Source organism: Variovorax sp. CAN15 (assembly GCF_030462475.1).
Taxonomy (GTDB): Bacteria; Pseudomonadota; Gammaproteobacteria; order Burkholderiales; family Burkholderiaceae_C; genus Variovorax.
Window position 1 is genome coordinate 1 of the sequence record NZ_JASMRZ010000016.1, and the last position, 55,895, is coordinate 55,895.

The window sequence follows — 55,895 nt, forward strand, 5'->3', positions numbered from 1 at the left end:
AACGTCAGCACCACGAATCTGACCGCCAGCAACAACGTCAGCACCACGAATCTGACCGCCAGCAACGGCACGATCAACACGCTGAGCGCAACCAACGTCAGCACCACGAATCTGACCGCCAGCAACGGCACGATCAACACGCTGAGCGCAACCAACGTCAGCACCACGAATCTGACCGCCAGCAACGGCACGATCAACACGCTGAGCGCAACCAACGTCAGCACCACCAACCTGACGGCCAGCCGCGGCACGATCAACACGCTGAGCGCGACCAACGTCAGCACCACCAACCTGTCGGCTGCCAGCGCCACGGTCAATGCACTGACCGCCGGCACGGTCAGCGCCACGACGGTGAACGCCAGCACGGTGAATGCCACCACCGGCAACTTCCAGACGATCACCGCGGCCAACGGCAACATCACGGTGCTGAACACGCAGACCGGCAACATCACCACGATCAACGCCGTGACCGGCAACGTCACGACGCTGAATGCGGGCACGGTCAACGTCACCGGCAACGTGAATGCGGGCGGCACCATCACGGCGGGCAACGGCGTGGTCGCCAACGGACGCGTGCAGAACGTGGCCCCTGGCGTGCTGCCGACGGATGCCGCGAACATTTCGCAGTTGAACCAGGTCCGCAGCGAGGTGCAGGACATGCGCAGGACCAGCAGCACCGGCGCGGCCATCGCGCTGGCCGCGGCCTCCGTGCCGGCGCTCGAGGCGGGCAAGAACTTCGGCATCGGCGTGGGCGTGGGCTCGTACGACGGCCGATCGGCCATCGCGGCGGCGGCCAGCTTCCGCATCGGCGAAGGCGCGCAGATCAAGCTGAACATCGGCAGCGGCAACAACGGCAAGGTCGGCGGCGGCATCGGCGCCTCCTGGTCCTGGTAATCCGGCCCGGCACTCCCGCGGCGCCAGCGAGCGCGCCACGGGAATGCCAGCGGATGCAATCGAAAGGCCGGCCCCTATACTGGGTGACCGGCCTTCTTGCTTGTGGGGAAGGCCGGCATCGAAGCGGCCGCAATCACTGTCCCGGCCCAGTCTCGACCAAGACTCGACACTCTTCACGCGGATTCATGAACTCACCTTCTCTCGCTCCCGCTCCCTCCACGCCGGCCGCGGACGCCGGGCAACTCCTGGAGCAGGGTCTGGCGCTGCACCGGGTGGGCCGCTTCGCGGAGGCCCTGCAGGTCTACGAAGCGCTGCTGTCGCACTTTCCCGAGCATGCCGACGCGCTGCACCTCAGCGGCGAGGCGCTGTACCGGCAAGGTCGCCCGAAGCTGGCGCTGAATTACGTGAACCGGGCGATCGCGCGGTCGCCGCATCACTTCTACTTCAACACCCGCGCGACGATCTTCATGCACATGGGCCTGCCGGCCGAGGCGCAACAGGATCTTCGCCGCGCGATCAAGGCCTGGCCCAACTACCCCGAGGCCTACGTGAACCTGTCGGCGGTCTACCGCCAGCAGAAGAAGTTCCGCCAGGCGCGCGAAGCCGCCGCCGAGGCCACGCGGCTCGCGCCGCAGGCGCCCGCCGCATGGAACAACGCCGGTGCCATCGAGATGGAGCAGGACCGCTTCGACGAGGCGATCGCGCAGTTCAGCCAGGCGCTGGCGCTGGACCCCGGCTATGCCGCCGCGCACAAGAACATCGGCAAGATCCGCGCGCACCAGAAGGACTGGGCCGCCGCGCTCGGCTCGTACGAGCAGGCCGCCGCCGATCCGCTGGACTGCGAGGCCGCCTTCATGCTTTCCAGGGCGCTGCAGGCCTGCGGCCGCATCGAGGAAGCGATCGCGCCCATGCAGCGCGCCATGCGCAACTGGCCGGCCGAGGAGCGCCACAAGGCGCTGTCCGACCCCGAGGGCGTGGCCGCGCTCTACGGCGTGTGTGGCGCGCTGGAGGGCGTGTCGATGCGCTTCGCCGAATCGGCCGAGCTCTACAAGCTCGCGCTCGAAAGCCTGCCCGAGCACGAACTGCTGCTGAACAACCTGGGCACGGTGAACTTCCGCCTCGGCCGCTTCGACACTGCCATCGAGGTGCTGAAGAAGGCACTCGAGGTGCATCCGCGCCAGGTGCTCGCACGATGCAACCTGGGCGTGACCTACGTGATGGCCGGCCAGTCGAAGGAGGCCATCGCGGAGTTCGAGCAGTGCCTGCGCGACGCCCCCGACTTCATGCCGGCCATGGTGTGGATGCTGGGCGAGAAGGCGCACATCGCCGACTGGAACGGCGTGCCCGAGCTGCGCGATCGCATCGCGGCGCTGCTCGACAACCCGGGCAACGACCAGACGGTTTCGTCGTTCATCCTGATGTCGAACTACGACGACGCGCGCCGCCTCATGAACTGGACGCAGCGCTCCGCCACGCTGGCCGACCGCAACGCGGCCATCAGGCCCTTTGCCGACGCGGGCGCGCGCCGCACTTCGCCGCGCATCCGCGTGGGCTACTACTCCTTCGACTTCCGCAACCACCCGGTCGCGCACCTGACGGCCGAGCTCTACGGCCGGCACGACCGCAAGGATTTCGAAGTCTTCGTCTACTCCTACGGCCCCGACGACGGACACCCCGCGCGGGCGCGCATCGCTTCATCGGTCGAGCATTTCGTCGATCTGCAGGGCCAGTCGATCCAGCAGATGGCCGAGCGCATCCGCGAGGACGAGATCGACATCCTGGTCGACCTCTCGGGCGACACGCGCGGCGCCAAGCCGCAGGTGATGGCCTACCACGCGGCGCCCGCGCAGCTCATGTGGCTGGGCTACATGGGCACCAGCGGCACGCCGAACTACGACTATCTGGTGTCCGACAACTTCCTCTCGCCGCCGGGCACGGAAGACTGCTACTCCGAGAAGCTGCTGCGCCTGCCCGAGACCTTCCAGGTCATAGACACCCAGCGGCCGGTCAATCCGCACAGGCCCACGCGCGCCGAGCACGGCCTGCCCGATGACGCCTTCGTGCTGTGCAACTTCTCGCAGTCGTTCAAGATCCAGCCCGAGACCTTCGAGGCATGGGTGCGCATCGTCAAGGGCGTCCCGAACTCGGTGCTGTGGCTGGCGCAGGGCCCGAACGGCTTCGAGCAGAACCTGCGCGCGCAATGGGAGAAGGCAGGCCTGTCGGCCGAGCGCCTGATCGTGTCGCCGCGCATGCCGGTCGACCAGCACCTGGCGCGCATCGGCCTGGCCGACCTGTTCATCGACACCTTCCCCTACAGCAGCGGCGCCACCGCGAACGACGTGCTGTGGTCGGGCGTGCCGCTCCTGGCGCTCACGGGCACGACGATGGTGTCGCGCATGGCGGGCAGCCTGCTGGGCGCGATCGGCCTGCAGGAGCTGGTGGCCACGAACCACGCGGAATACGTCGAGAAGGCCGTCCACTACGCCACCCATCCACAGGAGCTTGCCGAGCTGCGCTCGCGGCTTGCGCGGGCCAAGGACGCGCGCAGCGGATACTTCGACACGCCGCGCTTCGTGCGCCACCTGGAAGACGGCTACCGGCAAATCGCCGCGCGCAGCCGTGAAGGGTTGCCGCCTGCGCACGTCGACGTTGCACCGCGTGTGCTGGAGAAGTGAGCAATCGCGGGCATACTCAGCTCTCCTTCAACAGCAGAGCTCCAGCAGCCTTTTGAATCATGAGCATCCTCAGTGAATTCAAGGAATTTGCCGTCAAGGGCAACGTCATCGACCTCGCGGTGGGCGTGATCATCGGTGCCGCCTTCGGCAAGATCGTCGACTCCCTCGTGGCCGACATCATCATGCCGCTGGTGGGCATGGTATTTGGCAAGCTCGATTTCTCGAATCTCTACGTGGTGCTCGGCACCGTTCCGGCAGGCGTGGCGAACACGCTGGCCGACCTGAAGAAGGCAGGCGTGCCGGTGCTGGCGTACGGCAACTTCATCACCATCGCCGTCAACTTCGTGATCCTCGCCTTCATCATCTTCATGATGGTCAAGCAGATCAACCGCCTGAAGCGCAGCGAAGAGCCGGCACCCGCCGCCGCTCCCGCGACGCCCGAAGACGTGGTGCTGCTGCGCGAGATCCGCGACAGCCTCAGGCAGCGCTGAGCTTGTTGCTCGCCCCCAGGCTACGCGCACTTCGTGTCGCGCACGCCTTCCCCCTACCGGGGGCAACACCGACGGCCCGGCAAAGCCGGCTCCGTGGTGTTCCCGAAGAACTCCGTTCAGCTCAGTGTGCGAGCCATGCGCAGCGCCTCGACGAGGCTCGAGGCATCGGCCAGCCCCGTTCCCGCGATGTCGAACGCGGTGCCGTGATCGGGGCTGGTGCGCACCAGCGGCAGCCCCAGCGTCACGTTCACGCCTTTCTCCACGCCCAGGTACTTGACGGGAATCAGGCCCTGGTCGTGGTACATCGCGACCACCACGTCGAACTCGCCGCTGGACGGCACGCCGGCCTTGGCGCGCGCGCGCATGAAGACCGTGTCGGGCGCGTGAGGCCCGCTGGCGTCGATGCCCTCAGCGCGTGCCGCCTCGACGGCCGGCCCGATGATCTCGCGCTCCTCCGAGCCGAACAGCCCGCCCTCGCCCGCATGCGGATTGAGCCCCGCCACGCCGATGCGCGGCGCACGACCCAGCGCTTGCGTCAACGCGCGGTGCGTGATGCGCAGCGTCTCCAGCACGCCCTCGAAGCGCACCGCCTCGATGGCCTTGCGCAGCGACATGTGGATGCTGACGAGCACGGTGCGCAGCTCGTCGTTGGCCAGCATCATGCGCACCGGCACGTCGGCCACGGTGCGGCCCAGATGCGCGGCTGCCTCGGCCTGTAGCAGCTCCGTGTGGCCGGGGTACGGAAAGCCGGCGGCCGACAGCGCCTCCTTGTGCAGCGGCGCGGTCACGATGGCGCCAATCTCGCCGCGCAGCGCGGCCCGCGCGGCCCACACCACGCATTCGCCGGCCACGCGGCCGGCCTCGGCGCTGACGCGGCCGGTTTCGATGCCCGAGGGCGGCGCGATCACCTGCAGCACCGGAATGCAGCCCGGCGGCACGGTCGCGGCCTCGGCGACGGATTCGATCTCCAGCACCGGCCAGCCCGGCCGGCCATCGGCAGCCAGGGCCTGCGAGGCCTTGCGCAGCGTGCCCACGTCGCCGGCGACGAAAGCGCCATGGGTGGCATCGGGCGCGTCGCGGAAGGCCTTGACGATGATTTCGGGGCCGATGCCGGCGGGATCACCCAGCGTGATGGCGATGGAGCCGCTCATTGGAAAGACACCTCCGTGCTCCGCACCGCGCTCATGCCGGGTTGTCGATGTCGATGAACTCGTGCGTCAGCCCGAGCTGCGCGGCCACATGCCCGGCCACCGCGGGTGCCCCGTAGCGCTCGGTGGCGTGATGCCCGCAGGCGAGGAAGGCCACGCCCATTTCGCGCGCGTAGTGGGCCTGCGGCTCCGAGATCTCGCCGGTGATGAAGGCATCGGCGCCGGCCGCGATGGCGGCCTCGAAGTAGCCCTGCGCGCCGCCCGTGCACCACGCGATATTCCTGATGGGTCGCGGCGCGGCGTCGACCAGCGTCACCGGCCGCTTCAGGACGCTCTCGACATGTGTTGCGAGCGCCTTGGCGTTGTCGAAGCTGCCGCCGCCTTCCTGCGTGCCGACGAAGCCCAGTTCCTGCTCACCGAAGCGGCCGCCCGGGCCGGCGTGGGCCGCGAGCCCGAGCTTCAGGCCGAGCTGGGCGTTGTTGCCGAGTTCGGGGTGCGCATCGAGCGGCAGGTGGTAGGCGAAGAGGTTGATGTCGTGGCCCAGCAGCAGGCCGAGGCGCTGCTTCATCCAGCCGGTGACGCGGCCGTCCTGGCCGCGCCAGAACAGGCCATGGTGGACGAAGATGGCATCGGCTTCGGCCTTGATCGCGGCCTCGATCAGCGCGCGGCTGGCGGTCACGCCCGAGACAACCTTTCGCACCGAGGTGCGCCCTTCGACCTGCAGGCCGTTGGGTCCGTAGTCCTTGAAGCGCCCGGGGGCCAGCAGCAGGTCGAATGCGTGAAGCAGTTCGTGGCGGGTTGTACTCATCGCGCCATTGTCGCGCCGCGCGCGGGCGCCACGCCACCATCGCGCATCGCGTGGCCGCGTGCGGCCAGGGGCAGCAGCGCCAGCAGGAAGCCGAGCGCGGCCAGCGCCGCGACGTAGTGCGCGGGCGCCATCGTGTCGTGCTGCAGCCAGAGCGTCAGGATCACCGGCGTGAGCCCGCCGAAGACCGCGTACGACATGTTGTAGGCGAAGGAAAGCCCGGTGAAGCGCACCGGCGCCGGGAAGGCGCGCACGCCCACGATCGGCACGGTGGCGATGGTGCCCACGAACAGGCCCACCAGGCCGTAGTGCCAGAAGAGCGTCGCCGGAGTACCAGGCACTCCGCTGTAGAACAGATAGGCCGTGGCGAACAGGCCGCCCCAGCCGATCAGCATCACGGTGCGGGTGCCGATGCGGTCGCTGGCCCAGCCGGCCAGCACGCAGCCCAGCGTGAGCGTCAGCGTGGCCAGGGCGTTGGCCTCCAGCGCCATGGCAGCCGGGATGTGGTGCACCTTCTGCAGATAGGTGGGCGTGTAGAGCACCACCACCACGATGGCGGCCGACAGCACCCAGGTCAGCAGCGCGACGTACACGCAGGCTAGGCGATGCTCGCGCAGCACGGTGCGAAGCGGCATTTCGCGCGCCGCATTGCGCCGGCCGGCCAGCTCCTTGAACACCGGCGTTTCGTGCAGGAAGCGCCGCAGGTACACCGACACTAGCCCGAACACGCCGCCCAGGATGAAGGGAATACGCCAGGCGAAGTCGCTCACCTGCTCGGGCGAATAGTGGCGGTTGATGGCGACTGCCACCAGAGAACCCAGCAGGATGCCGCCGGTGATGCCCGAGGTCAGCACGCCGATGCCCAGGCCGTAGCGCTTTTCCGGCACGTGCTCGCCCACGAACACCCAGGCGCCGGGCATCTCGCCGCCGATGGCCGCGCCCTGCAGCACGCGCATCGCCAGCAGCAGCAGCGGGGCCGCCACGCCGATGCTGGCGTAGGTGGGCAGCAGGCCGATCACCAGCGTGGGCGCCGCCATCAGGAAGATCGACAGCGTGAACATGCGCTTGCGGCCGAAGATGTCGCCGAAATGCGCGATGACGATGCCACCCACCGGGCGGGCGAGGTAGCCGGCCGCGAAGATGCCGAAGGTCTGCAGTTGCCGCAGCCAGTCGGGCATGTCGGCCGGGAAGAACAGCACCCCCAGCACGGTGGCGAAGAACACGTAGATGACGAAATCGTAGAACTCCAGCGTGCCGCCGAGAGCGGACAGGCCAAGGGTCTTGTAGTCGCTCGAACCGAGCGTGCGCGCCGGTGCCGGCTGCGCGCCGTCCGGAAAGGTTGCTTCTGAAGTCATGGCTGGCAGGAAGGTCTTGGCCGCGCGCCAGCCCGCAGGACCGGGTGAGAGAACGGAAAAATGGCGCACCGACGAAAAGCCTGGCCGCACCCGCCGGATAGGCAGCACGGGGGCCGGAAAGCAGACGGCCCGGGTGGGACCGAGCCGTGATACTAAGTGTTAACCCGAATTCACGCCCCGGATCGATCCGAATCTCGACCGGCCCGGGCGGTTTCTGGACTTCCCGGTTGAGGGACAATTGACAACATTGCCGCGCTGCATGCGGCTTTCCAACGTCTTTTTCACCAATCTTTCATGAAACGCACCTGGCTGCTATTTGCCCAAGCCGTGACCGTCCTGCTGGCGGCCTACTTCGTCGTCGCGACGCTCAAGCCCGAGTGGATCAACAAGCGCGCGACCTCGCTGGGCGGGGTGGTCTCGATCGTCGAGGCGCCCGCGGGCAATCCGAACGTCCCGGCCCCCGGCAGCCTTAGCGCGCCGGCCAAGAAGGCTTCACCCGCGGTGGTGAGCATCAACACCAGCAAGGCCGCGCAACGCCATCCGCGCAGCAACGACCCGTGGTTCCGCTTCTTCTTCGGCGACCAGGACGACCAGCCCCAGGTGGGCCTGGGCAGCGGCGTGATCGTGAGCCCCGACGGCTACATCCTCACCAACAACCACGTGGTCGAAGGCGCCGACGAGATCGAGGTCACGCTCAACGACAGCCGCCACGCGCGCGGCAAGGTCATCGGCACCGACCCCGACACCGACCTGGCCGTGCTGAAGATCGAGCTCGACAAGCTGCCGGTGATCGTGCTGGGCGACTCCGACGGCCTGCAGGTCGGCGACCAGGTGCTGGCCATCGGCAACCCCTTCGGCGTGGGCCAGACCGTGACCAGCGGCATCGTCTCGGCGCTGGGCCGCAACCAGCTCGGCATCAACAATTTCGAGAACTTCATCCAGACCGACGCCGCCATCAACCCCGGCAACTCGGGCGGCGCGCTGATCGACGTGAACGGCAACCTGCAGGGCATCAACACCGCGATCTACTCCCGATCGGGCGGCAGCATGGGCATCGGCTTCGCCATCCCCGTGTCGATGGCCAAGATCGTGCTCGAGGGCATCGTCAAGGAAGGCCAGGTGCGCCGCGGCTGGATCGGCGTCGAGCCCAGCGACCTGTCGCCCGAGCTGGCCGAGACCTTCGGCGTGAAGGCCGACGCGGGCGTAATCATCACCGGCGTGCTGCAGAACGGCCCCGCCGCCAAGGCGGGCATCCGGCCGGGCGACGTGATCACCTCGGTGGGCGAGAAGAAGACGGACAACGTGCAGGCGCTGCTGACCGCCGTGGCCGGCCTGAAGCCTGGCAGCACCTCGCGCTTCGCGCTGCAGCGCGGCAGCGACAAGATGGAACTGGACGTGACGCCGGGCCTGCGGCCGAAGAGCCCCGTTCGGCAAGTGCCGAATGAATAGGCTCGCCCCCCAGGCTGCGCGGCACTTCGTGTCCGCTTCGCCTGCCCCCTACCGGGGCAACACCTGAGGGCCGGCAAAGCCGGTTCCTCGGTGTCCTGGACTCCGGGATCGCCATTGGCGATCCCGAAGAAGTCCAGGAGATCAGCTGGATGATGCCGAGTCAGCGCTTTCTTCGTCTTCCGGCTTCCTGCCGGCGCTGGCGAAGTATTTGGCCCCGATGATGCCCACCTCGTACAGCAGGCACATCGGCACCGCGAGCGCCAGCTGCGAGACAACGTCGGGAGGCGTGAGCACCGCGGCGACGACGAACGCGACCACGATGAAGTAGCCGCGGAAGGACTTCAGCTTCTCGATGGTCACCATCTCGAAGCGCACCAGCAGCATCACGACGATGGGCACCTGGAAGGCCACACCAAAGGCGATGTACAGCGACAGGATCGCCTCCACGTAGGAAGAGATGTCGGGCGTCGCCTGCACCGCGGCGGGCGCGAAGCGCTGGATGAAGCTGAACATCTTGTCCAGCACGAAGAGTTGCACGAAGGCGATGCCCGCGTAGGCCAGCAGGCTGCCGAAGAAGATCAGCGGCAGTGCGAATTTCTTTTCGTGGCTGTAGAGGCCCGGCGCGATGAACATCCAGGCCTGGTACATGAGCCACGGCAGCGCCAGCAGCACGGCCGCCATCATCAGCACCTTGAGCGGCACGAAGAACGGGGAGAACACGCCGATGGCGATCAGCTTCGCGTCGTGCGGCATGTGCGCCTTGATCGGCATCGCGATCAGGTCGATCAGGCCGCCGGGGCCGGGCCAGATGGCCAGCAGGATGCCCGCGACCACGAGGCCGTAGACGCAATAGAGCAGGCGGTCGCGAAGCTCGACCAGGTGTGCCACGAACGGCTGTTCGGTGCCCGCGAGCTCGTCTTCTTTGTCTTTGCTCTTGCTGTCGGAATCGGCCATTGGGGAAGAAGAGGAGATAGCGTGACGCCGGCCGGCGCCCCGGGGAGCGCGGAGGTGGGAGCCCGGCCGTTAATTGATCTTGTGCGGACGGAAGCGCGCTACGCGCGCCGCCCCCGACAGCGCCTTGGTGCGCACGCCGTTGCGCGCCTTGTACCACTGCGGCGTGGCGCCCTGCTTCAGGCGCCAGTTCTTGCGGGGGTGTTTGTAGACCGGCGGCGGTGGCGGCTCGGGTTCGGCCAGCGCCGAGAGGGTTTCTCCCGAGCCGCTGAACTGCTTCTCGAACTCGCTCGCGCCCGTGTGGATGCTGTGCTCGACGTCGCGCGCAGCATCCTCGACGGTGGTCTTCATCTTGCGGAGCTCGTCGAGCTCCATCGAGCGGTTGACTTCGGCCTTGACGTCGTTGACATAGCGCTGCGCCTTGCCCAGCAGCGTACCGACGGTGCGGGCCACGCGCGGCAGCTTTTCCGGTCCGATGACGATCAGCGCGACGACGCCGATCAGCGCCAGCTTCTCAATGCCGAGGTCGAGCACGTGCTGCTGCCCGTGCTCAGGACTTCTGGCGCGCTTCGACGTCGATCGCCGACTTGTCGCTGTTGGCCGATTGGCCGGTCACCTGCTGGGCGGGGGCCGAAGCGGCGGCCGGGGCATCGGAGGACGCGCCGTCCTTCATGCCGTCCTTGAAGCCCTTGACGGCGCCTCCAAGATCCGAACCCATGTTCCGCAGCTTCTTGGTGCCGAAGATCATGACCACGACGAGCAGCACGATCAGCCAGTGCCAGATGGAAAAAGAACCCATGGAGAACTCCTAAGAATGTGTCCGATTTTAGTCGGGCGTAATGTGACAGTTTGGCTTAATGCCCGTCAGCCGCGAAGCCATGGCCGGGGACCGCCCATGACGTGGACATGGAGATGGTGCACCTCCTGCCCGCCCTCCGCACCCGTATTGACCACGACCCGGTAGCCGCCGTCCGGATAGGGCCTGCAGCCCTGCTCCAGCGCCAGCTTCGGTGCCAGGGTCATGATCTTGCCCATCAATGCCGAATCTTCGGGCGTCAACTGGGCCATCGAGGCGATGTGCTTCTTGGGCACAAGCATGAAATGCACCGGCGCCCAGGGCGCGATGTCGTGGAAACCGAACAGGTCCTCGTCTTCGTAGACCTTGCGGGAGGGAATCTTGCCCTCGATGATTTTGCAGAAGATGCAGTTCGGATCAGATGACATCTTTGGGTTCCATGGGACGGCCGTCGTTCATCCGGATCATGCCCTTCACGATCCGGTAGAGGAACCACAGCGAGATCAGGCTCCAGGCGATCCAGCCCGGCACGAGAAACAGCAGCCAGAGCCACGAGGTGACGATGTACAGCAGCCCCGCCCACAGCACCGAGCGGATGCGCCAGCTGAAGTGCGAGGCCTGCCAGGTGCCGGCCGCGTCGTCGCGCTTGACGAAGTCGATCACCAGCGCGATCAGCAAGAGCAGCACGGAGGCCTGCGCCCCCGGCACGACGGCGCCGATGGCCACGATCAGGTGCAGGATGTAGCTGACCCAGCCCCAGGTCTTGAGCGAGTCGTCGGGTTCCACTCTCACGATGTCGTTGGCCATGACGGATGTCCTTTCAATCGTTGGGTACTTCGGATTCCCGCGCCTTCACCTTGCGAAGCGCCTTTTCCTCGATGCCGCTGGTGCCCTCTCGGCGCTCCAGCTCCGCGGTGACGTCGGATGGGGAAAAGCCGTAGTGCGCCAGCGCCACCATGGTGTGGAACCACAGGTCGGCCACTTCGTTCACGATTTTCGAACGGTCGCCGCCGTGGTCGGCGTCCTTGGCGGCCATCACGACCTCGGTGGCTTCCTCGCCGATCTTCTTGAGGAAGGCGTCGGGGCCCTTGTGCAGCAGGCGCGCGACGTAGCTTTTCTCGGGATCGCCGCCGCGCGCGGGCAGGCGGCTTTCGATGACCGCGGCCAGGCGGGCGAGCGCGTCGGAGGTGCTGTCGTTGTTCACTGTGGCCGTCACTTGTAGATCGATTCCGGGTCTTTCAAGACGGGCTCGACCGCCGTCCAGCCGCCGTTGTCGTACTTGTTGAAGAAGCAGCTGTGGCGCCCGGTGTGGCAGGCGATGCCGGGCTCGTGGCCGAGCTGGGTGACCTTGAGCAGCACCACGTCGCTGTCGCAGTCCAGGCGGATCTCGTGCACGGTCTGCACGTGGCCCGACTCCTCGCCCTTGAACCACAGCTTGTTGCGCGAGCGGCTGAAATACACCGCACGGCCCAGCTCGGCGGTCTTTTCGAGCGCCTCGCGGTTCATCCAGGCGAACATCAGCACGTCGTTGCTGCCTTGTTCCTGCGCGATCACGGGCACCAGGCCGTTCGCGTCCCACTTCACTTCATCGAGCCAGTTCATGGACGGTATTGTCGGGGATGGCAAAAGACCCTCGAACAGCCGTTCGGCGAGCCTTCCGGAGGGTCATTCAGCGGTCGATGCGCACGGGAATGCCCCGCGCGGCCATGCGGGCCTTGGCCTCGCCCACCGTGTGCTCGCCGTAGTGGAAGATGCTCGCGGCCAGCACGGCGTCGGCGCCGCCGGTCTGGATGCCGTCGGCCAGGTCGTCCAGGCTGCCCACGCCGCCCGAGGCGATCACGGGCACGTCGACGGCATTGCTCACCGCGCGGGTCAGCTCCAGGTCGAAGCCGCTCTTGGTGCCGTCGCGGTCCATGCTGGTCAAGAGGATCTCACCGGCACCGCGGCGCGCCATCTCGGTCGCCCATTCGACGGCGTCCAGGCCGGTGTTCTTGCGCCCGCCATGGCTGTAGACGTCCCAGCCCGCGCCGCGCGTGGCGGCCTCTTCGGGGCTGCGGCGCTTGGCGTCGATGGCGACGACGATGCACTGCGAGCCGTATTTCTGCGACGCGTCGCTGATCACCTGCGGATCGGCGATGGCGGCCGAGTTGAAGCTTGTCTTGTCGGCACCGGCATTGAGCAGACGCCGCACGTCGGCCACGGTGCGCACGCCGCCGCCGACGGTCAGCGGAATGAAGACCTGCGAGGCCACCGCCTCGATGATCGGCAGGATCAGGTCGCGGCCGTCGCTGGTGGCGGTGATGTCGAGGAAGGTGAGCTCGTCGGCGCCCTGTGCGTTGTAGCGCGCGGCGATCTCGACCGGATCGCCGGCATCGCGCAGTTCGACGAAATTGACGCCCTTGACGACACGGCCGCCGGTGACGTCGAGGCAGGGGATGATGCGTTTGGCAAGCATGGTGGGGTAAGGAACCAGTGGGTGGTCAGAGAACGCGCAGCTGTTGCCAGCCAAGCCATTGGGCGCCGGGCGCGAGCAGCACAGGCTCGTCGATGCGGGCCGCCTCGACGCAGAGCATGTGGCGAAAGCCGTCGGCGGGCATGTCTGCGAGTTTCGCACCGAGCACGGCGCCGGGGTTCCAGACCACGGTTTCGGTGCAGGTGGGGCTCTGGGAGATCTCGACCGTGCCGCCGGTCTGCGCCAGCTGCAGCGGCCGGGCCGGCGCGCCGTAGACGCTGTCGAACTCGATGCCGAAATGCAGCGCCTCCGCCTTTTCGGCGTAGCGCTCGTCAGTCAGCGAATCCCAGCGATTGGCGCCCTGGAGGCCATTCAGGCGCGCATCGGCGATGTCTTCGACACGCAGGTAGGTGTGCAGCGCCGCGGTGAAGGACCAGGGCGCGGCATCGGTATTGACGAGCGTGAGCGCCGTACGCAGCCCGCCTGCGCTCAGCGTGACCTCCAGCCATGCCTCGAAAGAGTGCGGCCACAGCTTGCGCGTGGCTTCGTCGTCGCTCAGCCTCAGGCGCAGGGTCTGGGGGGCGTCGGAAGGGGCGTTTTCCCAAGGCAAATTGCGCATGAAACCATGCTTGGGCAGCATGCCGCGCTGGTTAAACTGCGGGCAGCAAATGGGGATGCCGCCGCGGATGGCGGCCTGCCCGTCGAACACCGCGCGCGGGCTCAGGTAGAGCCTCTCGACCTCGTCGGCCGTGGTCCACGACAGCACATGGGCGCCATGCAATGCGACGGTGACTGTGCTTCCGTCGGCGCCTGTGGCGCGCAGGGCGGGCTGGCCGCGAAACTCGATCAGGCTGGTTTCCATGTGAGGAATTGTAGGCAGCGCCCGTGCCGTGGCACGGAACCGGCATCCCGGGCCATTGCGCGGCCGGGGACTTCTTGGATACCCTGTGGTCGCCTGGATCGGGAGACAAGGTGCAGGCCGGTCCCGCGTACCCGGAAAAAATCACTCTCACACGACAAAAGGGGATACGAATGAAGAAGCTGCCGATGGCCGCATGGATCCTGATCGCGATGGTGCTGGGCATCATCGTCGGCTACATGATCTTCACCAGCTTTCCGGACAAGAAGGCCGCGAAGGAAATCGCAGACTACGTCTCCATCGTCTCGGACGTCTTCCTGCGCCTCATCAAGATGCTGATCGGACCGCTGGTGTTCTCCACGCTGGTGGTGGGCATCGCGCACATGGGCGACGCCAAGTCGGTGGGCCGCGTGTTCGGCAAGGCCATCGGCTGGTTCCTCACCGCCTCGCTGATCTCGCTGGTCATTGGCCTTGTCATGGCCAACCTGCTCAAGCCCGGCGAGAACCTCGGCCTGCCGCTGCCGGACATCGGCGCCTCCGCCAACCTCGCCACCGCCAAGTTCACGCTGAAGGACTTCGTGAGCCACACCGTGCCGAAGTCCTTCGTCGAAGCCATGGCCAACAACGAGATCCTGCAGATCGTGGTGTTCTCGATGTTCTTCGGCGTGGCGCTGGCCTCGCTGGGCGACAAGGCGAAGACGCTGGTCGCCGCGATCGAGGAACTCTCGCACGCGATGCTCAAGATCACCGGTTACGTCATGAAGCTCGCACCGCTGGCCGTGCTGGCCGCCATGGCCGCGACGGTGGCGGTCAACGGCCTGGGCATCCTGCTGAAGTTCGCTGTGTTCATGGGCGACTTCTACCTGGGCCTGTTCGTGCTGTGGAGCGTGCTGGTGCTGGCGGGGTTCCTGTTCCTCGGCCCGCGCGTGTTCAAGCTCCTGGTGCTCATCAAGGAAGCCTTCCTGCTCTCGTTCGCCACGGCAAGCTCCGAGGCGGCCTATCCGAAGATCCTGCAGGCGCTCGACCGTTTCGGCGTGAAGCGCAAGATCTCCAGCTTCGTGATGCCGATGGGCTACTCGTTCAACCTCGACGGCTCGATGATGTACTGCACCTTCGCCGTGCTGTTCATCGCCCAGGCCTACGACATCCACATGCCGATCAGCACGCAGGTCACGATGCTGCTGATCCTGATGCTCACCTCCAAGGGCATGGCGGGCGTGCCGCGCGCCTCGCTGGTGGTGATCGCCGCCACGCTGAACCACTTCGACATTCCCGAGGCCGGCCTGCTGCTGATCCTCGGCGTGGACACCTTCCTCGACATGGGCCGCTCGGCCACCAACGCGGTGGGCAACTCCATCGCCACGGCGGTGGTCGCCAAGTGGGAAGGCGAGCTGCTCTCCGAGAGCGACGCCGAGGTCAATGCCAAGGCGCTCGACGAAGAGGCCAACGCCACCCTCGCCCACCCGGCGCACGCCTGAGCCGAAGCACCATGAAGCGCATCGGCACGCTGCCATCCGCTTTTGCCGCGCTGCTGGCAGCCGTGGTCCTTGCTGCCGTCCTGCCCGCGACGCCCGCGCGGGCGCAGGAACAGCTCAGCGGCACGCTGGCCAAGGCCCGCGAGACCGGCGCCATCACCATCGGCTACCGCGAGTCGTCGGTGCCGTTCTCGTATCTCAATGCACGCGGCGAGCCCATCGGCTATTCGATCGAGTTGTGCCGCGCGCTGGTGACGGCCATCGAGGACGCGGTCAACAAGAGCCTCGCCATCAAGTGGGTGCCCGTGACCTCCGACTCGCGCATCGACGCGGTCGCGAGCGGCAAGGTCGACCTGGAATGCGGCTCCACCACCAACAACCTCGAGCGCCAGAAGCGCGTGAGCTTCTCGCCCACGATGTTCGTCTCGGGCACCAAGGTGCTGGTGAAGAAGGGCTCGCCGATCAAGTCGTTCCGCGACCTCGCCAACCGCAAGGTGGCGGTGACCGCCGGAACCACCAACGAGAAGACGCTGCGCGAGCTGTCGCAGAAGTTCAAGCTCAACATCGATCTGCTGGTGGCGCGCGACCACGCCGAATCCTTCGGCCTGGTGAAGAGCGGCCAGGCCGACGCCTTCGCCACCGACGACGTGCTGCTCTACGGCCTGATCGCCAAGGACGCCGCGAAGTCCGACTACGAGGTGGTCGGCGACTTCCTCTCCTACGACCCCTACGGGATCATGTACCGCAAAGGCGATCCGCAGCTGAACAAGGTGGTCGTCGACACCTTCCAGGTGCTGGCGGAAGACGGCGAGATCGAGCGGCAGTACAAGCGCTGGTTCCTGCGCAAGCTGCCCTCGGGCGAGAGCATCAATCTGCCGATGAGCGCGCAGCTGGAAACGATCATTCAGACGATGTCGGTGAAGGCCGAATAGACAGGCTTCCTATCTCGCAGGCCACTCCCATCGCGGGATCTCGCTCATGTCGAGATTCGCGATGCGCGTTTCGCCGAACTGCTTTTCGAGCACCACCGGCTGCAGGCCTTCGCTGTCGTCCAGCGCGGCGATCAGCCGGGCGGCGTGGACACCACGATCACCTGCGACTGCCGCGCGGCCTGCGCAATCAACCGCCCCAAGGCCGGCAGCAGATCGGGATGCAGGCTTGTCTCGGGCTCGTTGAGCACCAGCAGCGCGGGCGGGCGCGGCGTGAGCAGCGCCGCGATCCACAACAGGTAGCGCAGCGTGCCGTCGGACAGCTCGGCGGCTGTCAGGGGCCTCAGCAGGCCGTGCTGGTGCATCAGCGTCTCGAAGCGGTCGCCGTTCACGCGGATCTCGATGCCGGCGCCCGGAAAGGCGTCATCCACGGCGCTGTCGAGCGCTTCGCCGTCGCCGATCTCGCGGATGGTCTGCAGCGCGGCAGCCAGATCGGTGCCGTCGTTGGCGAGCACCGGCGTGTAGGTGCCCAGCTGCGGCTGGCGCGCGGGCGCGTCGGCGTCCGATCGGAAGTGATCGTAGAAGCGCCAGGAGCGCATCTGCTCGCGCAGCGTGAGCATCTCGGGCGCGTCGCGCGGGTCGGCGTGCTCGGTCATCATGCTGGCGAAGGCGGGAATCGGCCGGCCGACGGCCTGCCAGCCCTTGCCGTCGCGCAGCCGCAGCGCGGCGCCCTTGCGGTCGACCAGTTGCGTGGAGGGCCGCAGCAGCGGGCCGCTCCAGATGGCTTCGTGCTTGATCTGCGGGTCGTGCGAGAACGCGGTGGACGGAATCGGCGGCGGCAGGCCGATGTCGATGGCGTAGCCGAAGTCTTCGGCCTCGGCGCCGGCGAAGCCCAGCTTCAGCGCCACGGGCTCGCTGCGGGTGGTGCCCTGCACCGGCACGTCGCCGCGCAGCATGGCGGCAGAGAAGCGCTCGGGCCCGGCCCACAGCGTGGATGAGAGCCCGCCCTCGCGCACCAGGGAGCGGATCACGCCGCCGTTGGCGATGTCGGCCAGAAGCCGCATCGCGCGGTACACGCTCGACTTTCCGCTGCCGTTGGCCCCGGTCACGACCGTGAGCCGGCCCAGCGGCGCGGTCAGCTGCCTCAGAGATCGGTAATTGGCGATGGCGAGCGCGGAGAGCACGCGCTGCGCAGTGAATGCGTCAGGCGGCCAGTTCGTCCGCGCGGGCCTGCGCGGCGGCGAAGTCGAGGTCGCCCGAATAGATGGCGCGGCCGCAGATCACGCCCTCGACGCCGTCGGACTCGACCGCGCAGAGCTTGTCGATGTCGGCCATGTTCGACAGGCCGCCCGAGGCGATCACCGGGATGGTGAGCGCCTGCGCCAGCTTGACGGTGGCCTCGATGTTGATGCCAGAGAGCATGCCGTCGCGGCCAATGTCGGTGTAGATGATCGACTCGACGCCGTAGTCCTCGAACTTCTTGCCCAGGTCGGCCACCTCGTGGCCCGTGAGCTTGCTCCAGCCGTCGGTGGCGACCTTGCCATCCTTGGCGTCCAGGCCCACGATGATGTGGCCGCCGAAGGCGCTGCAGGCGTCCTTCAGGAAGCCGGGGTTCTTGACCGCGGCGGTGCCGATGATCACGTAGCGCAGGCCGTCGTCGATGTAGCGCTCGATGGTGTCGAGATCGCGGATGCCGCCGCCGAGCTGCACCGGGATGTCGTCGCCCACTTCCTTCAGGATCGCCTTGATCGCCGCGTGGTTCTGCGGCTTGCCGGCGAAGGCGCCGTTCAGATCGACCAGGTGCAGCCGGCGTGCCCCCGCCTCGACCCACTTGCGGGCCATGGCGGCGGGGTCTTCGCTGAAGATGGTGGACTGGTCCATGTCGCCCTGCTTGAGGCGAACGCAGTGGCCGTCTTTGAGATCAATGGCGGGAATGAGGAGCATGGAAGTGACGCGAGTGTGCGAAATCCGGGCTGTCGAAGCGTGGGCCCGGCCGGAAAAATAGGTTCAGGGATTCCAGTGGAGGAAATTGCGATATAGCTGCAGCCCATGGTCCGCACTCTTCTCCGGGTGGAACTGGGTTGCAAAAATGTTATCGCGTGCGATGGCCGCGGTAAAGCTCGCCCCATATTCCGCCTCGCCCACACTGTGTCTGGGGTCGGCCGGGCGGGCATAGAAGCTGTGCACGAAATAGAAATAGCTGAGGTCGGGCACTCCGGCCCATACCGCATGCGGCTGGGCCTGGCGCACCTGGTTCCAGCCCATCTGCGGCACCTTGAAGCGGCTGCCGTCGGGCTGCAGGCGGCCGGCCAGGTCGAACTTGACCACCTCGCCGGGAATGAGGTCCAGGCCGTCGGTCGGGCCCTCGTCGCTGCGCGACAGCATCATCTGCATGCCCACGCACACACCGAAGAGCGGCTTGCTGGCCGCCGCCTCGAGCACCGATTCCTGCAGGCCCGAGTCGCGCAGCTCGCGCATGCAGTCGGGCATGGCGCCCTGCCCCGGCAGCACCACGCGGGTGGCCTTGCGGACCACGTCGGGGTCGGAGGTGACGAACACTTCCACGCCGACCTGGTCGGCCGCATGGCGCACGGCCTGCGACACGGAGTGCAGGTTGCCCATGCCGTAGTCGACGACCGCGACGGTGTTGGCTGCTACAGATTTCATAGCTGATTGACGAACGCGTTCAGAGCGAGCCCTTGGTCGAGGGAATGACGCCGGCCGAACGCGGATCGAACTCGAGCGCGCCGCGCATGGCGCGCGCGAAGGCCTTGAACACCGTCTCGCACTGGTGGTGCGCGTTGACGCCCTTGAGGTTGTCGATGTGCAGCGTGACGAAGGCGTGGTTCACGAAGCCCTGGAAGAACTCGTAGGTGAGCTGGCTGTCGAAGGCGCCGATCATCCCGCTGGTGAAGGGCACGTGCATCACCAGGCCCGGACGGCCCGAGAAGTCGATGACGACGCGGCTCAGGGCTTCGTCCAGCGGCACGTAGGCGTGGCCGTAGCGGCGGATGCCCTTCTTGTCGCCGATGGCCTTGGCCACGGCCTGGCCCATCGTGATGCCGACGTCTTCCACCGTGTGGTGGCCGTCGATGTGCAGGTCGCCCTGGCAGTCGATGTCGAGGTCGATCAGCCCGTGGCGGGCGATCTGGTCGAGCATGTGGTCGAAAAAACCGATACCGGTAGCGAGCTTGGCCTTGCCGGTGCCGTCGAGGTTGACGCTGACGGTGATCTTCGTCTCGGCGGTGTTGCGGGTGACCGTCGCTGTGCGATCGGCGCTGCCCGGGTTGGTGGGGGTGGTCATAGTGAGGCTTCGAGTGCCGCGAGCATCCGCGCATTCTCGTCGGCCGTTCCGACGGTAAGGCGCAGGCAGTTTGCGAGCAGTTCGTGCATTTTAGAAACGTTCTTCACCAGCACTCCGTGCGCCTTCATGCCCTCGAAGGTCTTGGCGGCATCGGGCACGCGCAAAAGAATCATGTTGGCGTCGCTGGGCCAGGTCTTCACGCCGGGCAGGCGGCCGAGCCCCATCATCAGGCGCTCGCGCTCCTCGCGGATCTGCCGGGCCTGCGCCTCGAACACGTCGGCGTGCTCCAGCGCGAAGAGCGCGCACTCGCAGTTCAGCACGCTGATGTTGTAGGGCGGGCGCACCTTGTCGATCTGGGCGACCAGCGCCGCCGGGCCCATGAGGTAGCCCAGGCGGATGCCGGCCAGGCCGAACTTGCTGAGGGTGCGCATCAGCAGCACGTGGCTGTGCCTGGCCAGCCGGTCGATGTAGCTGCGCGCGGCGAAGGGCTGGTAGGCCTCGTCGATTGCCACCAGGCCGCCCTGCGCGCCCTGGGCCTCGACGATCCGCTCCAGCACCGCGTCGTCCCAGAGGTTGGCCGTCGGGTTGTTCGGGTACGCGAGGTACACGATGGCCGGCTTCTCGCGCTCGATGGCGGCCAGCATGGCGGCCTCGTCGAGTTCGAAGTCGGCCGTGAGCGGCACGCCGACGAAGCGCAGCCCCTGTAGCTTTGCGCTCATGGCATACATGACGAAGCCGGGCACGGGCGCCAGCACGGTGGCGCCGGGCTTGTCGCAGGCGATGGCCAGCAGCGAGATCAGCTCGTCCGAGCCGTTGCCCAGCATCAGCTCGAAGCCCTCGGGCATCTGCGCATGCGCGGCCAGCGCGCGGCGCAGGTCGGCGCCGCGCTCGCCCGGGTAGCGGTTCAGCGCCAGCGCGCCCAGCCGCGCGCCAAGTTCGGCCTGCAGCGCTGGCGGCAGGCCAAAGGGGTTCTCCATGGCGTCGAGCTTGATGAAGCCGGTGGCGTCCTGCACCGCGTAGGCGTTCATGGACCGCACGTCCTCGCGGATGCGGTCGAGCGGAAGACGGGCGGGTTCGGAAGGAGCAGCGGTCATCGGGTGCAGCGGTAGCTGTTTCGGAGGGCGCCGGCCATGACCAGTTGCACTGGCATGTCGGCTTCGTAACTGTCGGCGTTGCGGCTCAGCTCCGTCTGATAGAGCGAGCGCGCCATGGAGGGCTCGAGGCGGCGGCCCTCGACGCAGAAGATGGGCTTCTGCCCGTTGCGCTGAGAGGCCTCGACGCCTTCGCGCAAACCTTCGAGCACGCCGACGAGGTAGTAGCTGGCGTAGGCCTTGCCATCCTTCTCGCCGGCTTCGAGCGTGCGCAGTTCGCGGATGCTCATGGCCTGCACGCTGGTTACGGCCGCCGCCAGTACGAGCAGCAGGAAGGCAGCACGCTTCATGGGGCTCACTTGCGGTAGCGCGGCGCAGGCGCGTAGGCGCCGTCGGCCGGGAAGGCGCTGGGCTGCGCCGGGGCTGCGTCGCGGCGCTGGCGGCGGGGCGCGTCGCGCTCCTCCAGCTCGAACAGCGCGGCGCCGATCACGCCGATGTTGCGCAGGTCGCCGGCCTCGGTGTTGGCGGCATAGGCGCGGCCGGGCGCGGAAAAGCGGAAGGCCGCCACCTCGTTCTGGCTCTTGCGGAAGCCCTCGATGGTCAGCGACTGCAGCGGACGCAGCACGTAGCCGCCGTTGCGCAGGCTGCCGGGCTTGCCGTTGAGCACGTCCAGGCCGTCGACCGTGGCGATCACCTCGTAGCTGCGCTCGCTCAGGTTGCGAAAGCGCAGCGTGTAGCGCGAACCCTCGACACCGGCCAGGCGGAACATGTCGTCTCCGCCGGCTCCGCGGCGGGCCCGCTGCAGCGGCAGCGGACGGCCGTCCTCGTCGAGCACTGACCATTCGACGTCGCCGTCGGCCAGCATCAGACTCAGGCGCCGCTCGGGGTTGCCGCCCACCGCGCGGCGCACGGCGGAGGCTTCGTTGTAGCCCAGCGAGGCGATGTCGTCGGGGCGATCGGAGAGGCGCTTGGCGGCGACCGTGCGGGTCTTCGATTCGATGCCCTCGCCCCATTGGGTGCCGAGCTGCGGCGCGGGTGCTGCAGGCGCAGCGGCGCTGGGCGTGGTGGTGGCGGCCACCGATTCGCGCGGCGCCTGCGGCATCTGGCTGCAGGCGCCCAGCAGCGCGGCGCCCGCGATGGCCATGGCGGCAAATCTGGACAAACGCGAACCCGAACGCAAACTGAAACGCAAACCGAAAAGACGATCGATCATCAGGCGTGCTCCCCCCGCATGCGGGTTGTTGTTGGACTTCAGATCTTACGCAGCCGCATGCGGGCAGCCTCGGCGTGCGCCTGCAGGCCTTCACCCTCGGCCAGCGTCACCGCGACCGGGCCCAGCACCTGCGCGCCGGCCTCGCTGACCTCGATCAGGCTGGAGCGCTTCTGGAAGTCGTACACGCCCAGCGGGCTCGAAAAACGCGCCGTGCCGCTGGTGGGCAGCACGTGGTTCGGCCCGGCGCAGTAGTCGCCCAGGCTCTCGCTGGTGAAGGCGCCGAGGAAGATCGCACCGGCGTGGCGCAAGAGCGGCTCCCAGCGGCTCGGCTCGCCGCTGCTCACTTCCAGGTGCTCGGGGGCGATGCGGTTGCTGATCTCGCAGGCCTCTTCCATGCTCTTCGTGTGGATCAGCGCGCCACGGCCGTTGAGCGAGGCGGCGATGATCTCCGCGCGCGGCATCGTGGGCAGCAGGCGGTCGATCTCGACCTGCACGCGGTCGATGTAGGCGGCATCGGGGCACAGCAGGATGCTCTGGGCCAGCTCGTCGTGCTCGGCCTGGCTGAACAGGTCCATCGCCACCCACTCGGGCGGCGTGGTGCCGTCGGCCAGCACCAGGATCTCGCTGGGGCCCGCGATCATGTCGATGCCCACCGTGCCGAACACGCGGCGCTTGGCGGCGGCCACGTAGGCGTTGCCGGGGCCGGTGATCTTGTCGACGGCGGGGATGGTTGCGGTGCCGTAGGCCAGTGCGGCCACGGCCTGGGCGCCGCCGATGGTGAACGCGCGGGTCACGCCGGCCACATAGGCCGCGGCGAGCACCAGCACATTGCGCTCGCCCTTCGTGGACGACTGCCCGCCTGCGCCGCCGGTTGCCACGCTGCCTTTCACGGGCGTCGGGACCACCATGATGATTTCGCCGACGCCTGCCACGTGGGCCGGGATCGCATTCATCAGCAGGCTCGACGGATAGGCCGCCTTGCCGCCCGGCACGTAGATGCCCACGCGGTCGAGCGGCGTGACCTTCTGGCCCAGCAGCGTGCCGTCCGCGTCGCGGTAGCTCCAGCTCTCGCCGCTGGCCTTCTTCTGGGCCTCGTGATAGCTGCGCACGCGGTCGGCGGCAGCCTGCAATGCGGCGCGCTGGTCTTCGGGCAGCGAGTCGAAGGCCTCCTTGAAGTCAGCCTGAGTCAGCTCCAGTTCGGGCACCGCAGCAGCGCCGAGGCCATCGAAGCGGCGCGTGTATTCGAGCACCGCCTCGTCGCCGCGCTTCTGCACGTCGGCGAGGATGTCGGCCACCACCTTCTCGATGGCCGCGTCGGCGTCCGCCGACCAATGCAGCCGCGCCTTGAATTCAGCGTCGAAGGAGGCGGATGTGGTTGTGAGGCGAGAAGGTGTAGCTTTCATGATCTTTTCGGGGAACACCGCGGAACCGGCTTCGCCGGGCCGCAGGTGTTGCCCCCGGCGAGGGGGTTGGCGGGCCACACGAAGTGGGGAAGCCTGGGGGAGAGCCTCATATCGCGGAAGCGAACGCGTCGATGATGTGGCGCATCGGCTCGCGCTTGAGCTTCAGCGCGGCCTGGTTGACGACGAGGCGCGCGCTGATGTCCATGATGCGCTCCACCTCGACGAGGTGATTGGCCTTGAGCGTGTTGCCGGTGGAGACCAGGTCGACGATGGCGTCGGCCAGGCCGGTGAGCGGCGCCAGTTCCATGCTGCCGTAGAGCTTGATCAGGTCGACGTGCACGCCCTTGCTGGCGAAGAAGTCGCGCGCGAGGCCCACGTACTTGGTGGCCACGCGCAGGCGCGAGCCCTGCTTCACGGCCGAGGCGTAGTCGTAGTCGGCGCGCACGGCCACGCTCAGGCGGCAGGCTGCGATGCGCAGATCGAGCGGCTGGTACAGGCCCTGGTTGCCGTGCTCCAGCAGCACGTCGAGGCCGGTCACGCCGAGGTCGGCGCCGCCGTACTGCACGTAGGTGGGCACGTCGGAGGCGCGCACCAGCACCACGCGCACGTCGGGGCGGGTGGTTTCGAGAATGAGCTTGCGCGACTTCTCGGGGTCTTCTGTGACCTCGATGCCGGCGGCAGCCAGCAGGGGCATCGTCTCCTCGAAGATGCGGCCTTTGGAAAGCGCCAAAGTAATCATGCGGCTGCGGCTCCGGTCAGTCGTTCGATGTCGGCGCCGAGGCCGCGCAGCTTGGCTTCCATGCGGTCGTAGCCCCGGTCGAGGTGGTATATGCGGTCGACCAGCGTCTCGCCCTCGGCCACGAGGCCGGCGATGACGAGGCTGGCGGACGCGCGCAGGTCGGTGGCCATCACGGTGGCGCCCGAGAGCTGCTGCACGCCCTCGACCATCGCCACCTTGCCTTCGACGTGGATGTGGGCGCCCAGGCGCACCATCTCGTTCACGTGCATGAAGCGGTTCTCGAAGATGGTCTCGGTGACCATCGAGGCGCCGCGCGCGATCACGTTCAGGGCCATGAACTGGGCCTGCATGTCGGTCGGGAAGCCGGGGTATTCGGTGGTGCTGAAACTTTGCGCCTTCAGGTGCTCCCAGGCCGGGCCTTTGGAGCTGATGCGCACGCCGTCTTTTTCGGGCTTGACGGTGCAGCCGGCGTCGCGCAGCTTGTCGATCACGGCATCGAGGTGGTCGCCGCGCGCATGGCGCAGGAAGGCCTCGCCGCCCGTGGCCGCGACGGCGCACATGAAGGTGCCTGCCTCGATGCGGTCGGCCACCACGGCATGTTCGCAGCCGTGCAGCTTCTCGACGCCCTGGATGCGGATGTGGCTGGTGCCGTGGCCTTCGATCTTCGCGCCCATGCGGATCAGCATTTCGGCCAGGTCGACGATCTCGGGCTCCTGGGCGGCGTTCTCCAGCAGCGTCTCGCCCTCGGCCAGCGCGGCGGCCATGAGGAAGTTCTCGGTGCCGGTGACGGTGACCATGTCGGTCAGGATGCGCGCGCCCTTCAGCCGCGTGCGCCCTGCCGGCAGGCGCGCGACCATGTAGCCGTGGTCGACCACGATCTCGGCGCCCATGGCCTGCAAGCCCTTGATGTGCTGGTCGACCGGCCGTGAGCCGATGGCGCAGCCGCCCGGCAGCGACACCTTGGCATGGCCGAAGCGCGCCAGCAGCGGGCCCAGGGCCAGCACCGAGGCGCGCATGGTCTTCACGAGCTCGTAGGGCGCCTCGGGGTTGGTCAGGTCGGCAGCATTCAGGCGCACGGTGCCGTTGTCGTCTCGCTCGGCCGTGACGCCCATGTTGCGCACCAGCTTGAGCATGGTCGACACGTCCTGCAGGCGCGGCACGTTGTGCAGCACCACGGGCTGGTCGGTCAGCAGGGCCGCGCACAGTTCGGGCAGCGCAGCATTCTTGGCGCCGGAAATGAGTACTTCGCCGCGGAGCTCTCGCCCGCCGCGAATCAGAAGTTTGTCCATCGAAGTTCCAGCGAAATCAGGGGCCGCGAGGGGCCGGGAGTTATTTTTCCACCGCCGCCCACTCGGCCGGCGTGTACGTCTTCATGGAAAGCGCATGCACCTCGTCGGTGTGCATTTTCGCACCCAGGGTGGCATAGACCCGCTGATGGCGTTGGATCGAGCGCTTGCCCTCGAATTCGGCCGAGACGATGGTCGCGTACCAATGTCGGCCATCGCCCTCCAGCGAGATGTGCTCGCACGGCAGGTGGGCGGTGATGATGGCTTGAAGTTCGGCAGCAGTCATTTGAGGCAGGTATTCATTGGGGGAACACCGCGGAACCGGCTTTGCCGGGCCGCAGGTGTTGCCCCCGGAAGGGGGTTGGCGAAGCGACACGAAGTGCGCGAAGCCTGGGGGAGAGCCATTGTCTAGCCCCGGATTTTGTAGCCGATGCGAAGCAGGTGGATGGCGATCGCGCTCACCACCAGCCAGGCGGTGCCGACGATGCCCAGGCTGAGCCAGGGCGAGGCATCGCTCACGCCGAAGAAGCCGTAGCGGAAGCCGTCGATCATGTAGAAGAACGGGTTCAGGTGGCTGACTTTCTGCCAGAACGGCGGCAGCGAGCCGATCGAATAGAACACGCCCGACAGGAAGGTCATGGGCATGATCAGGAAATTCTGGAACACCGCCATCTGGTCGAACTTCTCGGCCCAGAGGCCGGCGATGAGCCCCAGCGTGCCCAGCATGGCCGAGCCCAGCAGCGCGAACACCAGGATCCACACCGGCGCGACGAAGCTCGGCTGAGCGAACAGCACCGTCACCACGAACACGCCCAGCCCCACCGCCAGCCCGCGGATGACCGACGAGCCCACGTAAGCGAGGAACCAGCCCCAGTGCGACAGCGGCGTGAGCAGCACGAAGACCAGGTTGCCCATGATCTTGCTCTGGATGATCGACGACGAACTGTTGGCGAAGGCGTTCTGCAGCACGCTCATCATCACCAGGCCGGGAACGAGGAAGGCGGTGTAGCCCACCGTGCCGTAAACCTTCACATGGTCTTCGAGCACGTGGCCGAACACCATCAGGTACAGCAACGCGGTGAGCACCGGCGCGCCCACGGTCTGGAAGCCGACCTTCCAGAAGCGCAGCGTCTCCTTGTAGAGCAGCGCGCGCCAGCCGGTGACCGCCATCATCTTGCGACCTCCAGCGGGGTCTGCTCGCCGGCCATCAGGTCGATGAACACGTCTTCCAGGTCGGCCTTGCGCATTTCCACGTCTTCCACCGCGACGCCGGCTTCGCGAATGGCGGCCAGCAGTTGTTCGACTTCATGCGCGTTCTGCGCCGGCAGCTGCACGATGCGCCCGGTGATGCGCGCATGCTGGGCGATGGCCCAGGGCAGCATCGCGTCGGTCTTGAAGCGCAGCACGTTGCTCGCGGCCGACTTCAGCAGCTCGCTGGTGCGGTCGAGCGCGATCACCTTGCCCAGCTTGAGCATCGCGATGCGGCTGCACAGCGCCTCGGCCTCTTCGAGATAGTGGGTGGTGAGCAGCACGGTACTGCCCTGCCTGTTGAGCCTGGCGACGAACTGCCACAGCGTCTGGCGCAGTTCGACGTCGACGCCGGCGGTGGGCTCGTCGAGCACGATCACCGGCGGTTTGTGCACCAGCGCCTGCGCAACCAGCACGCGGCGCTTCATGCCACCCGAGAGCTGGCGCATGTTGGCCGTGGCCTTGTCGGCGAGGCCCAGGCTCTGCAGCAGCTCGTCGATCCAGGCTTCGTTGTTGGTGATGCCGAAGTAGCCCGACTGGATGCGCAGCGACTCGCGCACATTGAAGAAGGGGTCGAACACCAGCTCCTGCGGCACGATGCCGAGCTGGCGGCGCGCCTGCGCGTAGTCGCGCTGCACGTCGAATCCGTGGACGCTGATGGCGCCCGCCGTGGGCCGCGAAAGGCCCGCGAGCATGCTGATCAGTGTGGTCTTGCCCGCGCCGTTCGGGCCGAGCAGGCCGAAGAACTCGCCCTCCTCGATCTGGAAGCTGACCTCGTCGACCGCCTTGAGCCCGGACTTGCCCTGGGCTTTCTGCTGTCTGGAAGGGGGATAGGTCTTGGAGACCGACTGGAATGAGATCGCGGGCATGGGAGCCCGCGATTTTAAGGTGCCGTTACTTTTTCAGGGCGCGGCGGGCAAAAGGCCCGCAATGCCGTACAGCGCGGCCAGCTCGCGCAGCCGGGGCGACAGCCCTTTTACCGAGAAACCGCGGCCCAGCGCGCTCGACTCGCGCCGGCATTCGAGCAGCACGGCCAGTGCCGACGAATCGAACTGGGTCAGCGCCGTCGCGTCGACCACGGTGGACGACGAATCGGCCTGGCCCTTGAGCCCCTGCTGCAGCATGCGCATGCAGGCGGGGGCCTCGTCATGGGTGAGTCGGGCGGGCAGGACCAGCATCGCGCGCAGCTCCGTCTCAGCCCTTGCCGTTGCCCTTGTTGCGCGCGGCGAGCGCGGCGATCAGGCCGTCGATGCCGCTCTTGTTGATTTCCTGCGCGAACTGGGTGCGATAGGTATCGACCAGCCAGACGCCCAGCACGTTCAGGTTGTAGACCTTCCAGCCGGCGCCCTGGCCGGGGGTCTTCTCGAGACGGTAGTCGAGCTGGACCGGATCGCCGCGGCCGCGGACCTCGGTGCGCACCAGCACGTCCTTGTCGTCGGGCGAACCACGGAACGGACGGATGGTGACGGTCTGGTCGGTCACCTGGTCGAGCGCGCCTGCGTAGGTGCGGACCAGCAGGGCCTTGAACTCGTCCTGCAGCCGCTTCTGCTGCTCGGGGGTGGCGGTACGCCAGGCCGGACCGACAGCCGATGCGGTCATGCGCTGGAAGTTGACGTTCGGCATGATCTTGCTGTCGACCAGCACCATGATCTTGTTCACGTCGCCCGACTTGATGGACGAGTCGGCCTTGATGGTTTCGAGCACGTCGGTCGACAGGCGCTTGACGAGCGCGTCGGGCGCTTCGTCGGCGGCACGGGCGGGCTGGACGAAGGCGACAGCGGCACCGAACAGCAGTGCGCCAGCCAGCACAAAGCGGCCGAGATCGCGACGTTGCAGGGTCTTGTTGTTCATGGAGAGTCCCTCATTCAAGTTTGAAAATCCGCAGGCACCCGGAAAAACCGGCTGCTGAGACAGGAACGGCTTCGAGCCCCACGGGGCCGACGGGGTTCCTGTCCGGGAGGTGAAGCCTTGCAACCGGATGCAAGCACTCCTCTTCCCGGCGGTGCTTTTTCTGTGGTTACTTATTTATTTATCGGCGCCGTTGTCCATGCCGCCGCCGTCGTCCGGCGGATTTCCGTCATAGACCTGGCTGCGTCGGCGCTGCAGGTACGCATCCCGCGTGAACGAATACTTGTCGAGCGCCGCGTCGCCCAGCAGGCGGCTCGCGCGCAGGTATTGCGATCGCGTGTCGACGACGCGCAGCACCGTCAGCGAATTGCGCCACGGAATGTCTTCCACGTGGCCCAACGGGTCGCCCCAGATGTCCAACGGCTTGGCGGCCGTGTCGCGCAGCGTGGAAGAGCCCATCAGCGGCAGCACCACGTACGGGCCAGCGCCCACGCCCCAGTGGCCCAGGGTCTGGCCGAAGTCTTCGTCGTGGCGCGGCAGGCGCGCTTCGGTCGCCACGTCCAGCACGCCGCCGAGGCCGAAGATGGTGTTGACGTTCAGCCGCATGAAGGTCTCGGCGCTGTTCTGCAGCTTGAGCTGGGCCACGTTGTTGACCAGGTTCCAGACGTCGCCGATGTTGTTGAAGAAGTTGTTCACGCCGGTGCGCACCATCGAGGGCAGCGCATTCTGGTAGGCCGTGGCCGCGGGCACCAGCACGGCATCGTCGACGGCGTCGTTGAAGCGCGAGACGCCCCGGTTGAACGGCTCGAAGGGATCGGCGGGGTTGGCGTTGGGGCCGGTCGCGCAGCCGGCGGCCAGGGCGAGTACCGCGCCGGCGCCAATCCAGCGGGCCCGGCTTGCTACGTTATTCATAGCAAAAGACAAAGAAGATCGTGTTTTCATTTCTTGTTGGCTGTTCCAGGCGTTGAATTTCCCTCCGCCGCCTTGCTGTACAGGAACTGGCTGATCAGATTTTCCAGCACCACGGCCGACTGGGTCGCGGTGATGGTGTCGCCGGCCTGCAAGTTCTTGTCCTCGGCGCCCGCCTCGATCCCGATGTACTGCTCGCCGAGCAGGCCACTGGTCAGGATCTTGAGCGAGCTGTCCTTGGGAAAACTGTAGCGGTTTTGCAAAGCCAGTGTGACGTCTGCCTGAAAGGTCTTGTCGTTGAAGGAGATGGATTCCACGCGGCCGACCACCACCCCCGCGCTCTTCACGGCGGTCTGCGGCTTGAGGCCGCCGATGTTGTCGAAGCGCGCGGTGACCGAATAGGTCTTCTGGAAATTCAGGCTCAGCAGGTTGGCCGACTGGAGCGCGAGGAACAGCAGTGCCGCCGCGCCGATCAGGACGAACAGGCCGACCCAGATGTCGTTGTTGGAACGTTGCATATCGACTCTTCCTAAATACCTACGGACTGGCTCAATCGGGGGAACACCGCGGGGCCGGCTTTGCCGGGCCGCTGGTGTTGCCCCTGCACGGGGGTTGGCGGCCACGCGAAGTGCGCGAGCCTGGGGGTTTGCTCATTCATATGCTGAACATCATGGCTGTCAGCAGGAAATCGAGCCCCAGGACAGCCAGCGAGGCCGTCACCACCGTGCGCGTGGTCGCGCGCGACACGCCTTCGGGCGTGGGCTGGGCTTCGTAGCCCTGCAGCAGTGCGATGAAGGTCACTGTGAAGCCGAAGACGATGCTCTTGATGACGCCGTTGCCGACGTCGCGCCACACGTCGACGCCGCCCTGCATCTGGCCCCAGAACGCGCCTGGGTCCACGCCCAGCATCAGCACGCCCACCACGTAGCCACCCATGATGCCGACCGCACTGAAAACCGCCGCCAGCAACGGCATGGTGATCACGCCGGCCCAGAAACGCGGCGCGAGCACGCGCTGCACCGGGTCGATGGCCATCATCTCCATGGCGCTCAGTTGCTCGTCGGCCTTCATGAGGCCGATCTCCGCCGTCAGCGAGGTGCCCGCGCGGCCCGTGAACAGCAGTGCAGCCACCACAGGCCCGAGTTCGCGCACCAGGCTCAGCGCGACCAGCAGGCCCAGCGCCTCGGAAGAACCGTAGCGCTGCAGCGCGTAGTACATCTGCAGCCCGAGCACGAAGCCCACGAACAGGCCCGACACGCCGATGATCGCCAGCGAGTAGTTGCCCAGGAAATGGATCTGGTCGCGCACCAGCCCGAAGCGGCGCATGATCTGCGCGCCCGGTCCGACCAGGCGCATGAAGAGCTTCGCGCCATGGCCCAGGTTGGCCAGGTGGCTGCGCGCGGCGAAACCGACGTCGGCGGGCTTCCACCAGGTCATACGTCCCCCCACCTTAGGCACTTCGCGTCCTCACTGCCCCCCAAGGGGGCCTTCGCTTGCTCGGGGCGGCCCAGCGCAGCGCTCATGAACGCCCTCCTTCGACATTCCCGAAGTCGTCTTCGATGCTGACGCCGGGATAGTGGAAATGCACCGGCCCGTCGGGCAGCGCATTCACGAACTGATGAACCAGCGGATCGGCGCTCTCGCGCACCTCGGCGGGCGTGCCCTGCGCGGCGATGCCGCCATTGGCCAGGATGATCACGTGATCGGCGATGCGGAAGGTTTCCTCCAGATCGTGCGACACGATGATGCTGGTGAGCCCCAGCGCGTCGTTGAGCTGGCGGATCAGCCGCGCGGCCGTGCCCAGCGAGATCGGGTCGAGGCCGGCGAAGGGCTCGTCGTACATCACGAGATCGGGATCGAGCGCAATGGCCCGCGCCAGCGCCACGCGCCGCGCCATGCCGCCCGACACCTCGCTGGGCATCAGGTCGCGCGCACCGCGCAGGCCGACGGCGTCGAGCTTCATGAGCACCACGTCGCGCACCAGAGCCTCGGAAAGTTGCGTGTGCTCGCGCAGCGGAAACGCCACGTTGTCGAACACGCTCATGTCGGTGAAGAGCGCGCCGAACTGGAACAGCATGCCCATGCGCCGCCGCGCGGCGTAGAGGGCGCCCGCATCGAGCCCGCCAACGTCGCTGCCGTCGAAGAGCACCTCGCCGCGCTGCGCCTTCTGCTGTCCGCCGATCAGGCGCAGCACGGTGGTCTTGCCGCCGCCCGAAGCGCCCATCAGCGCCGTCACCTTGCCTCGCGGTACGGCAAACGAGACGCCGTCGAGGATGGCGCGCGCACCATAGCCGAACTTGACGTCGCGAAACTCTACGAAGGGATGTGGCGGCGAAGGGGCGGTGTCCATCTCAATAAAAAAGCCGGGGCGCTCTTTCAAGCATCCCGGCATGCGGTTTGACGCGGATGATAACGGGGCCGTGCCCGGCCCCGCGGAATTGAAACAAAATTCGGAGCGGCAGTCGTCAGACCCCCGTCAGGAATCCGTGGACAACGGCCCACGGGAATCCTCTTCCCTCTTCCTCAGCGAGGCAGATCGCTGAAGCCCATCAGAAACTCGTCCACCGAACGAGCTGCCTGACGGCCTTCGCGGATCGCCCACACCACCAGCGACTGTCCGCGGCGGATGTCGCCGGCCGCAAAGACCTTCGGAACATTGGTGGCATAGCCGCCGATGAAATCGACCGTCGCCCGGGCGTTGCCGCGCGCATCCTTTTCCACGCCGAAGGCATCGAGCACGGTGGCCACGGGGCTCACGAAGCCCATGGCGAGCAGCACCAGGTCGGCCTTGAGCACCTGCTCGCTGCCGGCCACTTCCTGCATCTTGCCGTCCTTCCATTCGACGCGAACGGTCTTCAGGCCGGTGACTTTTCCCTTCTCGCCGATGAATTCCTTGGTGGAGATCGCGAACTCGCGCTCGCAGCCCTCTTCATGGCTCGAACTGGTACGCAGCTTGATCGGCCAGTACGGCCAGGTCAGCGGGCGGTTTTCTTCCTCCGGCGGCTGCGGCATCAGTTCGAACTGCGTGACGCTGGCCGCGCCGTGGCGGTTGCTGGTGCCCACGCAGTCGGAGCCGGTATCGCCGCCACCGATGACGATGACGTGCTTGCCGTCGGCGCGCAGCTGGCCCTTGACCTTGTCGCCCGCGTTGACGCGGTTCTGCTGCGGCAGGAACTCCATTGCGAAGTGGATGCCGTCGAGATCGCGGCCCGGCACGGGCAGGTCGCGCGACTGCTCGGCGCCGCCGGTCAGCAGCACTGCGTCGAACTCCTTCTGCAGCTGTTCGGGCGTGACGGTTTCCTTGGCCAGGTTCGTGACCTTGGAACCCTTGCCCAGCGGGTCCTTCGCGGCGCCGACCATCACGCCGGTGCGGAACACCACGCCTTCGGCCTTCATCTGCTCGACGCGGCGGTCGATGTGCGACTTCTCCATCTTGAAGTCGGGGATGCCGTAGCGCAGCAGGCCGCCGATGCGGTCGTTCTTCTCGAAGAGCGTCACGTCATGGCCGGCGCGCGCGAGCTGCTGTGCAGCCGCCATGCCGGCCGGACCCGAACCCACCACCGCAACCTTCTTGCCGGTCTTGTGCTTGGCGGCGCGCGGCGCCACCCAGCCTTCGTCCCAGGCGCGGTCGATGATCGCGTGTTCCAGCGACTTGATGCCGACCGCGTCGTCGTTCACGTTGAGCACGCAGGCTGCCTCGCAGGGCGCGGGGCAGATGCGGCCGGTGAACTCGGGGAAGTTGTTGGTCGACTCCAGCACCGCGAAGGCGTTCTGCCAGTCGTTGCGGTACACGAGGTCGTTGAAGTCCGGAATGATGTTGTTGACCGGGCAGCCGCTGTTGCAGAACGGCGTGCCGCAGTCCATGCAGCGCGCGCCCTGCACCTTGGCCTGTTCGGCATTCAGGCCGACGACGAATTCCTTGTAGTGCTTGAGGCGGTCGGAGACAGGCTTGTAGCCTTCTTCAATACGCTCATGCTCCATGAAGCCGGTGATCTTTCCCATCGTGATTCCTTTACACCCCCGTTGCTTGCTCGCTGCGTGTAGCCGCCTCCCCCCTCAAGGGGGCAACACCAGCGGCCCGGCAAAGCCGGTTCCGCGGTGTTCCCCGAAGGGGCTGCGACAGTTTCACGCGCTGCATGCCGTACAGGAGTTAATTCTGTTTTGGTTGATCTTCAAGCTGCGGCCGGGGCCGACTGCGGTGCGGGAGCTGCCAGCGCGTGCGGCTCCAGGCCGATGTGCGCGTTGTTGCCGCTGCTCGTGAGCTCGACCTTGCGGTCGTGCAGCTCGGCCAGCGCGCGCTTGTATTCGTTCGGGAACACCTTCACGAACTTGGTGCGCGACACGGCCCAGTTGTCGAGCAGCTCGCGCGCGCGCTTGCTGCCGGTCCAGCGGTGGTGCTCCTCGAGCAGCTTCTTCAGCTGGGCCTCGTCGGTCTCGCCGCCGTGCCAGATCTTGCGGTGCACGCTGGCGGTCTGCTCGGCCGAAGTCAGCACCTTCTCGAGGGAGACCATCGAGAGGTTGCAGCGCGTGGCGAACTGGCCGTCCTCGTCGTAGACGAAGGCGACGCCGCCGCTCATGCCGGCCGCGAAGTTGCGGCCCGTCTTGCCGAGCACGGCCACCGTGCCGCCGGTCATGTATTCGCAGCCGTGGTCGCCGGTGCCTTCGATGACCGCCGTGGCGCCCGAAAGGCGCACCGCGAAGCGCTCGCCGGCCACGCCGCACAGGTAGGCCTCGCCGGTGGTCGCACCGTACAGCGCGGTGTTGCCGACGATGGTGTTGCGCGCGGCCTCGCCACGGAAGTCGAGGCTGGGACGCACCACCACCCGGCCGCCCGAAAGGCCCTTGCCGGTGTAGTCGTTGGCGTCGCCGATCAGGTACAGCGTGATGCCGCGCGCCAGGAAGGCGCCGAACGACTGGCCGCCCGTGCCTTCGAGCTGGATGCGGATCGAGTCGTCAGGCAGGCCCTGCGGGTGCACCTTGGTCAGCGCGCCCGAGAGCATCGCACCCACCGAGCGGTTGACGTTGCGCGCCACCTCGATGAACTGCACCTTCTCGCCCTTTTCGATGGCGGGGCGCGACTTCTCGATGAGCTTGACGTCCAGCGCCTTGTCGAGGCCGTGGTCCTGGTTCTCGACATGGAAGCGCGGCACCTCGGCCGGCACGTTCGGCAGCGCGAACAGGCGGCTGAAATCGAGGCCGGCGGCCTTCCAGTGTTCGATGCCCTTGCGCATGTCGAGCAGGTCGGCACGGCCGATCAGGTCGTCGAACTTGCGGATGCCCAGCTGGGCCATGATCTGGCGCACTTCTTCGGCAACGAAGAAGAAGTAGTTGACGACGTGCTCGGGCTTGCCGGAGAACTTCTTGCGCAGCACCGGGTCCTGCGTGGCCACGCCCACCGGGCAGGTGTTCAGGTGGCACTTGCGCATCATGATGCAGCCCTCGACCACCAGCGGCGCCGTGGCAAAGCCGAACTCGTCGGCCCCCAGCAGCGCGCCGATGGCGACGTCGCGGCCGGTCTTCATCTGGCCGTCGGCCTGCACGCGGATGCGGCTGCGCAGGCGGTTGAGCACCAGCGTCTGCTGCGTCTCGGCCAGGCCGATCTCCCACGGGCTGCCTGCATGCTTGATCGACGACCAGGGCGATGCGCCCGTGCCGCCGTCATGGCCGGCGATCACGACATGGTCGCTCTTGCACTTGGCCACGCCGGCAGCGATGGTGCCCACGCCGATCTCGCTCACCAGCTTCACGCTGATGCTGGCGTGCGGCGCGGTGTTCTTCAGGTCGTGGATGAGCTGCGCCAGGTCTTCGATCGAGTAGATGTCGTGGTGCGGCGGCGGCGAGATGAGGCCCACGCCCGGCACGGCATAGCGCTGCTTGCCGATGTATTCGGTGACCTTGCCGCCCGGCAGCTGGCCACCCTCGCCCGGCTTGGCGCCCTGGGCCATCTTGATCTGGATCTGGTCGGCCGAGTGCAGGTACTCGGCCGTGACGCCGAAGCGGCCCGACGCGACCTGCTTGATGCGCGAGCGCAGCGAGTCGCCGTCGCGCAGCGGCATGTCGACCTCGACGTTGGCAGCGCCGATCACGCTCTTGAGCGTGTCGCCCTGCTTGATCGGGATGCCCTTGAGCTCGTTGCGATAACGCGCCGGGTCTTCACCGCCTTCGCCGGTGTTGCTCTTGCCGCCGATGCGGTTCATGGCCACGGCCAGCACCGAGTGCGCCTCGGTGCTGATGGAGCCCAGCGACATCGCGCCGGTGGCGAAGCGCTTGACGATCTCGGCAGCGGGTTCGACCTCGTCGACCGGAATGGCCTTTGCGGGGTCGATCCTGAACTCGAACAGGCCGCGCAGCGTGAGGTGGCGGCGGTTCTGGTCGTTGATGAGCTGCGCGTATTCCTTGTACGTGTTCCAGTTGTTGGAGCGCGTGCTGTGCTGCAGCTTGGCGATGGCGTCGGGCGTCCACATGTGCTCCTCGCCGCGCGTGCGCCAGGCGTATTCGCCGCCGGCGTCGAGCATGTTGGCGAGCACCGGGTCGTCGCCGAAGGCGGCCTTGTGCATGCGGATGGCTTCCTCGGCGATCTCGAAGACGCCGATGCCTTCCACGCGGCTGGCGGTGCCGGTGAAGTACTTGTTGACCGTCTCGCTGTTCAGGCCGATGGCTTCGAACAGCTGGGCGCCGCAGTAGCTCATGTAGGTGCTGACACCCATCTTCGACATGATCTTCGACAGGCCCTTGCCGATGGCCTTGACGTAGTTGTAGACCGCCTTGTCGGCGCTCAGCTCGCCCGGCAGGTCGGCGTGCATGGCCGTCAGCGTTTCCATGGCGAGGTAGGGATGCACGGCTTCCGCGCCGTAGCCCGCGAGCACGCCGAAGTGATGCACTTCGCGCGCCGAACCGGTCTCCACCACCAGGCCGGCGGTGGTGCGCAGGCCTTCGCGAACCAGGTACTGGTGCACTGCCGACAGCGCCAGCACGGCGGGAATGGCCACCTGCGTCGGGCTCACGCCGCGGTCGCTGATGATCAGGATGTTGTGGCCACCCTTGATGGCGTCCACCGCTTCGGCGCACAGCGAGGCCAGCTTGGCTTCGACGCCTTCGTCACCCCATGCGAGCGGGTAGGTGATGTCGAGCACGTAGCTCTTGAACTTGCCCTGCGTGTACTTGCCGATGTCGCGCAGCTTTGCCATGTCGGCGAAGTCGAGGATCGGCTGGCTCACTTCGAGCCGCATCGGCGGGTTGACCTGGTTGATGTCCAGCAGGTTCGGCTTGGGGCCGATGAAGGACACCAGCGACATCACGATCGCTTCGCGGATCGGGTCGATCGGCGGGTTCGTCACCTGCGCGAACAGCTGCTTGAAGTAGTTGTACAGCGGCTTGTTCTTGCTCGAGAGCACGGCCAGCGGGCTGTCGTTGCCCATGGAGCCGATGCCTTCTTCGCCGGCTTGCGCCATGGGGCTCATCAGGAACTTGATGTCTTCCTGGGTGTAGCCGAAGGCCTGCTGGCGGTCGAGCAGCGCAACTTGCGAGAGCGGCGCGGCGACCGGCTCGGCCTGCACGCTGTCGAGCTTGATGCGCAGGTTCTCGATCCACTGCTTGTAGGGCTTGCTGTTGGCGAGGTTGGCCTTGACCTCCTCGTCGTCGATCATGCGGCCCTGCTCCAGGTCGATGAGGAACATCTTGCCGGGCTGCAGGCGCCACTTGCGCACGATCTTCTGCTCGGGCACGGGCAGCACGCCCGATTCGGAGGCCATGATGACCAGGTCGTCGTCGGTCACGCAGTAGCGCGAGGGACGCAGGCCGTTGCGGTCGAGCGTGGCGCCGATCTGGCGGCCGTCGGTGAAGACGATGGAGGCCGGGCCGTCCCACGGCTCGAGCATGGCGGCGTGGTACTCATAGAACGCGCGGCGGCGCGGGTCCATGGTGGCATGCTGTTCCCAGGGCTCGGGAATCATCATCATCACGGCCTGGCTGATGGGGTAGCCGGCCATCGTCAGCAGCTCGAGGCAGTTGTCGAAGGTGGCGGTGTCGGACTGGCCGGCGAAGCTGATGGGGTACAGCTTCTGCAGGTCGGCGCCCAGAACCGGCGACGACATCACGCCTTCGCGGGCTTTCATCCAGTTGTAGTTGCCCTTGACCGTGTTGATTTCGCCGTTGTGGGCGACGTAGCGGTACGGGTGGGCCAGCGGCCACTCGGGGAAGGTGTTGGTCGAGAAGCGCTGGTGCACCAGGCCCAGGGCCGAGACGCAGCGCTTGTCCTGCAGGTCGAGGTAGTAGGTGCCGACCTGGTCGGCCAGCAGCAGGCCCTTGTAGACCACGGTGCGGCTCGACATGCTGGGAACGTAGTATTCCTTGCTGTGCTTGAGCTTCAGGCGCTGGATGTTGGCGCTGGCGGTCTTGCGGATCACGTAGAGCTTGCGCTCCAGCGCATCCTGCACGATCACGTCGTTGCCGCGGCCGATGAAGACCTGGCGCAGCAGCGGTTCCTTTTCGCGCACGGTGGGCGACATGGGCATGTCGCGGTTGACCGGCACGTCGCGCCAGCCGAGCAGCACCTGGCCTTCGGCCTTGATGGCCCGTTCCATCTCTTGTTCGCAGGCTTCGCGCGAGGCGTGTTCCTTCGGCAGGAAGATCATGCCGACGCCGTACTCGCCCGGCGGGGGCAGCGTGACGCCCTGCTTCGCCATTTCCTCGCGGTACAGGTGGTCGGGCAGCTGGATCAGGATGCCGGCGCCGTCGCCCATCAGCTTGTCAGCGCCCACTGCGCCGCGATGGTCGAGGTTTTCAAGAATCTTCAAGCCCTGCAGCACGATGGCATGGCTCTTTTCGCCCTTGATGTGTGCAACGAAGCCGACGCCGCAGGCATCGTGCTCGTCGGCAGCGGAATACAGACCGTGTTCTTGGAGATGTTGAATCTCGGCAGCCGTCGTCATGGGCGCGCTCCTTCAGTTTTCGCAGGGAAAGGGAGCATATTGCGTTGCACAAAGAATGCCAAACACTTTAATAGGGGTCAGATTCTATTTAAATGTTGAGTTTTTCGATAGGAATTAAATTAGGGACACATCAAAAACAGGAGCAGAAAAGCCAATCCGGGCAATGGATTGAAAAAGCTTTCCAGGTCAGGATTGAGGCGTCGAAGGCGGCCGCCCGGCCTTGGCTTTGACCACGCGGCGGTCGGTGGACTTCTGCAGGCTGTCGAGAAAGTCCTCGTCGCCCGCCGCCCAGCCCCGCAACGTGGCTTCGGTCAGCGCCGTCTGGTCGGCCGCGCGCACGCCGGCACGCACCAACTCGACATACGCGGCCTCCCGCGCGAACGGCGTGTTGCCGAGCTGCCAGTACAGCGGGTGCGGTGTCAGCAGCTTGTCGTGCCGCAGGCCGGCGTAGTGGCCGTGGCTGGACCACGGGAAGTCGCGCGCATCGGCCACCATGCCCGCCCGCACCGGGTTGAGGTCGATATAGGCCATGCAGGTGAGCAGGTAGCGCTCGGTCTGGATCAGCGTCGACCTGTAGCGCCCTTCCCACAGCGTGCCGCTGCGGCCATGCCGGTCGTTGAAGTAGCGCACATAGGCCCGGCCCACCGACTGCATGAACTGCGGCAGCCCAGTGACGCTGGCGGGCGTGGCCAGCAGGTGGAAATGGTTGTCCATCAGCACGTAGGCGTGCACCGCGATGCCGAAGCGCGTGGCGTTCTCGGCCAGCAGGGCGAGCAGTTTCTCGTGGTCGGCGCGGTCCGTGAAGATCGGCTGGCGGTTGTTGCCGCGCTGGATCACGTGATGCGGCACGTCGGCCAGCGTGAGACGGGGAAGACGGGCCATGGAGAGCCAGGCGGCCTGCGAGCCGGCGTCAGGCGATGCTGAAGCGCGTGTCGCCCAGCCTGTCGAGCCCGAACTGCGCCAGCAGCTCGCGCAGCCGCGCGGCCGCGCTCGCCTTTCGCTGCCCGGTGTATCGCGCCAGGATCAGCTCGTTCTTCATGCTGTGCTCCCAGCCGACCAGCTCGGTGACGGTGACGCTGTAGCCGTTGGCCTCCAGATACAGGCAGCGCAGCACGTTGGTGAGCTGGCTGCCGATCTCGCGCGTGTGCAGCGGATGGCGCCACAGCTCGGCCAGCGGCGTGCGCGAGAGCGCGAGTGCCTTGGTCTCGCGCAGGCAGGCGGCCACCTCGGCCTGGCAGCAGGGCACCAGCACCATGCAGCGCGCCTTCTTGGCCAGGCCGAAGGCGATGGCGTCGTCGGTGGCGGTGTCGCAGGCATGCAGGGCGGTGACCACGTCGATCTGCGACGGCAACTCGCCCGACTGCGCGGATTCGGCCACCGTGAGGTTCAGGAACGACATGCGCTCGAAGCCCAGTCGCTTCGCCAGCTCGCGCGAGCGTTCGACCAGCTCGCCGCGCGTCTCGATGCCATAGACATGGCCGTTGCCGCCCTGCCGCGCCCGGAAGAACAGGTCGTAGATGATGAAGCCCAGGTACGACTTGCCCGCTCCATGATCCGCCAGCGTGGCGCCCGCGCCCTCCTCCGGCAGCTCCCGCAGCAGCTGCTCGATGAACTGGAACAGGTGGTAGACCTGCTTGAGTTTGCGCCGCGAGTCCTGGTTGAGCCGGCCCTCGCGGGTCAGGATGTGCAGTTCCTTGAGCAGCTCGACCGACTGGCCGGGGCGCAGGACCTCGGCCAGTTCGGCATCGGCCTTCGCGGCCTTGTTCGTCTTGGGTGCGGTCTTCGTGTTCATGGCTTGGCGCTCCCCGGCCCGACGTCCAGTTCGGCCCAGCCTTGCGCCCCAAGCTCTTCGAGCGTGTCGATGTTGCGCTCGAAGATCGCCTCCGCCCCGGGAAAGGCCTCGACCGCGCGGCTCACGCTGTCCTCGCGCAGGAGATGCAGCGTGGGGTACGGCGCGCGGTTGGTCGCGTTGCCGATGTCGTCGGCCTCGGTGCCGGCGAACTGGAACCGCGGATGGAAGCTCGCGAGTTGCAGCACGCCATCGAAACCGGCGCGCGCGAGCCGGCGCTCGGCGCGCGCCGTGAAGTCGTTGAAATCCAGAAAGTCAGGCAAGGCGTTCGGTGCAATCAGAAGGGTTGTGTCGCGCACGGCGGCGTCGAGCGCCACGAGATCCCGAGCCTGGGCCAGCAGCGCCTCCATCAGGTCGGTCTCCTCGGCAGGCTCGTACACCGCGTAGTGGATCTGCCCCTTCACGTGCACGGCCTTCGCGAAGGGGCACAGGTTGAGGCCGATCACCGCGCGCTCGAGCCAGCGCCGCGTGTCGGCTTCGGCCTGGAGGGCTGCAATTGTCGCCGGTAGGGTCATGCCATCTCCGCAGCGGGGCGAATGCGCCCCAGGCGCCGTGCGACTGCCATGCCCACCAGCGAGCAGGCCAGCGTGGCCGTCCAGGTCCACTGCCAGCCGCCGACGCGATGCGCCAGCCAAGCCACCGCGAGTGGTGCCAGGAACTGCCCCAGCGAAGAGGCCTGCTGCATCAATCCGATGGTGGTCGACACGGTGGACGGCCCTGGCGCCAGCCGCACGCCGAGCATGAACAGCGTGGCAGGCACCATGCCGCCGCCCAGCGAGAAGGCGCACACGGCGATGTAGCGCACAGCCGGCGGCAGGCCCGCCGCCTCGGCGCCCTGCCCCATCTGCGCAAAGGCGGCCACGCCGCCCAGCGCCATCGTCAGGAAGCCAAGCTGCAGCAGGCGCTCGGGCGCGACGCCGCGCTGCAGCCAGCGCCCGCCCGCAAGGTTGCCGGCGATGTTCATCGCCGCCGCCAGCGCGGTGAGCACCGCGCTCCAGGCAGCCGGCACGCCCGCCCCCGCGTAGATGGCAGGCAGGAAGCCGATCACCGCGATCCATTGCGACGAGTAAACGGCGAAGGTCAGCGCGACCAGCCAGGGCGCACGCGCGCCAGTGGTGGCGCGCAGCCGCGACGCCCACCCGCCGGAAGCAGGCCCCGCCGCAGACGGACGGAGTCGGTCGGCGGGCACGGCGATCCAGAGCCAGAGCGCCGCTCCAGCCGAGACGGCCGACAGCGCCCACCACCAGTCCACCCAGCCGCCCCAGCCGATCAGCGCGGGGCCGAGAAGAAGCGCGAGGGCCACGCCCAGCGGCATGTAGGCGCCCCACAGGCCCAGCGCAGCCTTGTCGGCGCCCGGTGGCGTCAGGGCGCGGATCAGCCCGGGCCCCGGCATCACCGCCAGCAGGAAACCGACGCCCTCCACGGCCCGCAGCACCAGAAGCCACTGCACGGCATGCGCTCCGCCGCCGCCAAGCCCGGTGCCGGCGGCACCGCCGAGAAGGCTGGCGACAGTCAGCACGACCAGCCCCGTCAGCATGCTGCGGCGCAGCCCGATGGTGTCGGCCGCCAGGCCGGCCAGCAACCCCAGCGTCATGCTCGCGACCTGCACCAGCGAGAGCAGGAACCCCGCCTCGACCAGGTCGATGCCCAGCGATGCCTGCAACGCCGGCACGGCGGGCGGCAGCTTGCCCAGGTGCAGCGATCCGCTGACGCCGCCCACGAGCACGGCCAGCGCCGCGGCGGGTATGCGGGGTCGCCCGGCCTGGCCGCTCATCGGAGTACCTTGGTGCTTCGCACGGCGGTGCGCGCTTGCGTGGGGCGGCCCGGCGCGGCGCTCATGCGATGCCCCGGCGGCCGGTCAGCCGCTCATGCTCGCGCACGGCAAAGCGGTCGGTCATGCCTGCGATGTAGTCGGCGACGGCACGATGCCTGTCCTGGCGCTCGGCGTAGGAGGCCGGCATCTCGGAGCCGCGCTCCAGATACGCCTCGAACAGTTCCCGCACCACCTCCCGCGCCTGGTCGGTGGTCTGGGTAACCTGAGGGTGCCGGTAGAGATTGCCGAAGAGGAAGCGCTTCAGGTCTTCCGACTGGGCCTGCATGGCCTCGCTGAAGGCGACGACTGGCGGCGCCTTGCGTATCGCGTCGGCATCGGCCGGCGCGAGCGCTTCGAGCGCAGCGCGGGTCGTGTCGATCACGTCGTAGACCTGTGCGCTCAGCATGCGGCGGATGGTCTCGTAGAGTACGCGGCGGCCCTGCAATTGCGGATGCTCTTCGAGCGCCTCGCGGCGATGGCGCTCGAACAGTTCGACATCGGACAGTTGCTCGACGGCGAGGAGCCCCGAACGCACGCCGTCGTCGATGTCATGGGCGTTGTAGGCGATGGCATCGGCCAGGTTGCACAACTGGGCTTCCAGCCCCGGCTGAGTGCGGTCGAGAAACCGCCGGGCGACGCCATTGGGCTCGGCCGCCTCCAGCCGCTCGGCATTCGCGCGCGAGCAGTGCTTGAGAATGCCCTCGCGGGTCTCGAAGCTGAGATTCAGGCCGTCGTACTGCGGATAGCGGTGCTCCAGCGCATCGACCACGCGCAGGCTCTGCAGGTTGTGCTCGAAGCCGCCGTGCCCGGTCATGCAGTCGTTGAGCGCATCCTGCCCGGCGTGGCCGAAGGGCGTGTGGCCCAGGTCGTGCGCCAGGGCGATCGCTTCGACCAGGTCCTCGTTGATCCGCAGGGCCCGGGCAATCGACCGCCCGAGCTGGGCGACTTCGAGCGAATGCGTGAGCCGGGTGCGGAACAGGTCGCCCTCGTGGTTCAGGAACACCTGCGTCTTGTAGACCAGCCGGCGGAAGGCGGTGGAATGCACGATCCGGTCGCGGTCGCGCTGGAAAGCATCGCGCGTGGGCGCGGGCGGCTCCGCATGCCGACGACCGCGCGAACGCGCGGGCTGGCAGGCGTAGGCCGCGAGGCTCATTGCGCCGCGCAGCTCTGCGCAAGCACTTCGCGCACGAGCGCGTCGGGCGCGCTGCGGACCACCGCGGAGCCGGGACGGTCGATCACCACGAAGCGGATTTCGCCGGCTTCCGATTTCTTGTCGACGCGCATCAGCTCCAGGTAGCGGTCGGCGCCCAGCGCCGGGCCGACGATCGGCAGGCCGGCCCGCTCGATCAGCCGGGTAAGCCGCTCGACGAAGGCGGCATCGACGCCGCCGAGCCGCTGCGACAGCCGCGCCGCCATGACCATGCCGCAGCCGACGGCCTCGCCGTGCAGCCATTCGCCATAGCCAAGGCCCGATTCGATCGCGTGGCCGAAGGTGTGTCCGAAATTGAGGATCGCGCGCAGGCCGGTCTCTCGCTCGTCCTGCCCGACCACCAGCGCCTTGATCTCGCAACTGCGCCTGACGGCGTGGGCCAGCGCGGCCGGCTCCCTCGCGACGAGGGCTTCGATGTTCGCCTCGATCCAGTCGAGGAAGGCCATGTCGTGGATCGGGCCGTACTTGATGACCTCGGCCAGCCCGGCGCTGAGTTCRCGCGGAGGCAGGGTCTGGAGCGTCGCCAGGTCGCAGACCACGAGCTGCGGCTGATAGAACGCACCGATCATGTTCTTGCCGAGCGGGTGATTGATGGCCGTCTTGCCGCCCACCGAAGAATCCACCTGGGCCAGCAGCGTGGTCGGCACCTGCACGAAGGGCACGCCACGCATGTAACTGGCGGCTGCGAAGCCGGTCATGTCGCCGACCACCCCGCCGCCCAGCGCAAACAGGACGGTCTTGCGGTCGCTGCTCCGGCCGAGGAGTTCGTCGAAGATCAGGTTCAGCGTCTGCAGGTTCTTGTAAGCCTCGCCGTCAGGCAGTTCGAGCAGGTGAACCGCCCGGAAACGGCCCGCCAGGGCTGATTGCAGCGCCTTGGCGTAGAGCGGCGCCACCGTGGTGTTGCTGACGATCAGGGCCATGGCCGATGCGGGCGTGGCATCGAAGCTCCGCGGGTCGTCCAGCAGGCCGGCACCGATCAAGATCGGATAGCTGCGATCGCCGAGCTGGATGTCGACGCGTTCTGGCGGAGCGGAGAGTTCGGACAGGGACATGGGCAGCGAGTTTAGGCGCTGCGGCTCGGGCAGGCTCAGGCGGGGGGCTCTTCGGGGTGGGCGCCCGGCTCGACGATGCCCGCCAGCTCCAGCTGCATCACGATGATGTTCACCAGCATCGCGATCGTCGGACGCCCCGTGTCGACCACGTCGTGGGCGGTCTCCCGATAGAAGGGGTCGCGCGCATCGTGCAGCTCGCGAAGCCGGCCCAGCGGATCGGCCACTTGCAGCAGGGGACGCTTGACGTCGTGGCGCAGGCGCCGAAAAAGGTCTTCGGGGGACGAGCGCAGGTAGATCACATGGAAGTGATCGCGCAGTTGCTTTCGGTTGGCCTCCCGGAGCACCGCACCGCCGCCGGTGGCCAGCACGCCGTGGGCGTTAGCCGCCAGGTCGGCGATCACCGTCTGCTCGAGGTCGCGGAAGGCGGCCTCGCCCTCGCGCTCGAAGTAGTCGCGGATCGAGCAGCCGATGCGCTGCTCGATCACGTGATCGGTATCGATGAAAGGAAGGTCCAGCCGCGTCCCCAGGCGCCGGCCCACTGCGGATTTTCCGGCGCCGGGCAAACCGACAAGTGCGACCGCCACGCGGTGGCTGCTACGCCCGCGCGTCAGCGCGCGGCGTTGCGGTCGGTAATCATCTTCGGGGTGATAAAGACGAGCATTTCGGTCTTCTGGGCAACTCGCTCGCGCTTGCGGAACAGTGCCCCGACATAGGGCACTTCACCCAGGACCGGCACGCGCGACTCGTCATTGCGTTCGTTAAGCTCGAAGATACCACCAATGACAACCGTGCCGCCGTTTTCGACCAGCACCTCGGTCTGCACGTGCTTGGTGTTGATCGCCGGGCCTGCCGACGTATTCACGCCCCGCGAATCCTTGTTCACGTCCAGCGTCAGGATGATGTTGCCTTCGGGCGTGATCTGAGGCGTGACCTCAAGTTTCAGCACCGCCTTGCGGAACGAGATCGAGGTCGCACCGCTCGAGGTGGCCTGCTGGTAGGGGATTTCCTCGCCCTGCTCGATCAGCGCCTTGGTCTGGTCGGCCGTGATCACGCGGGGGCTGGACACCACCTTGCCCTTCCCGTCGGCTTCGAGCGCCGATATTTCGAGGTTCAGCATGCGCGAGAAGCTCGAGTTGAAGAGCGAGATCGCGAACGTGCCTGCCGCGTTGCCGGTGCCGCCTGCATCGCCTGCGGGCAGGTTGATGAAGTTGGAGTTGGTAAAGGTGCTTGTGGCCGTGGTGGCGCCGCCATTGGTCCCTGCCGTGGTGACCGGCATCACACCGAGATTGGCGAAGGCTCGGTTGCCGCCGGACGAGGCAAAGCGCTCACCGGCGATACCGCCGCCCAGTCGAACACCCAGCGATTTGCCAAAGGTGTCGGACGCCTCGACGATCCGGGCCTCGATCAGCACTTGCCGAACAGGAATATCCAGCTTCTGGATCAGCTCGGCCACCTGGGCCAGACGCGACGGAATGTCCGACACGAAGAGCTGGTTGGTGCGCGACTCGGCGATGACGCTGCCACGCGGGCTCAGGATGCGCGTCGTGGTGCCACCGCCGCCACCGCCGCCGGAGGAAGCTCCCGTGCCGGTCAACCCCTGTGCGATGGCAATCGCCTTGGTGTAGTTGAGCTGGAACGACTGGGTGCGCAGCGGCTCCAGGTTCTCGATCGCAGCCTTGGCCTCGAACTCGAGCTTTTCCTTGGCGTTGATTTCGTCCTTGGGCGCGATCCACAGCACGCTGCCGTTCTTGCGCATGCCCAGGTTCTTCGCCTGCATGATGATGTCGAGCGCCTGATCCCAGGGGACGTCCTTCAGCCGCAGCGTCAGCGCGCCGGTGACCGAGTCGGAGGTCACGATGTTGAAGTTCGTGAAGTCGGCGATCACCTGCAGCAGCGAGCGGATCTCGATGTTCTGGAAGTTGAGCGACAGCTTCTCGCCGTTGTAGCCCACGCCTTGCGTCAGCTTGGTCGGGTCGACTTTACGGGCGCGGACTTCGACCACGAACTGGTTTTCGCTCTGGTAGGCGCTGTGCTCCCAGTCGCCCTTCGCGTCGATCGTCATGCGGACACGATCGCCCGCCTGCTGCGCAGTGATCGACTGGACCGGGGTGCCGAAGTCGGCCACGTCGAGGCGGCGGCGCAGGCCCTCGGGCAGCGTCGACTTCGTGAACTCCACGACAAGACCCTTGCCCTGTTGCTTGACGTCCACACCCACCTGGTTGTTCGGAAGATCGACGATGACCCTGCCCGCGCTGTCGGCACCGAGGCGGAAGTCGAGGTCCCGCAAGGGCAGCGTGTCGCGGTTGCGGTTTTCGGCGAAGGTCGCGGAAGCCGGCGTGACAAGCGCCGAGCCGGCCACCGGTTCGAGAACCACCAGCAGTGACTTGCCCTGGATCTCGGCCTTGTAGGCTGTCGCCTGCTTCAGGTTCAGAACCACACGGCTGCGTTCACCGGCCTGGACCACGTTCACCGAGCGGAGGTTGCCCTGGTTAACTTCGATGGCCGAACGGCCGATGGCATTCGTGACACCGGGGAAGTCGAGCGCGATGCGCGCCGGCGTCTGGACGGCGAATCCGGCAGGGACGGCGGTGAGCGGCTGGGCAAGATCGATGCGGATCACTTCCGCACCCGACTGCGTCGAGCTCGTCACGGCCTCGATGGCGTTTTGCGCATGCGCCACGGCCAACGTGCCGAAGGCCAGCAGACCCAGGCCGGCAGCGCGCAGCCACTGTGCCATCTTTGATTTTTTCTGGTTCATTTCGCACTCTCTTGCAGCTGCAGCGTCGCGACGCGTTCGATCCATTCACCGGCGGCGTCTTGCACGATTTCACGCAAGGCGATTTCGGTTTCGTTGATACGGGTGATACGCCCGTAGTTCAGTCCCAGGTATTCGCCGACACGCACCTTGTAGAGCAGCTTGTCCACACGCAGCAGCGCCACCGGCTGGCCGTTGCGGTTCATGCTGCCGACCATGGCCATCGAGTCGAGCGGGAACGCTTCGAGCGCCTCCTTGCGACGCGCGAGCTCAGGGGCAATCAGCTCCGATGTGCTCGGCTGATTCGATTCGCGGCGCAGCGCCTGCGTCAGCTTCAGGATGTTGAAGGGCTCGAAGGCCGAGGCCTCGGTATAGGCCTGCGGCGTGAACTTCTTCGGCTCGGAGATGGGCGGCACCGAGGGCTTCACCTGGGCACGCTGCTCGGCCATCCAGCGTTGCAGGTCTTCCTGGCCCGAATCGCAGGCGCTCAATGCCGACACCGCCAGCGTCAGCCACAGTACTTTGGCGACGATCTTCATTTCTTCGCCTTCGGCGCGGCAGCACGCTTCTGCGCGGCCCGCTCTTCGTCATCGAGATAGCGATAGGTGCGCGCGGTGGCGTCCATCGTCAGCACGTCCTTGTCTTTCTGCGGCGTGACGGAAATGTTGTTCAGGGTCACGATGCGCGACAGGCCCGCCACGTCGGCAGCGAAAGCGCCCATGTCGTGATAGCGGCCCGTCACGCGAACGGCGATCGGGAGCTCGGCGTAGTAGTCCTTGACCGAGACCTGCCCTGGACGGAACAGCTCGAACTGGAGGCTGCGGCCAAGGCCCGCCTGGTTGATATCCGACAGCAGGGCATCCATTTCGGCCTTGCTGGGCAGTTGCTTCTCGAGCAGGATCACGTACTGCTGCACCTGCTCCCGCTGCTTCTTCAGCAATTCGAGGTTGGCGGCCTGGGCCACCTTCTTCTGGTAGTCGGCCTTGAGCGTGACTTCCTTGGCGCGCTCGCTTTCGAGTTCGTCGTTCGAATTGGTCAGCCAGACGAACCAGAGTGCGACCAGCACCAGTGCCGTGACTGCCAGGCAGAGCGCGTAACGCGGCACCGGCGGCCACCCCGACGGATCGTTCGGGTTGAGTCCGCGGAACTGGTCGCCGAAGCGCTGCAGCGCCGCGGCGACGTCGATTTTCTGGGAGGGGCGATTGCTTGCCATGATCGGTTACCCCTTGGACTGCGCCGTTGCGGCCAGCGCCTTTTCGGCTGCGGCCTTCTGAGCATCGGTGGGGCGTTTCAGGCCAATGCGCATCGTGAAGTTCGCCACGCGGCGCTGGTCGCGCGGATTCAGGTTCACGTTCGCCGACGTGATTTCGACCAGTTCCGGCTTCACCAGCCAGGGACTGTTGTTGCCGAGATTGCGCAGCAGTTCCGAAACCCGCTCGTTGGATTGCGCCATGCCTTGCAGCGTGACCGTCTGGTTGTCCTGCTTCATGCTGGTCAGGTAGACGCCATCGGGCAGTTGACGGACGAGTTCGTTGAGCAGGTGCACGGGCAGGTTGCGATCGCCCTGCAGGTCTTCGACCGCCTGCTGGCGAGCACGCAGCGCGGCGATTTCTTCCTGCAGCGTCGAAATCTCCTTGATCTCGACCTCGAGCTTCTTGATCTCGGCCTGCAGAAAGCCGTTCGTCGATCGCTGCGCTGAAATCTGTGCTTCGAACCACAGATAGCCCAAGCCGGCGATCAGGACGCCGAGGATCGCAGCGGCGCCCAGGGTGCCATAGAAAGCCTCGCGCCTGCGCTTGCGCGCGGCTTCGCGGTGCGGGAGCAGATTGATGAGGATCACTGCAGGAACCTCCGCATGGCCAACCCGCACGAGGTCAGGTAGGACGGCGCCTCGCGGCGGACCTTCTTCTCGCGGACGTTCGCGCTGATTTCCATCCCTTCGAAGGGATTGAGCAGCGAGCAGGCGAAGGAAGTCTGCCGCGTCACCGCGTTGGTCAACCCGGGCAGGGCGGCAGAACCGCCTGCCAGCAAGACGTAGTCGACGCGGTTGTGCGGGGTGCTGGTGAAGAAGAACTGGAGCGCGCGGGCGATTTCCTGCGCGATGCTTTCGACGAAAGGCTTGAGCACGCCCGAGCCGTAGTCGTCGGGCAGGTCGCCGCTGCGCTTCTTCGCTTCGGCTTCCTCGGCGGAAAAACCGTACTGGCGCACGATCAGCTGCGTGAGCTGCGCGCCGCCGAATGCCTGGTCGCGGTCGTACAGCACTTCCTGGTTGCGCAGCACCTGCATGCTGGTGGTGAAGGCCCCCACTTCGAAGAGCGCCACGATCGAATCGACGCCCTTGCCGGGCAGTTGCTCGATCAGGCGGGCGGTCGCAAGGCGCGATGCATAGGACTCGACGTCGAGAATCATCGCCTTCAGGCCGGCGGCTTCCGCCAGGCCTTCGCGGTCCTGCACCTTTTCCTTGCGCGACGCGGCGATCAGCACTTCCACGTCGCCGGCGGAGGTGGTGCTCGGCCCCGTCACGCAGAAATCGAGGCTGACCTCGTCCAGCGAGAACGGGATGTATTGATTGGCCTCGGATTCGACCTGGATCTCGAGTTCCTGCTCGCTCATCCCGCCCGGAAGAATGATCTTCTTGGTGATCACGGCCGACGGCGGCAACGCCAGCGCCACATTGCGGGTGCGGGTGCCGCTCTTGCGTATGACGCGCCGGACGGCTTCCGCCACCTCGTCGAACTTCTCGACGTTGCCGTCGGTGATCCAGCCGCGTTCCAGGGGCTCGATGGCGCAGCGCTCCAGGACCAGCTTGCCGCTGGCCTCACGGCCGAGCTCGACCAGCTTGACGCTGGACGAACTCACGTCCAGCCCCAGCAGGGGAGCGTTCTGACGACGAAACAATGATCCAAGAGCAGCCAAGGCAAGTTCCTCTTCCCCTGTATTTGTAACGAATAGAAAAAATTGAATTCGGTTGCATGCTAGCAGCAGGCTCAGCGGTGACCAAGCGACGCTGCAGGACAAATTCCTCAAGCGTTGTCAAAACCTGACGGCAAAACCGCATTTTGTAACTTTTGAATTAGAGCACCGCAAGCCGCCTCAAAGATCGGATCGTTCGAAAGGGGCTGCTTTTTATAATGTCGGGTGACTCTGTCCGGCCCCTCATGCAAGAAACTTCCAGCCCCAAAGGGCCAGCCAAGAAATCCACCCCTCCGCGCCCGACCTGGCTGAAATGGCTGCTGCGCCTTTTCTTCTGGGGCTTCGGCATTGCACTGGCCGGCGTACTGGCAGTGCTATGCGTGGTGGCCGTGGCCCTTGCGGTTGCGTATCCGAACCTGCCTGACATCGGCGACCTGGCCGACTACCGGCCCAAGCTGCCGCTGCGGGTGTTTTCGGCCGAAGGCATCCTCATCGGCGAGTTCGGCGAGGAACGTCGCAACCTCACCCCGATCTCGGCCATTCCGAAGGTCGTGAAGGACGCGGTCCTGGCAGCCGAAGACGCGCGCTTCTACGACCACGGCGGCGTCGACTACAAGGGCATGGTGCGCGCCGGCCTGGCCAACATGAATCGCGTGAAGAGCCAGGGCGCGTCGACCATCACCATGCAGGTGGCGCGCAATGTCTACCTGAGTTCCGAGAAAACGCTCACCCGCAAGATCTACGAGGTTCTGCTCACCTTCAAGCTGGAGCACCTGCTCACCAAGGACCAGATCTTCGAGATCTACCTGAACCAGATCTACCTCGGCAATCGCGCCTACGGCTTCGCCGCCGCTTCCGAAGCCTACTTCGGCAAGCCCCTGCAGGAGCTCACGATCGCCCAGGCCGCGATGCTGGCCGGCCTGCCCAAGGCACCGGGCGCGAACAACCCGGTCAACAACCCGCAACGCGCGCGCGGCCGCCAGTTCTATGTGATCGACCGCATGCAGGAAGCCGGCTTCATCACCGCCGAGCAGGCCGCTGAAGCCAAGAAGGAAGAGCTGCACCTGCGCGACGCCGCCGACCCGAACCGCCTGCACGCCGAGTACGTCGCCGAAACCGTGCGCCAGCTGATGTACGCCCAGTACGGCGACAGCACCTACACGCGCGGCCTCAAGGTCTACACCTCGCTGGTCGCGGCCGACCAGGCGGCGGCCTACAAGGCCCTGCGCAAGGGCATCATGGACTACGAGCGCCGCCAGATCTATCGCGGCCCCGAGAAGTTCGTCGACCTTCCGAACGACCCCAAGGAACTCGACGAAGCCGTCGACGACGCGCTCGGCGACCACCCCGACAATGGCGACGTGATGGCCGCGGTCGTGCTCAAGGCCACGGCCAAGCAGATCGACGCCGTGCGTGCCAACGGCGACGCGGTGCAGATCACGGGCGAAGGCCTCAAGCCTGCGCAGTCCGGCCTTTCCGACAAGGCTCCCCCGAACATCAAGATCCGCCGCGGCGCGGTCATCCGCGTCGTGAAGACGCCCAAGAACACCTGGGAAATCACGCAACTGCCCGAGGTCGAAGGTGCCTTCGTCGCCATGGACCCGCGCGACGGCGCCATCAAGGCGCTGGTCGGCGGTTTCGACTTCGGCAAGAACAAGTTCAACCACGTCACCCAGGCCTGGCGCCAGCCGGGTTCGAGCTTCAAGCCCTTCATCTATTCCGCGGCACTCGAAAAGGGCTTCACCCCCGCCACGGTCATCAACGACGGACCGCTTTTCTTCGACGCCGGCACGACTGGCGGCCAGCCCTGGGAGCCGAAGAACTACGGCGGCGGCTACGACGGCCCGATGACGATGCGCACCGCGCTGATGAAGTCGAAGAACCTGGTGTCGATCCGCATCCTGCAGTCCATCGGCACTCGCTACGCGCAAGAGTGGATCACCAACTTCGGCTTCGACAAGGAAAAGCACCCGGCCTATCTGCCGATGGCGCTGGGCGCCGGCTCGGTCACGCCCATGCAGATGGCGGTGGGCTATTCGGTGTTCGCCAACGGGGGCTACCGCGTCAATCCGTACCTCGTCACTCGCATCACCGACCACAAGGACAAGGTGTTGGTCGACAAGCAGCCGCCGCTCCTGAACGAATCGCTGCGCGTCATTCCGCAGCGCAACGCCTTCATCATGGACACGCTGCTGAACTCGGTGGCCCGCGCCGGCACCGCAGCCAAGGCGCAGGCGACGCTCAAGCGCCCCGATCTCTACGGCAAGACCGGCACCACCAACGACTCGCTCGACGCCTGGTTCGCCGGCTTCCAGCCCACCATGACGGCCATCTCGTGGATCGGCTACGACACGCCGCGCAACCTGGGCGACCGCGAGACTGGCGGCGGCCTGAGCCTTCCGATCTGGATCAACTACATGGAGACTGCGATCAAGGGCGTGCCGGTGACCGAACTCTCGGCCAACCCGCCGCCGGGCATCGTGAACGTCGGCGGCGAGTGGTACTACGACGACTATGCGCCGGGACGCGGCGTTGCGAGCCTGGGCGTCGAGTCCGCACCGGCTGCGCCGGTCGAAGCCCCGGCGGGCGGTCCGATCGGCGCCCCCCCACAACCCGAGGAGCGCAACCGCATCCTCGACCTGTTCCGCAACTGAGCCCCGCCGGCAGAGGAGTTCAGGGAGCCGCGAAGTTCAGCGGCTGCCCCGCCTGCAGCGTCGCCTCGCGCGACAGGTTGCCGAAGAATTCCTCGCCAGTCTTGGTGTCCACCCAGGCCTTGCCGTCATGGCGGTAGTGATAGCCGCCCGAACGCGCGGCAAGCCAGATCTCCTGCAAGGGTTTCTGCAGGTTCACGATCAGCTGGCTGCCGTTGCGGAATGAAATCGTGATCATGCCGCCTACCCTCTGGTTGTCGATGTCGGCGTCGGTCGCTTCGTTGATGCGGTCGCAGCCCAGTTCGATGGCTGCAAGAGCAGCCTCGGCGCGATCCATGTACTCGGTCTCGGTCATTACAATTTCACCATGTTGAACGTTCGCCAAATTCTAGTGAGCACCCGCGCCCGCGCCGCGCTCATGGTCTGCCTCGCCGTGGGCGCCACCGGGCTCGTCGCCGCCTGCGGACAGCGCGGTGCGCTGTACCTGCCGACCGATCCGGCAGCCGCCGGGCGTGCCACCCTGCCGGAGCTCATGACGCCGGACAGCCTGCGCTCCTCATCATCGTCGTCCTCCAGCCAGGCGGCGCCCGCACCAGCTGCCGCCGCCAGCGCACCGGCAGGCAGCAGCAATAGCAGCACGGAGCAACGCAAGTGAGTTCCGGCACCAACATCTCCCTGCCCGGCCGACCGCACATCGCCGAACGCGACGGCACGCTGCACGTCGAAGGCGTCGCGCTCGACGCGCTGGCCCGCGAACACGGCACTCCCCTCTTCGTCTACTCCAGGCAATGGATGCTGGACGCCCTGGCGGCCTACCAGCGCGGCTTCGAGGGCCGCGACGCCCTCATCTGCTACGCGATGAAGGCCAACTCCTCGCTCGGCGTGCTGCGCGTGTTCGCCGAGGCCGGCTGCGGCTTCGACATCGTCTCGGGCGGCGAACTGTCGCGCGTGCTGGCCGTGGGCGCCGATCCGAAGAAGATCATCTTCTCGGGCGTCGGCAAGACCCGCGCCGAGATGCGCCAGGCGCTCGCTGCGAACATCGCCTGCTTCAACGTCGAGAGCGAAGCCGAGCTCGACGTGCTCAACGAAGTGGCGGTGGCCGAAGGCAAGCGCGCGCCGATCAGCATCCGCATCAATCCGAACGTCGATCCGAAGACGCATCCCTACATTTCCACCGGCCTCAAGGGCAACAAATTCGGCATCGCGCACGACCGCGCTGTCGAGGCCTACAAGCATGCCGCGCGGCTGCCGGGGCTGGAAGTGGTGGGCATCGACTGCCACATCGGCTCGCAGATCACCGAAGCCTCGCCCTACCTGGACGCCTGCGACCGCGTGCTCGACCTGGTGGAAGCCATCGAAGCGGCCGGCGTGCCGATCCATCACCTGGACTTCGGCGGCGGCCTGGGCATCGACTACAACGGCGAGGTGCCGCCCAAGGCCGATGCGCTTTGGCAGCAGCTGCTCGCCAAGCTCGACGCGCGCGGCTTCGGCCGGCGCAAGCTGGTGATCGAGCCGGGCCGCTCGCTGGTCGGCAACGCCGGCGTGTGCATCACCGAGGTGCTCTACACCAAGCCGGGCGAGGACAAGAACTTCTGCATCGTCGACGCAGCCATGAACGACCTGCCGCGCCCCGCGATGTACCAGGCCTTCCAGCGCATCGTGCCGGTGCGCACCCGCGCGGGCGATGCCACGACCTACGACGTGGTCGGCCCGGTCTGCGAAAGCGGCGACTGGCTCGGCCGCGACCGAGCGCTCAACGTGCTGGCCGGCGACCTGCTGGCCGTGCTGTCGGCGGGCGCGTACTGCATGAGCATGTCCAGCAACTACAACACGCGCGGCCGCGCCGCCGAGGTGCTGGTGAGCGGCGCGAGCGCGAAGCTGATCCGCCGTCGCGAGACGATGGAAGACCAGCTGCGCAGCGAAATCGACGGCTGATCGCTGATCGATCTTCCTGGCGTCAGCCGGTGCGCACCGCGCCCGCGGACGCCGGCTTTGCCTTCCCGCGCGTGCTCGCGAAGTAGTTCCACACGCGCCAGGCAAGCAGCACCGCGATGATCGCGGCGTAGACGAACACTTCCGCGAAATTGTTCTTGCCCGCGCGCATCCAGAAGAAGTGCAGCAGGCCGAGCCCCGCGATCAGGTAGACCAGCTTGTGCAGCATCTGCCAGCGCTTCGCGCCCATCGCCTTGATCGCGCGATTGAACGACGTGGCCGCCAGCGGCGTGAGCAGCACGAAGGCCGAGAAGCCCACCAGGATGAACGGCCGCTTCGCGATGTCCTTGGCGATGTCGGCCCACTCGAAGCCCATGTCGAACCAGCTGTAGCACAGCAGGTGCAGCACCACGTAGAAATACGCGAACAGGCCCAGCATGCGGCGGTAGCGCGCGAGCGCGTTCCACTTGCTCATCACGCGCAGCGGCGTCACCGCCAGCACGATGCAGATGAAGCGCAGCGTCCAGTCGCCGGTGGCGCGGATCAGGAACTCGGCGGGGTTGGCGCCCAGCCCGTCCGTGAACGCGCCGTAGGCCAGCCGCGCGAACGGCAGCAGGCACAGCAGGAAGATGACCGGCTTGGTCGCCGGATGCATGAGCAGCTTGTTCATGGGGCGATGGCTGCGCGCCGGAGCCGGTTCAATAGTTTTTCTTCAGGTCCATGCCCGCGTAGAGCTGGCCGACCTGTGCTTCGTAGCCGTTGAACATCTCGGTCTTGCGCCGCTTGGCGAACAGGCCGCCACCGTCGCCGATGCGGCGCTCGGTCGCCTGGCTCCAGCGCGGGTGGTCGACGTTCGGATTCACGTTCGAATAGAAGCCGTACTCGTTGGCCGCGGCCTTGTTCCAGGCGGTACTCGGCTCCTTTTCCACGAAGCGGATCTTGACGATCGACTTGGCCGACTTGAAGCCGTACTTCCACGGCACCACCAGCCGCACGGGCGCGCCGTTCTGGTTGGGCAGCACCTCGCCGTACATGCCGAAGGCCAGCAGCGTGAGCGGATGCATCGCTTCGTCCATGCGCAGGCCTTCGGTATAGGGCCAGTCGAGCACGCGCGAGCCGACGAAGGGCATGGTCTTGGGATCGGCCAGCGTCACGAATTCGACGAACCTGGCGTTGCCCTGCGGCTCGACCTTCCTGATGAGCTCGGCCAGCGAGTAGCCGACCCACGGAATCACCATCGACCAGCCCTCGACGCAGCGCAGGCGGTAGATGCGCTCTTCCTGCGCGCTGAGCTTGAGCAGGTCCTCGATGCCGTACTTGCCCGGCTTCTTGACCAGCCCTTCCACCTCCACGGTCCATGGCCGCGTCTTCAGCGTGCCGGCGTTCTTGGCCGGGTCGGCCTTGTCGGTGCCGAACTCGTAGAAGTTGTTGTAGGTGGAGGCGTCCTTGTAGTCGGTGACCTTTTCCATC

56 protein-coding genes and 1 pseudogene (1 of these 57 running past the window's edge) are annotated in these 55,895 nt (G+C 66.8%); 9 read left to right on the forward strand and 48 right to left on the reverse strand.

The genetic code is table 11. The features are described 5' to 3' along the window. From QMO14_RS13410 to mscL, 3 genes are all read left to right on the forward strand, one after another. Positions 1–894, forward strand: an 894-nt coding sequence (locus QMO14_RS13410; RefSeq protein ID WP_301507703.1) for a YadA-like family protein, incomplete at its 5' end; no start/stop codon positions are given. Between the two features lie 185 nt (positions 895–1,079). Then, positions 1,080–3,569 (forward strand): tetratricopeptide repeat protein, encoded by a 2,490-nt coding sequence (locus QMO14_RS13415; protein WP_301507704.1) that lies wholly within the window; start codon positions 1,080–1,082, stop codon positions 3,567–3,569. A gap of 59 nt (positions 3,570–3,628) precedes the next feature. Beyond that, complete coding sequence (gene mscL, locus QMO14_RS13420) at positions 3,629–4,060, forward strand: large conductance mechanosensitive channel protein MscL (protein ID WP_301507705.1); 432 nt, start codon at positions 3,629–3,631, stop codon at positions 4,058–4,060. 116 nt (positions 4,061–4,176) lie between these two features. Here mscL and pdxA read toward each other — a convergent pair whose 3' ends face one another. The 3 genes from pdxA to QMO14_RS13435 are packed head-to-tail and all read right to left on the reverse strand — an operon-like array spanning position 4,177 to position 7,368. Then, positions 4,177–5,211 carry a 4-hydroxythreonine-4-phosphate dehydrogenase PdxA gene (gene pdxA / locus QMO14_RS13425; RefSeq protein ID WP_301507706.1) on the reverse strand — a complete coding sequence of 345 codons (1,035 nt, stop codon included), beginning with the start codon at positions 5,209–5,211 and terminating at the stop codon, positions 4,177–4,179. Between the two features lie 31 nt (positions 5,212–5,242). Beyond that, a complete protein-coding gene (locus QMO14_RS13430) occupies positions 5,243–6,016 on the reverse strand; it encodes a Nif3-like dinuclear metal center hexameric protein (RefSeq protein ID WP_301507707.1) in 774 nt (257 codons plus the stop codon). Further along, complete coding sequence (locus tag QMO14_RS13435) at positions 6,013–7,368, reverse strand: MFS transporter (protein WP_301507708.1); 1,356 nt, start codon at positions 7,366–7,368, stop codon at positions 6,013–6,015. The genes QMO14_RS13430 and QMO14_RS13435 overlap by 4 nt, the downstream gene beginning before the upstream one ends. A 294-nt stretch (positions 7,369–7,662) precedes the next feature. Here QMO14_RS13435 and QMO14_RS13440 point away from each other — a divergent pair, with 294 nt between their 5' ends. Continuing rightward, entirely contained in the window at positions 7,663–8,817 is a 1,155-nt protein-coding gene (locus QMO14_RS13440) for a trypsin-like peptidase domain-containing protein (RefSeq protein ID WP_301507709.1), read from the forward strand. Positions 8,818–8,958: 141 nt separating this feature from the next. Here QMO14_RS13440 and tatC read toward each other — a convergent pair whose 3' ends face one another. From tatC to QMO14_RS13485, 9 genes are all read right to left on the reverse strand, one after another. Next, positions 8,959–9,771: a twin-arginine translocase subunit TatC gene (tatC, locus tag QMO14_RS13445; RefSeq protein WP_301507710.1), complete on the reverse strand. Its 813-nt coding sequence runs from the start codon at positions 9,769–9,771 to the stop codon at positions 8,959–8,961. 69 nt (positions 9,772–9,840) lie between these two features. Continuing rightward, entirely contained in the window at positions 9,841–10,302 is a 462-nt protein-coding gene (gene tatB, locus QMO14_RS13450; protein ID WP_019654392.1) for a Sec-independent protein translocase protein TatB, read from the reverse strand. A gap of 16 nt (positions 10,303–10,318) precedes the next feature. Beyond that, complete coding sequence (gene tatA, locus QMO14_RS13455; protein WP_301507711.1) at positions 10,319–10,567, reverse strand: Sec-independent protein translocase subunit TatA; 249 nt, start codon at positions 10,565–10,567, stop codon at positions 10,319–10,321. A gap of 65 nt (positions 10,568–10,632) precedes the next feature. Continuing rightward, a complete protein-coding gene (locus QMO14_RS13460) occupies positions 10,633–10,992 on the reverse strand; it encodes a histidine triad nucleotide-binding protein (protein ID WP_301507712.1) in 360 nt (119 codons plus the stop codon). Continuing rightward, a complete protein-coding gene (locus QMO14_RS13465) occupies positions 10,982–11,371 on the reverse strand; it encodes a hypothetical protein (RefSeq protein ID WP_301507713.1) in 390 nt (129 codons plus the stop codon). Before QMO14_RS13465 ends, QMO14_RS13460 begins: the two co-directional genes overlap by 11 nt. A 13-nt stretch (positions 11,372–11,384) precedes the next feature. Further along, positions 11,385–11,780 (reverse strand): phosphoribosyl-ATP diphosphatase, encoded by a 396-nt coding sequence (locus QMO14_RS13470; RefSeq protein WP_301507714.1) that lies wholly within the window; start codon positions 11,778–11,780, stop codon positions 11,385–11,387. After that, positions 11,777–12,175, reverse strand: a complete 399-nt coding sequence (hisI, locus tag QMO14_RS13475) for a phosphoribosyl-AMP cyclohydrolase (protein ID WP_301507787.1) — start codon at positions 12,173–12,175, stop codon at positions 11,777–11,779. Before hisI ends, QMO14_RS13470 begins: the two co-directional genes overlap by 4 nt. A 58-nt stretch (positions 12,176–12,233) precedes the next feature. Continuing rightward, entirely contained in the window at positions 12,234–13,019 is a 786-nt protein-coding gene (gene hisF / locus QMO14_RS13480; protein ID WP_301507715.1) for an imidazole glycerol phosphate synthase subunit HisF, read from the reverse strand. A gap of 25 nt (positions 13,020–13,044) precedes the next feature. Continuing rightward, on the reverse strand, positions 13,045–13,878 hold the full coding sequence (locus QMO14_RS13485) for a D-hexose-6-phosphate mutarotase (protein WP_301507716.1): 834 nt from the start codon (positions 13,876–13,878) through the stop codon (positions 13,045–13,047). A gap of 170 nt (positions 13,879–14,048) precedes the next feature. Between QMO14_RS13485 and QMO14_RS13490 the strand changes: the two genes are divergently transcribed. Both QMO14_RS13490 and QMO14_RS13495 read left to right on the forward strand, forming a co-directional pair. After that, positions 14,049–15,353, forward strand: a complete 1,305-nt coding sequence (locus QMO14_RS13490; protein WP_301507717.1) for a dicarboxylate/amino acid:cation symporter — start codon at positions 14,049–14,051, stop codon at positions 15,351–15,353. Positions 15,354–15,364: 11 nt separating this feature from the next. Continuing rightward, positions 15,365–16,282: an amino acid ABC transporter substrate-binding protein gene (locus QMO14_RS13495; protein ID WP_301507718.1), complete on the forward strand. Its 918-nt coding sequence runs from the start codon at positions 15,365–15,367 to the stop codon at positions 16,280–16,282. Positions 16,283–16,291: 9 nt separating this feature from the next. On the opposite strand, the pseudogene QMO14_RS13500 reads toward QMO14_RS13495, so the two are convergent. From QMO14_RS13500 to QMO14_RS13660, 33 genes and pseudogenes are all read right to left on the reverse strand, one after another. Beyond that, positions 16,292–17,463, reverse strand: a pseudogene (locus QMO14_RS13500) (AAA family ATPase). Positions 17,464–17,482: 19 nt separating this feature from the next. Continuing rightward, positions 17,483–18,223 (reverse strand): 1-(5-phosphoribosyl)-5-[(5-phosphoribosylamino)methylideneamino]imidazole-4-carboxamide isomerase, encoded by a 741-nt coding sequence (gene hisA, locus QMO14_RS13505; protein ID WP_106935539.1) that lies wholly within the window; start codon positions 18,221–18,223, stop codon positions 17,483–17,485. 63 nt (positions 18,224–18,286) lie between these two features. Further along, positions 18,287–18,946 carry an imidazole glycerol phosphate synthase subunit HisH gene (hisH, locus tag QMO14_RS13510; protein WP_301507719.1) on the reverse strand — a complete coding sequence of 220 codons (660 nt, stop codon included), beginning with the start codon at positions 18,944–18,946 and terminating at the stop codon, positions 18,287–18,289. A gap of 19 nt (positions 18,947–18,965) precedes the next feature. After that, complete coding sequence (gene hisB / locus QMO14_RS13515) at positions 18,966–19,583, reverse strand: imidazoleglycerol-phosphate dehydratase HisB (RefSeq protein ID WP_301507720.1); 618 nt, start codon at positions 19,581–19,583, stop codon at positions 18,966–18,968. Further along, complete coding sequence (hisC, locus tag QMO14_RS13520) at positions 19,580–20,677, reverse strand: histidinol-phosphate transaminase (protein ID WP_301507721.1); 1,098 nt, start codon at positions 20,675–20,677, stop codon at positions 19,580–19,582. The genes hisB and hisC overlap by 4 nt, the downstream gene beginning before the upstream one ends. Further along, complete coding sequence (locus QMO14_RS13525; protein WP_301507722.1) at positions 20,674–21,024, reverse strand: hypothetical protein; 351 nt, start codon at positions 21,022–21,024, stop codon at positions 20,674–20,676. Before QMO14_RS13525 ends, hisC begins: the two co-directional genes overlap by 4 nt. A 5-nt stretch (positions 21,025–21,029) precedes the next feature. Further along, positions 21,030–21,836 (reverse strand): hypothetical protein, encoded by an 807-nt coding sequence (locus tag QMO14_RS13530; RefSeq protein WP_301507723.1) that lies wholly within the window; start codon positions 21,834–21,836, stop codon positions 21,030–21,032. Positions 21,837–21,925: 89 nt separating this feature from the next. After that, positions 21,926–23,290: a histidinol dehydrogenase gene (gene hisD / locus QMO14_RS13535; RefSeq protein ID WP_301507724.1), complete on the reverse strand. Its 1,365-nt coding sequence runs from the start codon at positions 23,288–23,290 to the stop codon at positions 21,926–21,928. A 106-nt stretch (positions 23,291–23,396) separates the two neighbouring features. After that, positions 23,397–24,029 (reverse strand): ATP phosphoribosyltransferase, encoded by a 633-nt coding sequence (hisG, locus tag QMO14_RS13540; RefSeq protein WP_301507725.1) that lies wholly within the window; start codon positions 24,027–24,029, stop codon positions 23,397–23,399. Continuing rightward, positions 24,026–25,318: a UDP-N-acetylglucosamine 1-carboxyvinyltransferase gene (gene murA, locus QMO14_RS13545; RefSeq protein ID WP_301507726.1), complete on the reverse strand. Its 1,293-nt coding sequence runs from the start codon at positions 25,316–25,318 to the stop codon at positions 24,026–24,028. The genes hisG and murA overlap by 4 nt, the downstream gene beginning before the upstream one ends. A gap of 40 nt (positions 25,319–25,358) precedes the next feature. Next, entirely contained in the window at positions 25,359–25,601 is a 243-nt protein-coding gene (locus tag QMO14_RS13550; RefSeq protein WP_301507727.1) for a BolA family protein, read from the reverse strand. Positions 25,602–25,723: 122 nt separating this feature from the next. Continuing rightward, positions 25,724–26,488: an ABC transporter permease gene (locus QMO14_RS13555; RefSeq protein ID WP_301507728.1), complete on the reverse strand. Its 765-nt coding sequence runs from the start codon at positions 26,486–26,488 to the stop codon at positions 25,724–25,726. Beyond that, on the reverse strand, positions 26,485–27,432 hold the full coding sequence (locus QMO14_RS13560) for an ABC transporter ATP-binding protein (protein ID WP_301507729.1): 948 nt from the start codon (positions 27,430–27,432) through the stop codon (positions 26,485–26,487). Before QMO14_RS13560 ends, QMO14_RS13555 begins: the two co-directional genes overlap by 4 nt. A 33-nt stretch (positions 27,433–27,465) precedes the next feature. Continuing rightward, complete coding sequence (locus QMO14_RS13565) at positions 27,466–27,741, reverse strand: lipid asymmetry maintenance protein MlaB (RefSeq protein ID WP_093196373.1); 276 nt, start codon at positions 27,739–27,741, stop codon at positions 27,466–27,468. Between the two features lie 16 nt (positions 27,742–27,757). Next, complete coding sequence (locus tag QMO14_RS13570; protein WP_301507730.1) at positions 27,758–28,414, reverse strand: phospholipid-binding protein MlaC; 657 nt, start codon at positions 28,412–28,414, stop codon at positions 27,758–27,760. 174 nt (positions 28,415–28,588) lie between these two features. Further along, a complete protein-coding gene (locus QMO14_RS13575) occupies positions 28,589–29,323 on the reverse strand; it encodes a VacJ family lipoprotein (protein ID WP_301507731.1) in 735 nt (244 codons plus the stop codon). A 26-nt stretch (positions 29,324–29,349) separates the two neighbouring features. Continuing rightward, positions 29,350–29,838, reverse strand: coding sequence for an outer membrane lipid asymmetry maintenance protein MlaD (gene mlaD, locus QMO14_RS13580; RefSeq protein ID WP_019654418.1), 489 nt, complete (start codon positions 29,836–29,838; stop codon positions 29,350–29,352). A gap of 136 nt (positions 29,839–29,974) precedes the next feature. Beyond that, complete coding sequence (gene mlaE, locus QMO14_RS13585; RefSeq protein ID WP_301507732.1) at positions 29,975–30,757, reverse strand: lipid asymmetry maintenance ABC transporter permease subunit MlaE; 783 nt, start codon at positions 30,755–30,757, stop codon at positions 29,975–29,977. Between the two features lie 82 nt (positions 30,758–30,839). Next, positions 30,840–31,670, reverse strand: a complete 831-nt coding sequence (locus tag QMO14_RS13590; protein WP_301507733.1) for an ABC transporter ATP-binding protein — start codon at positions 31,668–31,670, stop codon at positions 30,840–30,842. Positions 31,671–31,843: 173 nt separating this feature from the next. Next, positions 31,844–33,322 carry a glutamate synthase subunit beta gene (locus tag QMO14_RS13595; RefSeq protein ID WP_301507734.1) on the reverse strand — a complete coding sequence of 493 codons (1,479 nt, stop codon included), beginning with the start codon at positions 33,320–33,322 and terminating at the stop codon, positions 31,844–31,846. Between the two features lie 170 nt (positions 33,323–33,492). Further along, positions 33,493–38,250 carry a glutamate synthase-related protein gene (locus tag QMO14_RS13600; protein WP_301507735.1) on the reverse strand — a complete coding sequence of 1,586 codons (4,758 nt, stop codon included), beginning with the start codon at positions 38,248–38,250 and terminating at the stop codon, positions 33,493–33,495. 186 nt (positions 38,251–38,436) lie between these two features. Then, entirely contained in the window at positions 38,437–39,132 is a 696-nt protein-coding gene (locus QMO14_RS13605; RefSeq protein ID WP_301507736.1) for a transposase, read from the reverse strand. Between the two features lie 28 nt (positions 39,133–39,160). Further along, positions 39,161–40,042 (reverse strand): SAM-dependent methyltransferase, encoded by an 882-nt coding sequence (locus tag QMO14_RS13610; protein ID WP_301507737.1) that lies wholly within the window; start codon positions 40,040–40,042, stop codon positions 39,161–39,163. Next, positions 40,039–40,614, reverse strand: coding sequence for a DUF1415 domain-containing protein (locus tag QMO14_RS13615; protein WP_301507738.1), 576 nt, complete (start codon positions 40,612–40,614; stop codon positions 40,039–40,041). The genes QMO14_RS13610 and QMO14_RS13615 overlap by 4 nt, the downstream gene beginning before the upstream one ends. Beyond that, positions 40,611–41,873, reverse strand: a complete 1,263-nt coding sequence (locus QMO14_RS13620; protein WP_301507739.1) for a CynX/NimT family MFS transporter — start codon at positions 41,871–41,873, stop codon at positions 40,611–40,613. The genes QMO14_RS13615 and QMO14_RS13620 overlap by 4 nt, the downstream gene beginning before the upstream one ends. A gap of 61 nt (positions 41,874–41,934) precedes the next feature. Beyond that, on the reverse strand, positions 41,935–43,065 hold the full coding sequence (locus tag QMO14_RS13625) for a deoxyguanosinetriphosphate triphosphohydrolase (protein ID WP_301507740.1): 1,131 nt from the start codon (positions 43,063–43,065) through the stop codon (positions 41,935–41,937). Next, positions 43,062–44,174 carry a 3-dehydroquinate synthase gene (gene aroB, locus QMO14_RS13630; protein WP_301507741.1) on the reverse strand — a complete coding sequence of 371 codons (1,113 nt, stop codon included), beginning with the start codon at positions 44,172–44,174 and terminating at the stop codon, positions 43,062–43,064. Before aroB ends, QMO14_RS13625 begins: the two co-directional genes overlap by 4 nt. 35 nt (positions 44,175–44,209) lie before the next feature. Continuing rightward, complete coding sequence (locus QMO14_RS13635; RefSeq protein ID WP_301507742.1) at positions 44,210–44,758, reverse strand: shikimate kinase; 549 nt, start codon at positions 44,756–44,758, stop codon at positions 44,210–44,212. Between the two features lie 23 nt (positions 44,759–44,781). Further along, positions 44,782–46,932 (reverse strand): type IV pilus secretin PilQ, encoded by a 2,151-nt coding sequence (pilQ, locus tag QMO14_RS13640; protein WP_301507743.1) that lies wholly within the window; start codon positions 46,930–46,932, stop codon positions 44,782–44,784. Next, entirely contained in the window at positions 46,929–47,468 is a 540-nt protein-coding gene (locus QMO14_RS13645) for a pilus assembly protein PilP (protein ID WP_301507744.1), read from the reverse strand. Before QMO14_RS13645 ends, pilQ begins: the two co-directional genes overlap by 4 nt. Beyond that, a complete protein-coding gene (locus QMO14_RS13650; RefSeq protein WP_301507745.1) occupies positions 47,465–48,142 on the reverse strand; it encodes a type 4a pilus biogenesis protein PilO in 678 nt (225 codons plus the stop codon). Before QMO14_RS13650 ends, QMO14_RS13645 begins: the two co-directional genes overlap by 4 nt. A 6-nt stretch (positions 48,143–48,148) precedes the next feature. Further along, positions 48,149–48,769, reverse strand: coding sequence for a PilN domain-containing protein (locus tag QMO14_RS13655; protein WP_301507788.1), 621 nt, complete (start codon positions 48,767–48,769; stop codon positions 48,149–48,151). Beyond that, positions 48,766–49,845, reverse strand: coding sequence for a pilus assembly protein PilM (locus QMO14_RS13660; protein ID WP_301507746.1), 1,080 nt, complete (start codon positions 49,843–49,845; stop codon positions 48,766–48,768). The genes QMO14_RS13655 and QMO14_RS13660 overlap by 4 nt, the downstream gene beginning before the upstream one ends. 242 nt (positions 49,846–50,087) lie before the next feature. Between QMO14_RS13660 and QMO14_RS13665 the strand changes: the two genes are divergently transcribed. After that, positions 50,088–52,496: a penicillin-binding protein 1A gene (locus QMO14_RS13665; protein ID WP_301507747.1), complete on the forward strand. Its 2,409-nt coding sequence runs from the start codon at positions 50,088–50,090 to the stop codon at positions 52,494–52,496. 19 nt (positions 52,497–52,515) lie between these two features. Here the strand turns inward: QMO14_RS13665 and cyaY are convergent, their stop codons facing one another. Continuing rightward, positions 52,516–52,848, reverse strand: a complete 333-nt coding sequence (cyaY, locus tag QMO14_RS13670; protein ID WP_301507748.1) for an iron donor protein CyaY — start codon at positions 52,846–52,848, stop codon at positions 52,516–52,518. 12 nt (positions 52,849–52,860) lie between these two features. Between cyaY and QMO14_RS13675 the strand changes: the two genes are divergently transcribed. Both QMO14_RS13675 and lysA read left to right on the forward strand, forming a co-directional pair. Continuing rightward, positions 52,861–53,148, forward strand: coding sequence for a lipoprotein (locus tag QMO14_RS13675; protein WP_301507749.1), 288 nt, complete (start codon positions 52,861–52,863; stop codon positions 53,146–53,148). Then, positions 53,145–54,428 (forward strand): diaminopimelate decarboxylase, encoded by a 1,284-nt coding sequence (gene lysA / locus QMO14_RS13680; protein ID WP_301507750.1) that lies wholly within the window; start codon positions 53,145–53,147, stop codon positions 54,426–54,428. The genes QMO14_RS13675 and lysA overlap by 4 nt, the downstream gene beginning before the upstream one ends. A 22-nt stretch (positions 54,429–54,450) precedes the next feature. On the opposite strand, the gene QMO14_RS13685 is transcribed toward lysA, so the two are convergent. Together QMO14_RS13685 and msrP are read right to left on the reverse strand one after the other, a co-directional pair. Further along, positions 54,451–55,095, reverse strand: coding sequence for a sulfite oxidase heme-binding subunit YedZ (locus QMO14_RS13685; protein ID WP_301507751.1), 645 nt, complete (start codon positions 55,093–55,095; stop codon positions 54,451–54,453). A gap of 28 nt (positions 55,096–55,123) precedes the next feature. Further along, on the reverse strand, positions 55,124–55,895 hold the 3' portion of the coding sequence (msrP, locus tag QMO14_RS13690) for a protein-methionine-sulfoxide reductase catalytic subunit MsrP (protein ID WP_301507752.1). 263 nt of this gene lie beyond the right edge of the window; 772 of the gene's 1,035 nt are visible here — the last part of the coding sequence; its start codon lies beyond the right edge, outside the window; it ends in the stop codon at positions 55,124–55,126.

Coding starts and splice junctions, on each gene's coding strand:
- hisD (WP_301507724.1), bottom strand. CDS start 23,290: ATGAAAGCTACACCTTCTCGCCTCACAACCACATCCGCCTCCTTCGAC.
- QMO14_RS13610 (WP_301507737.1), bottom strand. CDS start 40,042: ATGAACACGAAGACCGCACCCAAGACGAACAAGGCCGCGAAGGCCGAT.
- QMO14_RS13415 (WP_301507704.1), top strand. CDS start 1,080: ATGAACTCACCTTCTCTCGCTCCCGCTCCCTCCACGCCGGCCGCGGAC.
- QMO14_RS13575 (WP_301507731.1), bottom strand. CDS start 29,323: ATGAATAACGTAGCAAGCCGGGCCCGCTGGATTGGCGCCGGCGCGGTA.
- QMO14_RS13465 (WP_301507713.1), bottom strand. CDS start 11,371: ATGGCCAACGACATCGTGAGAGTGGAACCCGACGACTCGCTCAAGACC.
- QMO14_RS13565 (WP_093196373.1), bottom strand. CDS start 27,741: ATGCTGGTCCTGCCCGCCCGACTCACCCATGACGAGGCCCCCGCCTGC.
- QMO14_RS13620 (WP_301507739.1), bottom strand. CDS start 41,873: ATGAGCGGCCAGGCCGGGCGACCCCGCATACCCGCCGCGGCGCTGGCC.
- hisH (WP_301507719.1), bottom strand. CDS start 18,946: ATGAAATCTGTAGCAGCCAACACCGTCGCGGTCGTCGACTACGGCATG.
- QMO14_RS13550 (WP_301507727.1), bottom strand. CDS start 25,601: ATGACTGCTGCCGAACTTCAAGCCATCATCACCGCCCACCTGCCGTGC.
- QMO14_RS13625 (WP_301507740.1), bottom strand. CDS start 43,065: ATGAGCCTCGCGGCCTACGCCTGCCAGCCCGCGCGTTCGCGCGGTCGT.
- QMO14_RS13615 (WP_301507738.1), bottom strand. CDS start 40,614: ATGACCCTACCGGCGACAATTGCAGCCCTCCAGGCCGAAGCCGACACG.
- hisF (WP_301507715.1), bottom strand. CDS start 13,019: ATGCTTGCCAAACGCATCATCCCCTGCCTCGACGTCACCGGCGGCCGT.
- murA (WP_301507726.1), bottom strand. CDS start 25,318: ATGGACAAACTTCTGATTCGCGGCGGGCGAGAGCTCCGCGGCGAAGTA.
- hisC (WP_301507721.1), bottom strand. CDS start 20,677: ATGACCGCTGCTCCTTCCGAACCCGCCCGTCTTCCGCTCGACCGCATC.
- QMO14_RS13595 (WP_301507734.1), bottom strand. CDS start 33,322: ATGGGAAAGATCACCGGCTTCATGGAGCATGAGCGTATTGAAGAAGGC.
- mlaD (WP_019654418.1), bottom strand. CDS start 29,838: ATGCAACGTTCCAACAACGACATCTGGGTCGGCCTGTTCGTCCTGATC.
- hisG (WP_301507725.1), bottom strand. CDS start 24,029: ATGATTACTTTGGCGCTTTCCAAAGGCCGCATCTTCGAGGAGACGATG.
- hisB (WP_301507720.1), bottom strand. CDS start 19,583: ATGACCACCCCCACCAACCCGGGCAGCGCCGATCGCACAGCGACGGTC.
- QMO14_RS13685 (WP_301507751.1), bottom strand. CDS start 55,095: ATGAACAAGCTGCTCATGCATCCGGCGACCAAGCCGGTCATCTTCCTG.
- QMO14_RS13435 (WP_301507708.1), bottom strand. CDS start 7,368: ATGACTTCAGAAGCAACCTTTCCGGACGGCGCGCAGCCGGCACCGGCG.
- QMO14_RS13560 (WP_301507729.1), bottom strand. CDS start 27,432: ATGCCCGCGATCTCATTCCAGTCGGTCTCCAAGACCTATCCCCCTTCC.
- QMO14_RS13675 (WP_301507749.1), top strand. CDS start 52,861: ATGTTGAACGTTCGCCAAATTCTAGTGAGCACCCGCGCCCGCGCCGCG.
- tatC (WP_301507710.1), bottom strand. CDS start 9,771: ATGGCCGATTCCGACAGCAAGAGCAAAGACAAAGAAGACGAGCTCGCG.
- QMO14_RS13605 (WP_301507736.1), bottom strand. CDS start 39,132: ATGGCCCGTCTTCCCCGTCTCACGCTGGCCGACGTGCCGCATCACGTG.
- QMO14_RS13600 (WP_301507735.1), bottom strand. CDS start 38,250: ATGACGACGGCTGCCGAGATTCAACATCTCCAAGAACACGGTCTGTAT.
- QMO14_RS13460 (WP_301507712.1), bottom strand. CDS start 10,992: ATGTCATCTGATCCGAACTGCATCTTCTGCAAAATCATCGAGGGCAAG.
- pilQ (WP_301507743.1), bottom strand. CDS start 46,932: ATGAACCAGAAAAAATCAAAGATGGCACAGTGGCTGCGCGCTGCCGGC.
- QMO14_RS13440 (WP_301507709.1), top strand. CDS start 7,663: ATGAAACGCACCTGGCTGCTATTTGCCCAAGCCGTGACCGTCCTGCTG.
- QMO14_RS13490 (WP_301507717.1), top strand. CDS start 14,049: ATGAAGAAGCTGCCGATGGCCGCATGGATCCTGATCGCGATGGTGCTG.
- QMO14_RS13485 (WP_301507716.1), bottom strand. CDS start 13,878: ATGGAAACCAGCCTGATCGAGTTTCGCGGCCAGCCCGCCCTGCGCGCC.
- QMO14_RS13570 (WP_301507730.1), bottom strand. CDS start 28,414: ATGAACAACAAGACCCTGCAACGTCGCGATCTCGGCCGCTTTGTGCTG.
- QMO14_RS13665 (WP_301507747.1), top strand. CDS start 50,088: ATGCAAGAAACTTCCAGCCCCAAAGGGCCAGCCAAGAAATCCACCCCT.
- QMO14_RS13555 (WP_301507728.1), bottom strand. CDS start 26,488: ATGATGGCGGTCACCGGCTGGCGCGCGCTGCTCTACAAGGAGACGCTG.
- QMO14_RS13590 (WP_301507733.1), bottom strand. CDS start 31,670: ATGGACACCGCCCCTTCGCCGCCACATCCCTTCGTAGAGTTTCGCGAC.
- mlaE (WP_301507732.1), bottom strand. CDS start 30,757: ATGACCTGGTGGAAGCCCGCCGACGTCGGTTTCGCCGCGCGCAGCCAC.
- tatA (WP_301507711.1), bottom strand. CDS start 10,567: ATGGGTTCTTTTTCCATCTGGCACTGGCTGATCGTGCTGCTCGTCGTG.
- QMO14_RS13495 (WP_301507718.1), top strand. CDS start 15,365: ATGAAGCGCATCGGCACGCTGCCATCCGCTTTTGCCGCGCTGCTGGCA.
- cyaY (WP_301507748.1), bottom strand. CDS start 52,848: ATGACCGAGACCGAGTACATGGATCGCGCCGAGGCTGCTCTTGCAGCC.
- QMO14_RS13645 (WP_301507744.1), bottom strand. CDS start 47,468: ATGAAGATCGTCGCCAAAGTACTGTGGCTGACGCTGGCGGTGTCGGCA.
- hisA (WP_106935539.1), bottom strand. CDS start 18,223: ATGCTCCTCATTCCCGCCATTGATCTCAAAGACGGCCACTGCGTTCGC.
- QMO14_RS13430 (WP_301507707.1), bottom strand. CDS start 6,016: ATGAGTACAACCCGCCACGAACTGCTTCACGCATTCGACCTGCTGCTG.
- QMO14_RS13525 (WP_301507722.1), bottom strand. CDS start 21,024: ATGAAGCGTGCTGCCTTCCTGCTGCTCGTACTGGCGGCGGCCGTAACC.
- QMO14_RS13650 (WP_301507745.1), bottom strand. CDS start 48,142: ATGGCAAGCAATCGCCCCTCCCAGAAAATCGACGTCGCCGCGGCGCTG.
- pdxA (WP_301507706.1), bottom strand. CDS start 5,211: ATGAGCGGCTCCATCGCCATCACGCTGGGTGATCCCGCCGGCATCGGC.
- mscL (WP_301507705.1), top strand. CDS start 3,629: ATGAGCATCCTCAGTGAATTCAAGGAATTTGCCGTCAAGGGCAACGTC.